Source organism: Streptomyces sp. NPDC006339 (genome assembly GCF_040612775.1).
In the GTDB taxonomy this organism is placed as follows: Bacteria; Actinomycetota; Actinomycetes; order Streptomycetales; family Streptomycetaceae; genus Streptomyces.
Map to the genome: position 1 here is coordinate 229,946 of NZ_JBEXQW010000003.1, position 43,046 is coordinate 272,991.

A 43,046-nucleotide genomic window follows, 5' to 3' on the forward strand; every position below is an offset into this window, starting at 1 on the left:
GAAGCTGCTCCAGCAGGCCCTGGCCCGCGATCTCCCGGATGTCTCGATAACGCTGACCGACAGCGAGGGCTCCCAGCAGAACCTGGCCAGGCTCGCCTCCGGGGAGGCCGATTTCACGGTGGCGACGGCGGACGCCGTGGCCCAGTACCAGCGCGACCGCAGGCCCGGCTTCGAGCGGCTGCGCGGCTGCGCCCGGCTCTACGACGACTACGTCCAGCTCGTCGTCCCCAAGGGCTCGACCGTGCAGTCGGTGGCCGATCTGCGCGGGCGGCGGGTCGGCGTCGGCCAGGCCGGCTCGGGCGTGCGGCTGATCGCCGACCGGGTGCTCGCGGCCGCCGGGCTGACCCCGGACGTCGACATCGTCCCCGTCTCGGCCGGCATCGACACGATGCCGGGCCTCCTGGAGCGGCACCGGTTGGACGCCTTCTTCTGGTCGGGCGGCCTGCCCACCCAGGCCGTCCAGGACCTGTCCGAGCGGCTGCCGGTCCGGCTGGTGGCGCTGGACGAGGCCCTGATCGAGAGCCTGCACGACGTGGGCGAGTCCACCCGCCACTACCGCTCGGCGACGATCCCGGCCGACGCCTACAGCCTGGCCCAGGACGGCAACTCGGTGGACACGCTGGCGGTGGCGAACATCCTGGTCACCACGGACGCCGCCGACCCGGACCTGGTGGAGGGCTTCACCCGTACGGTGATCGCCAGCCGTGACCGCATCGGCGGCCAGGTCCACCCGGCCCAGTTGGTGGACCTGCGGACCGCGATCTACACCGATCCGCTGCCCCTGCACGAGGGCGCCCGGCGCTACTACCGCTCCGTGAAGCCCTGACCGCCGCCTGAGCGCAAGCCACCTGGGCGGGCGCCTCGGGGGCCGCCGCCGGCGGCGCCGGGGCCGTCCCCGGCGGTCCGGGGGTCGTCCCGGGGGACGGTGACGGTCACCTTGAGGCCGTGCGGCTCGTTGCGGGCGAACGCGATGCCGCCGCTGCCCGCCGCGAGGAGGACCCGGGCGATGGACAGGCCCAGGCCCGAGCCCTTGACGTTCTGGTGCCGGTTGGAGCGCCAGAAGCGGTCGCCGACCCGCTCCAGCTCCTCGTCGGTGAGCCCGGGGCCGTGGTCGGCGACCTCCACGGCGACGGTGCGGCCGCCGGGGGCGAGGGAGACGGCGACGGTGACGTCCTCACCCGCCGGGGTGAACTTCAGGGCGTTGTCGATCACCGCGTCGAGCGCGCTGGACAGCGCCACCGGGTCCGCCCAGGCGGTGACGGCGGCGGTGTCGGCGACGATCGCCACGCCCTTGTCGTCGGCGACCGGCCGCCAGGAGGCCACCCGCTCGGCGGTGAGCGCGCCGATGTCGGTCAGCCTCAGGTCGGCGGCCGTGTGCTCGGCGAGCGCGAGGTCGAGCAGATCGTCGAGGACCTGGGCGAGCCGCTTGCCCTCGGTCCGGACGGAGGCGATCTCCTCGTTGCCCTCGGGCAGTTCGAGGGCGAGCAGCTCGATCCGCAGCAGCAGCGCGGCGAGCGGGTTGCGCAGTTGGTGGGAGGCGTCGGCGACGAAGGCCCGCTGCTGTTCGAGGACGTCCTCGACGTTGTCGGCCATCTCGTTGAACGAGCGGGCGAGCCGCCGCAGTTCGGGCGGCCCGCCGGCGGCGGCGACGCGGGACTTCATCCGTCCGGTGGCGATGTCGTGGGTGACGGCGTCGAGGACCCGCACGGGCCGCAGCACCCAGCCGGTGAGCCGGAAGGCGGCGCCCACCGCGAGCAGCATGGCGGCGGCCTCGCCGGCGAAGATCAGCAGCCAGTCGCGCAGGATCCGGGAGCGCAACTGCCCGGTGGGCGAGTCGGTGACGACGACGGCGACGACGTCGCCGTCCCGGACGACCGGGGAGGCGATGGTGAGCCGGGCGTGCCCCTGCCAGGGCCAGACCTGCGGCGGGTCGTGGCTGCGGCGGCCGAGCAGGGCCTCGTTGAAGGCGCGCCGGCCCTCCCCCTCGTACGGGACGACCCAGTCCTCCGGGGCGGCGGCCATGGCCTGGTTGTCGCGGTAGAAGATGCCGGCGCGGATGCCGTAGACCTCGTGGTAGCTGGCGAGCTCGCCGCTGAGGGTGGAGCGCCGCTCGTCGGGGCCGAAGCTGCGCTCCTCGACGAACTGGGCGAGCGCGGCGAAGCGGGCGGCGTCGTCGAGCCGGTCGACGATCACGCGCTGCTGCTCCGAGGCGGCGGTGCTGGCGGCCAGCGGGAAGCCGAGGGCGAGCAGCACGCCGGCCATCAGGACGATCAGGAGCGGGAGGAGTCGGGTGCGCACGGGCGGGCGGGCCTCGTTCTACGCGGTGGGCGCGACCAGGCGGTAGCCGACGCCCCGCACGGTCTCGATCAGGGCGGGCATCCGCAACTTCGAGCGCAGGGAGGCCACATGGACCTCCAGGGTGCGCCCGGTGCCCTCCCAGTTGGTGCGCCAGACCTCGCTGATGATCTGCTCGCGGCGGAAGACCACGCCGGGCCGCTGGGCGAGCAGGGCGAGGAGGTCGAACTCCTTGCGGGTGAGGGGGACGGCGTCGCCGTCGACGCTGACCCGGCGGGTGGGCAGCTCGATGGTGACGGAGCCGAGGCGCAGGGTGCTGTCCTCGCCGGAGCCGGACTGCTCGTCGCCGGCGGCGCTGCGCCGGCTGACGGCGTGGATCCGGGCGAGCAGCTCACCGGTGTCGTAGGGCTTGACGACGTAGTCGTCGGCGCCGAGATTGAGGCCGTGGATCCGGGAGCGGACGTCGGCGCGCGCGGTCACCATGATCACGGGGGTGGTGGTGAGCTTCCGGATGCGCCCGCAGACCTGGTAGCCGTCCTGGTCGGGCAGGCCGAGGTCGAGCAGGATCACCCCGTACGAGGGGCGCTCGCCGTGGGCGGCGGGCAGCACGGCCTGGAGCGCCTCCTCGCCGTTGCGGGCGTGGGTGACGGTGAAGCCGTGCCGGGCGAGGATCGCGGAGAGCGCGGCGGCGACGTGGTCGTCGTCCTCGACGAGCAGCAGTCTCATGGCCCTCCTCCGTGATCTCTCGGCAACTCTCGACGGTGCCTCCGCAGGGGGTCCGGTCTGCGGTCGCATGGGTGCGCGCGACGCTCGCGCGGCGCGGGTGACGACTATCTGTGTACCAGGGCATGAACGCCGATGGTCGCGGTCACAGTCAAGTGTCCCCCCGTGACACCCACGTTTCCGTTATCCACCCGGTACGGCGGTGGGCACCCCCTTCACGCAGTGTGTCCGGTTGCGACCGGATCGTTATGCTCAAACTTCGCTCAGATGTGATGACGCTTCTCGCACCCGGTCTCTAGTGTCCTCCCCAACCGAGCAGGACGGAGCGAGATGCCGATGAGCGGAGTGTCAGTGACCAAGGGTTCGGAGGGCGCCGTGCCGGCCACGGACGACCTGGTCGTGCTGTCCGACGTGAACAAGCACTTCGGCGCGCTGCACGTGCTCCAGGACATCGACCTGACGATCCACCGCGGCGAGGTCGTGGTGGTCATCGGGCCGTCCGGGTCCGGCAAGTCGACGTTGTGCCGCACGATCAACCGCCTGGAGACGATCGACTCCGGCAGCATCACCATCGACGGGAAGCCCCTGCCCCAGGAGGGCAAGGAGCTGGCGCGGCTGCGTTCCGACGTCGGCATGGTCTTCCAGTCCTTCAACCTCTTCGCGCACAAGACGGTGCTCGAGAACGTGATGCTGGGTCAGGTCAAGGTGCGCAAGACCGAGAAGAAGGCGGCGGAGGCCAAGGCCCGTGCCCTTCTGGACCGGGTCGGGGTCGGCACGCAGGCGGACAAGTACCCGGCGCAGCTCTCCGGCGGTCAGCAGCAGCGCGTGGCGATCGCCCGCGCGCTCGCGATGGACCCGAAGGTCATCCTGTTCGACGAGCCGACCTCGGCGCTCGACCCGGAGATGATCAACGAGGTCCTGGAGGTGATGCAGCAGTTGGCCCGGGACGGCATGACGATGGTGGTCGTCACCCACGAGATGGGCTTCGCCCGGTCCGCCGCCAACCGTGTGGTCTTCATGGCGGACGGGCGGATCGTGGAGCAGGCCACGCCCGACGAGTTCTTCAGCAACCCGCGCAGCGACCGCGCCAAGGACTTCCTGTCGAAGATCCTGCACCACTGACGCCGCGCCGGGACCTCGCGGCGCCCGCGGCTCCGTACTCCCACCGCCCGCACCGCGACAAGTGCTCGGCAACGCCTTGGCAACTCCTTAGTCGCCACAGCCGACGTGCTGCACACTGACGATCAACTACCCACGACCCTGAGGGATGTTCACGATGAAGCTCCGCAAGACCGCGGCCGTGGCCGTTGCCGTGCTCGCGCTGACCGCGACCGCCTGTGGCGGCAAGGAGGGCTCGGCCGGCGACAAGCCCGCCACGAAGCCCGGTGACGCCAGCGCCCCCAAGCTCCCCACGTACACCGTCGCGACCGGTGTCGACCTGAACTCGCCGACCTTCAAGAAGGCCAAGCAGCGCGGCAAGCTGATCATCGGCTCCAAGGCCGACCAGCCGTACCTCGGCTTCGAGGACCAGGCCACCAAGAAGCGCTCGGGCTTCGACATCGAGATCGCCAAAATGATCGCCGCCGACCTGGGCTTCTCGGAGGACCAGATCGAGTGGAAGACGGTCGACTCCAAGCTGCGCGAGACCGCGATCTCCACCGGCCAGGTCGACTACTACGTCGGCACCTACACGATCAACGACAAGCGCAAGGCGCAGGTCGGCTTCGCGGGCCCGTACTACCAGGCCGGTGCCGACCTCCTGGTCCGCAAGGACGAGACCGCGATCACCGGCCCCGAGTCCGTCAAGGGCAAGAAGGTCTGCTCGATCACCGGCTCGACCCCGCTCCAGGAGATCAAGAAGCCGCAGTACGGCGCGGAGACCGTCGAGCTCGGCAAGTACTCCGACTGCGTCCAGCAGCTCCTGACCAAGCAGGTCGACGCCGTCACCACCGACGACTCCATCCTGAAGGGCTACGCCGCCGCCAACGCCGGCAAGCTCAAGGTCGTCGGCAAGCCGTTCACCAAGGAGCCGTACGGCATCGGCCTGAACAAGGAGGACAAGGTCCTCCGCGACAAGGTCAACGACATCCTCGTCAAGTACGTGGGCGACGGCACCTACAAGAAGATCTACGAGGCCACCCTCGGTCTCTCCGGCTCCGACTACACCGAGCCGCCGGCGGTCGTCCGCTACTGATCCGCCTCCGCGTGAGCGCCCCGTACGCCCTGTGCGCTACGGGGCGCCCCGCCCCCTGCCCGTAAACCTGCCGCTGACTGCCGACGCGGAGTCCTCATGAACGTACTGCTCGACCATTTCGCGGAGTTCCGCAACGGATTCATAGGAACCGTGTCGATCACCGCCGTCAGCTCGGTCATCGCCCTGGTCCTCGGCATCGTCATCGCCGGCTTCCGCGTCTCGCCCGTCCCGCCGCTGCGCTTCTTCGGCACGGCGTGGGTGACGCTGCTGCGCAACACCCCGCTGACGCTGCTCTTCCTGGTCTTCTTCTTCGTCGTCCCGGAGATCCTCTTCCCGGGCATGAGCCCCTTCGTGCTCGCCTCGCTGGCGCTCGGCTTCTACACCTCCTCGTTCGTGTGCGAGGCGGTCCGCTCCGGCATCAGCACGGTGCCGCTGGGCCAGGCCGAGGCCGCCCGCTCGCTCGGTATGACCTTCTCGCAGACGCTGCGCCTGATCGTGCTGCCGCAGGCCACCCGTACGGTGCTGCCGCCGCTCAGCTCGATCTTCATCGCCCTGACCAAGAACTCGGCCATCGCCGGCGCCTTCAGCGTCACCGAACTCTTCGGCTGGCAGACGCTGATGAGCGAGCAGGGTTACGCGATCCTCCCGATCTTCTGCTGGGTCGCCGTGGCCTACCTCGTCATCACCTTCGCCATCAGCGGACTCTTCCGTCTCCTCGAGCGCAACATGGAGGTCGCCCGATGAGCGCCAGCGTTCTCTTCGACGCCCCCGGCCCCAAGGCGCGGATCCGCAACCGGATCTACGCCGTCGTCGGCAGCCTCGTCATCGTCGCCCTGCTCGTGGTCAGCGTGCTGCGGCTGCACGACAAGGGGCACCTCGCCCCCGAGATGTGGGACATCTTCAACTACGCGGGCATCCGGCAGAACATCGCCGACGCCCTGCTCGCCACGCTGAAGGCATTCGCCCTCGCCGCCGTCGGCTCCCTCGTGCTCGGCGTGCTGCTGGCCGTCGCCCGGCTCTCCGACCACAAGGCGATAAGCTGGCCCGCCACGGCCTTCATCGAGGTCTTCCGCTCCCTCCCGCTGCTGATCACCATCTACGCGGTGTGGGTCGCCTTCCTCACCGACTACTCGATGTGGGCGCTGGCGATCGGCCTGTCCATCTACAACGGCTGCGTCCAGGCCGAGGTGCTGCGCGCCGGCGTCAACTCCGTGCCGCGCGGACAGCGCGAGGCGGCCTACGCGCTCGGCATGAACAAGACCCAGGTGATGACCACCGTCCTGCTGCCGCAGGCGGTCCGGGCCATGCTGCCGACGATCATCAGCCAACTGGTGGTGACCCTCAAGGACACCTCGTTCGGCTTCGTCATCCTCTACCCCGAGCTGCTCTACTCGGCCCGGCTGATCGCCTCCAACACGCTGGTCAACGGCTCGTACCCGTACGTCTCCGTGATCGTGGTCTTCGGCGTCATCTACATCGCCCTGTGTCTGGCGCTGTCCGCGCTCGCCACCTGGATCGAGAAGCGCGGCCGCCGGGCGAAGACCGGCATCGCGGTCGCCCACGCCACCGCCCCGGGCAGCGAGGTCGAGACCGGCACGGAAGCGGGCACGGAGGGCACGCGCGGCCCCGCCGACGGCCCTGGTATCACGAAGAACTGACGGCATGTGACATCATCCGGGGGCAGTGGCGACGCCGCTGCCCCCGTCACTTGACGCACGCACCCCCAGTCGGTTGCATACGTTCTGTGATCAAGCTCCGGGCCCGCGCCACACCCCGCTGTGCTTCCCGCACGACCGTACGGCCTCGCACGCCCTCAGGAGCCGCGCCGTGGACCCGGTGATCATCGTGGGCGCGGGGCCGGTCGGCCTCGCGCTCTCCCTCGCCCTGGCCGCCCAGGACGTGCCCAGCGTCGTCCTCGACGAGAGCGCGGGCAAGGAGGAGCCGCGCCCCGCCCGCACGGTCGTGCTGCGCGCCGACATGGCCGCCCTGGTGGAACGGCTCGGCTGCGCCACGCTGCGTGACGAGGGGGTCCGCTGGGTCGGCTGGCGCTCGATGCGCCGCCGGCAGCAGATGCGGCACGTCCCGCTCGACCTCGGCCTGGCCGGGGACGCGGGCGCGGAGGACGGTGTCGCCGGCCCGGCCGCCCCGCTGCACATCCCCCAGCACGCCCTGGCCCGCGGGCTGCGCGACGCCATCGCGCGCCAGGACCTCGTCACCCTGGTCACCGACTCCCGGGTCGACACCATCGAGCAGGACGCCGGCGGGGTCAGCGCCCACACCCGCGGCCCGGACGGCACCTGGTGGCGCGGCAGCCATCTCGTCGGCTGCGACGGCGCCCGCTCGACCGTCCGCAAACTGCTCGGCGTCCGCTTCCCGGGGCGTACGGCGGTGGAACGGCACGCGGTCGCCGCGCTGCGCACCGAACTCCCCTGGGCGGGTGAGGCCCTGCTCCACCGCCGGCCGCCGTGGCGCAGCGGCGGAGAGGAGATCGCGGCCCGCCCGCTGCCGGACGGGGTGTGGCGGATCGACTGGCTGCTGCCGCCCCGCGGCGAACTCGTCACCCCCGACGCGCTCGTCACCCGCATCCGCGAGACCCTGGCCGGGTGGTGCGAGGGCACGACCCCGCCGTACGACCTCATCGACACCGGCGTCCACACCGTGCACCACCGGCTCGCCCGGCGCTGGCGGGTGGACCGGGTCTTCCTCGCCGGCGACGCGGCGCACCTGCTGGGCGCGCTCGGCACCCAGGGGCTCGACGAGGGCCTGCGGGACATCGACAACCTGGCCTGGAAGCTGGCCTTCGCCTGGCACCACCGCACCGCCCCGGCCGCCCTCCTCGACAGCTATCAGAGCGAGCGCCGGGCGGCGGTGGCCGGGCTGCTGCGCGCGGCCGACCAGGTGCTGCCCGTGCTGCGCGGCGGCGGGGGGCTGCGCACCTATCTGGCGGGCGGCGGGCGGGGCCACGACGCGCTGCTGACCGACGGACACCTGGGGCGCGGCCCGCTGGGCGCGCTGCCCGCGTTCCCGCACTCGCCGCTGGCGCCGGAGCCCTCCGAGGGCCGGATCCCGGTGGCCACGCCGGACGGCGCGCCGGTCGACGACGTCCGGGTGACGGCGCCCGACGGGACGACCGTGCGGCTGCGGGACCGGCTCGGCCGGGGCCGGCTCCTGGTGCTGCTCGTCGCCCCGGGCACCGGGGTGTGGGACCGGCGGCACTGGGTGAGCGCCGGGGTGATGCCCCGGCTCGCCGAGGCCGTGGACGGGCTGCCGGCACCGGCCGAGCTCCTGGTGACCGAGGCATACCCGGGCGCCCCGGCCCACGCGGTGCTCCTCGTCCGCCCGGACGGGCATCTGGCCGCGGCCTTCGCCGGAGTGCGGCCGGAGGAGCTGCACGCGGCGGCGGACGCGGTACGGGGCGGGGAGGCGTCGGCGGAGTCGGAGCCGGGGTCTGAACCGGGGCCTGAATCGGAGCGGGGGGCGGCTGAGGAGGCTGAGCAGGAGGCTGGTCAGGGGGCGGGAACGGTGCCGGAGGACGCGGCCGCGGATGTCACATGACCGCCGTATGACAGGCATGTGACGGTCGATGGGGTCGATTGACCCTCTCGGTCGACCGTGGTGTACTCCGGAGCGTGACCGACACCGATGTGCGCCTGTGGCGGAGGGTCCACATGGACCTCGTCCGCTACGCGGGCTGCGTGTGTCGCCCGTCCTGCTGAATTCGCCTCCCCTGCTTCCCAGCGCGCGCTTCGCCGTGCGCTCTTTCGCGAACCTTCAGGACGGTCCTCCGTGCCCCAGACGCAGCACGCCCTCGCACCCGTTTCCGGCTCCGCCTCTCCTCCCACCCCTTCTCCCGCCTCGCCCACGGAGGCCGATCTGCTGGACTTCGTCCGGCGTACGGCCGCCGACAGCGCACTGATCGCCTCCCTGCCGCTGGATCCAGAGGGCCGGACGTGGGTACGGCTCGACGGCCCGGGCGGCAGTGAGGCATGGCTCATCGGCTGGCCGCCCGGCACGGGGACCGGCTGGCACGACCACGCCGAGTCCCTGGGCGCCTTCGCCACCGCCCGCGGCACCCTGCGGGAGAACTCCCTCGCCGTACGGCTTCCCGCGAGGGGCTGGAAGACCCTGGAACTGGCCGAGGGCGTCGACCGCGGCCGCGAGCTCCCGGCCGGCCGGGGCCGTGCCTTCGGCCGGCACCATGTGCACGAGGTGCTCAACGCCTCGCGCACGGAGCACGCGATCTCGGTGCACGCCTACTATCCGCCGCTCCCGCTGATCCGGCGCTTCAGCCGCACGGGCGCGGTGCTCCGTCTCGAGCAGGTCGAGCGCCCGGAGGACTGGCAGTGAGCGGCGAGTGGGGTGGCGGGCGTGGTGGCGAGTGGGGTGGCGCGCACGGCCGTGGGTCGGTCGGCACCGATGCCGTCGCGGGTGCGGATGCCGTCGCGGGTGCCGGTGAACGCGTGGGCATCGACGAGTTGTTGGAGCGGGTGCGGGCCGGTCTGGACCGGATCGACGCCCGGACCGCGTACGAGGCATACGAGGCGGGGGACGCCCTGCTGGTCGACACCCGCTACGCCGCTCTGCGCGAGCGGGACGGCCTGATCCCGGGCGCGCTGGTCGTGGAGCGCAACGAGCTGGAGTGGCGGCTCGACCCCCTGGGCAGCCACCGCGCTCCCCAGGCGGACAGCCACGATCTGCGGGTCGTGGTCCTCTGCAACGAGGGCTACGCCTCGTCGCTCGCCGCGGCCTCCCTGCACCGGCTGGGCCTGCACCGCGCGACGGACGTGATCGGCGGCTTCCAGGCATGGAGGGCGGCGGGCCTTCCGGTCCTGCTACCGGCGGGGCCGGGGCCGGAACCGGGCGCGGGGCCGGGGTCCGGGGGCGGTGCGGGGGGCTAGAAGGGCTCCTCCAGTCCCTCGGTGTCCTCGCCCTCCTCCTCGAGGGCCTGGCGGACCACCCGCAGGGCCATGCCCTCCGGGTATCCCTTGCGGGCGAGCATGCCGGCGAGTCTGCGCAGCCGCCGGTCGCGGTCGAGGCCCCGGGTGGCGCGGAGCTTGCGGTCGACGAGCTCGCGGGCGCGGGCCTCCTCCTGGTCGGAGTCGAGCCGGTCGACCGCCTCCTGGATCACGGTGGGGTCGACGCCCTTGGTCCGCAGCTCGCGAGCGAGCGCCCGGCGGGCGAGGCCCCGGCCGTGGTGGCGGGACTCGACCCAGGCACCCGCGAAGGCGGCGTCGTCGATGAGCCCGACGTCCTCGAACCGGGAGAGCACCTCGTCGGCGACCTCGTCCGGGATGTCCCGCTTGCGCAGGGCGTCGGCGAGCTGCTTGCGCGTGCGGGGGGTCCCGGTGAGCAGGCGCAGGCAGATCGCCCGCGCCCGCTCACCCGGATCCTGGGACGACAGCTCCTTCTCGGCCCTCGACGAGTCGGGGCTGTCGTCCGGCCATTCGGTGCGACCGGTCACCGCTTCAGCTCTTGGCCGCGGTGGCCTTGGTCGCCTTGGCGGCCTTGGCCGGGGCCGGGACGGACTTGGCCGCCTCGTCGGCGCCCGCCGCGTCCGTGGCGCCCGTCGCGCTCGCCGCGTCCGCTCCCGGCTCGGCCGAGGGCTCCTCGGGCCGGACGCCGACGCCCAGCTTCTCCTTGATCTTCTTCTCGATCTCGTTGGCGAGGTCGGGGTTGTCCTTCAGGAAGTTACGGGCGTTCTCCTTGCCCTGGCCGAGCTGGTCGCCCTCGTACGTGTACCAGGCGCCGGCCTTGCGGACGAAGCCGTGCTCCACGCCCATGTCGATCAAGCCGCCCTCGCGGCTGATGCCCTGGCCGTAGAGGATGTCGAACTCGGCCTGCTTGAAGGGGGGCGCGACCTTGTTCTTGACGACCTTGCAGCGGGTGCGGTTGCCGACCGCCTCGGTGCCGTCCTTGAGGGTCTCGATGCGGCGGATGTCGATGCGCACCGAGGCGTAGAACTTCAGGGCGCGGCCACCGGTCGTGGTCTCCGGCGAGCCGAACATCACGCCGATCTTCTCGCGGAGCTGGTTGATGAAGATCGCGGTGGTCTTGGACTGGTTGAGCGCGCTGGTGATCTTCCGCAGGGCCTGGCTCATCAGACGGGCCTGGAGACCGACGTGGGAGTCGCCCATCTCGCCCTCGATCTCCGCGCGCGGGACGAGCGCGGCGACGGAGTCGATGACGATGAGGTCGAGGGCGCCGGAGCGGACCAGCATGTCGACGATCTCGAGGGCCTGCTCACCGTTGTCCGGCTGGGACAGGATGAGGTTGTCGATGTCGACGCCCAGCTTGCGGGCGTACTCGGGGTCGAGGGCGTGCTCGGCGTCCACGAAGGCGACCTGGCCGCCGGCCTTCTGCGCGTTGGCGACGGCGTGGAGGGTCAGGGTCGTCTTGCCGGAGGACTCCGGTCCGTAGATCTCCACGACACGGCCGCGGGGCAGGCCGCCGACGCCGAGGGCGACGTCGAGGGCGGTCGACCCGGTCGGGATGACCTCGATCGGCTCCCTCGAGCGCTCGCCCATGCGCATGACGGCACCCTTGCCGAACTGCCGTTCAATCTGTGCGAGCGCGGCGTCGAGCGCCTTCTCGCGGTCGGTTCCTGCCATGGGTTCCACCCGGTTTGCTTGAGTCGATCGCTTCATGTGAAAGACGCTAACCCCTGCCACTGACAATGGGCCCCGACGTCCCCTCCGGCCTGTGGATAACTCGGCGACAACCCCGCCCTTCCAAGGCCCGGCCCTCCCATAAGAATGGATGTTCGATTTACGTGTCAAGCGCACCACGCCGGGCGCGGGGTCACGTCGTGGCGGCCGGCGGCCCGGTGCGGACCACGGCCTGATCGCCCTGCGGGCCGAACAGGTGCAGGATCTCGACGGCCTCGTCACCGGCGGGGCCGAACCAGTGCGGCTCGGCGGTGTCGAACTCGGCGATCTCGCCGGGGCGGAGCGTGTACTCCCGCGGGCCGAGCACCAGCCGGAGCGTGCCGGCGAGCACGTACAGCCACTCGTATCCGGCGTGGGTCACCAACTTCGGCTCACGCTGCGACAGCACCTGTTTGAAGACCTGGACCCGGCCGGGGTACTGCGTCAGCGGCACGAGCACGCTGCCGCGCTTCCCGCGCCGGGGTCGCAGGTGGACGCGCGGGTCGCCGGTGGCGGGCGCCGCCACCAACTGGTCCAGGGCGACCCGGTGCGCCCGGGCGAGCGGGATGAGCAGGTCGAGCGTCGGGCGCCGCTTGCCGGACTCGAGGCGCGACAGCGTGCTCAGCGAGATCCCGGTGTCGGCGGCGAGGGCCTCCAGGGTGAGCCCCCGGTCGCGCCGCAGCGCCCGCAAGCGGGGCCCGATGCCGTCGAGGATCCGCGCGACGTCGGAAGCGGGGGCGGGGCTGGGGGCGCGAGAGGCGGCGGGGGCGGAGCTGGAGGCGGGAGAGGTGGCGGGGGCGGGAGCGGCGTCCATGGCTTCCATTTTGCGGTCTCCGCAAAAGTGCTGGGCCGTCGCGGTCGCCGGCTTCGAGCATGACGGACAGCAGATCCGGCACGCACGATGACAGAAGGCGCACCTCATGAGCACTCCAGCAGCCACACCGCCGACCACCACCGTGCCCCCGGCCGGCGAACCCCTCGGCGCCCGCCGGAGATGGACCGTCCTGGCCGTCTGCGCCCTGAGCATGTTCCTCGTCGGCCTGGACACGACCATCGTCAACGTGGGCCTTCCCGAGATCGGGCGCGGCCTGGGCGCCGACACGCGCGGCCTGGAATGGATCGTGGACGCGTACACCGTGGTCCTGGCCGGTTTCCTCGTCGTCTCCGGCGCCCTCGCCGACCGCTTTGGCCGTCGCCGGGTCTTCCGGTACGGCCTCGTCGTCTTCGGCGTCGCCTCACTGGCCTGCGCCCTGGCGCCGTCGCTCGGCCTCCTCGTCGCGGCGCGGGCCGTCCAGGGCGTCGGGGCCTCCATGCTGAGCCCCGTGGCCCTGGCGATCGTGGTGAACGCCATGCCCGACCCCCGGGAGCGGGCCCGTGCGATCGGCATATGGGCGTCCGTCTTCGGGCTCAGCATGGCGGCGGGCCCGGTCACCGGCGGCGCCCTCATCGAGGCGTTCGGGTGGCGGTCGGTGTTCTGGGTGAACGCGCCCGTCGTCGGCGCCGCCCTCCTCCTCGTCGCCGTCTTCGTGCCCGAGTCGCGGGGCCGCGCCCGTCGGCTCGACCTGGCCGGACAGGTCCTCCTCACCCTGGCCCTGGCCGCCACGGTCGCCGTCCTCATCGAAGCGCCCCGCCTCGGCTGGACCTCGCCCCTCGCCCTCGCCGGTTACGCGGTGGCCGCCGCGGCGACGGCCGCGTTCGTCCGGGTGGAGCTGCGCCGGCCCGAGCCGCTCATGGACCTCGGCCTCTTCCGGCGCCCCGCCTTCACGATGGCGGTGCTCGGTGCCGTCGCGGTGTTCGTCGCGCTGAACGTCAGCCTCCTGCTCACCACGCTCTACCTCCAGCACGCCCGCGGCTGGACCCCGCTCGCGGCGGGCGCGGCGACGCTCCCCATGGCGCTCGGGGCCACGCTCTGCGCCCCCTGGGCCGGCAGCCTGGTCGGCCGCCTCGGGCCGCACCGCCCGCTGCTCCTCGCCGGCGCCTTCACCGCCGCCGGCGGTCTGTGCCTCGTGCCCCTCGACCAGGACACCGGTCTCCCGCAGCTCCTGACGGCGTACCTCCTCATCGGCATCGGTTTCGGCTTCGCCAACGCCCCGCTCACCAACACCGCCGTCTCCGGGCTGCCGTCCTCCCGTGCCGGCGTCGCCGGAGCCATCACCTCCACCGCGCGCCAGCTCGGCGCCGCCGTCGGCATCGCCGCCGCCGGAGCCCTGGTCGCCCACACTCCCCCCGTCCTCCTCGCCCAGGCCGCGCGGCCCGGCTGGCTCCTGGTGACCTGCTGCGGCCTCTTCCTCCTCCTCGTGGCCCGCGCCTCCCGAACTGCCTCGCCCCGACCGGCGTGACGGACCGGCGTGACGGCCGCGGCGTGACGGCCACGGCGAGACGGCCACGAGAGACGGACTCCGCAACGCGGGGCCCTGGGCGAAGCGGGCCCTGCGCAGGGCCCCCGACGCGGGCGCGACGGTCCCGGGGGCCGGTGGGCCGTGCCTATCCTTCCCTTCATGCCCCTCCCCCGCCGTATGCGCGATCCCGGCCTGGCGCTCGTGGTCCTGGTCGTCGTGACGGTCTGGACCCTGGTCTCGGCCCGCCACGCCGAGGAGCCGGTCTCCCGGACCGTGCTCGGCTGGGCGCTGATCCTGGTCGGCTGCGCGGCGCTCTGCCTCCGCCGCCGGCTGCCGGTGGCGGTGGCCGTGGTGACGCTCCTGGCCTGCGCCCTGTACTACCCGCTGTCCGCGCAGGACGGGCCGCTCCTGATCGCCTTCGCGCTCGCGCTGTACACCGCCGCGGCCGAGGGCCGGTTCGCCGCCGCCGTCGCCCTGGCGGCCGTGACGCTGCTCGCCGTCGGCCTCGGCGAGGTCGGTCACCAGCCGGGGCGGCGACAGATCGACGGCACCTCGCTCGCCATGATGGCCGGCTGGCTGATCAGCCTGGTCGCCGTCGGCCGCGCCCAGCGCAACCGGGTCGCCTATCTGTACGAGGTGGAGCAGCGCGCCCTCGCCGCCGAGCGGGAGCAGGAGGCCAGGGCCCGGCAGAGCGCCACCGAGGAACGGCTGCGGATCGCCCGCGAGCTGCACGACATCCTCGGCCACAGCATCTCGCTGATCAACGTCCAGTCGGGCGCCGCGCTGCACCGGCTCGGCAAGAAGCCCGCCCCCGAGCTCGCCCTCGCCACGGCGCACGAGGCGCTGCGGGCCGTACGGGACACGAGCAAGGAGGCGCTGCGCGAGCTGCGGGCCACCCTCGGGGTGCTGCGCCGGGCCGACGAGGCCGCGCCCATGGCGCCGGTGTCCGGCCTCGCGTCGCTGCCGGAGCTGGTGGAGCGGGCGGCGAGCACCGGCCTCGACATCTGTACGCAGGTCGAGGGCACGCCCGTACCGCTGCCGCCGCCGCTCGACCTGGCCGCGTACCGGATCGTGCAGGAGTCGCTGACCAACGTGACCCGGCACGCGGGCGCGCGTTCGGCGCTCATCGCACTGGAGTGGCGGGCGGACGAGCTGCGGCTGCGGATCGAGGACGACGGCGGGGGCGCGCCGGAGGACGCGCCGCCGGGCAGCGGGATCTGCGGCATGGCGGAACGCGCCCGGGCGTTCGGCGGCGAACTGACGGCCCGTAACGTTCCCGGCGGCTTCCGGGTCGAGGCCCGGCTCCCGCTCACCACCCCAGCCGGTCCAGCCGGTCCAGTCGCGCCCGCCGACCCGGCCGATCCCACCGCCCCGACCGCCCCCACCACACGTCCCGCCGAGGGAGACTCCGCATGATCCGCGTCGTGCTCGCCGACGACCAGAACCTGGTCCGGGCCGGCTTCCGCTCGATCCTGACCGACGAGGACGACATCGAGGTGGTCGGCGAGGCGGCCGACGGGGAGCAGGCGGTCGCGCTCGCCCGCGAACTGCGCCCGGACGTCGTCCTGATGGACATCCGGATGCCGGTCCTCGACGGTCTGGAGGCGACCCGCCGCATCACCGAGGACACCCGCCTCGAAGGCGTACGGGTGGTCATCCTCACCACCTTCGACGTCGACGACTACGTGTACGGGGCGCTGCGCGCCGGTGCGAGCGGCTTCCTGGTGAAGGACACCGAGCCGATGGAGCTGCTCCACGGGGTGCGGGTGGTGGCGCGCGGCGACGCGCTGATCGCCCCGGCGGTGACCCGGCGGCTGATCGCCGAGTTCGCGGGCCGGGCCCGGCAGCCGGACCCGAGCCCCCGGCTCAACGCGCTCACGGAACGCGAGCGGGAGGTGATGGGCCTGGTGGGGGCGGGGCTGTCCAACGACGAGATCGCCCGCCGGCTCGTCCTGTCACCCGCGACGGCGAAGACCCATGTCAGCCGGATCATGACCAAGCTGGACGTGCGGGACCGGGCGCAGTTGGTGATCCTCGCGTACGAGTCGGGGATGATCACGCCGGGCTGGCTGGCCTGATCCCGGCCGGGCCGCGGTGACCACCGGCCTGACCGGCAGGGACTGAGCCCGGCCGGGGTGACCGCCTGGCCGACGTGGCCGCCCCCTAGGGGTCGGGGCCGGCCGGACGCAACTCCTGCGGTACGGGGGCCGGGCCCGGCGCAACCTCCGGGGTAGGCAGGGTGTCCACCAGGGGGCGACGCCCCGCCCCCGGCCGTACGCCGAGGCTGAGGGCGTGAACCCGGACGTCCTCGATCTCGCGCGGCTGCAGTTCGCCCTCACGGCGGGCGGCCACTTCCTCTTCGTCGCTCTCACCCTGGGGCTCGCGACCGTCGTCGCCGTGCTCCAGACCAGGGCGACCGTCTCCCGGAGACCGCTGGACGCCCGCCTGGTGCGCTTCTGGGGCCAGCTCTACGTGATCAATTACGCGGTCGGGATCGTCACCGGCCTGGTGATGGAGTTCCAGTTCGGCATGAGCTGGAGCGGGCTCACCCACTACGCGGGGAACGTCTTCGGCGCCTCGCTCGCGGTCGAGACGATCGTGGCCTTCTTCGTCGAGTCGACGTTCCTCGGGCTGTGGATCTTCGGCTGGAACCGGCTGAACCGCTGGGCGCACCTGGCGGCGATCTGGATCGTCACCCTCACCGCGTACCTCTCGGCCTACTGGATCCTGGTCTCCAACGGCTTCCTCAACCACCCCGTGGGGCACCGGTCGGAGGGCGGGAAGCTGGTGCTCGACGATCCGGTGGCCGTGCTCACCAACCCCTCCGCGCTGCTCGCCTTCGGGCACGTCATGGCCGGGGCGCTGCTCACAGCGGGGTTCTTCGTCGCGGGGGTGAGCGCCTACCACCTGTTCCGGCGTACGCCGGAGTGGGAGTTCTTCGGGCGCAGTCTGCGGATCGGGGTGTTCCTGTCCTTTCCCGCGCTGATGGTGACGGCCGTCTTCGGCGGGATCCAGTTCGCGAGCCTGCGCACCTTCCAGCCCATGAAATCCGCCGTATTCAGCCAGAAGACGGCGGAAATCGCGCAGATCCAGGCCGACATGGTCGCGCGGTTCGGTCCGGGGGATTACGTGCCCTCGCTCGGCTGGACCCGCGGGGCCGGTCTCGTCATGCTCATCTGCTTCGCCCTGATGATGTATTTCAGCTTCGCCGGCATGATCCTGGCCTGCTTCAGAAGGGCCGTTTTCCGCTTCCGGCTCTGGCACCTCGCCCTCATGGCGGCCGTCCCGCTGCCGTACCTCGCGATGATCAGCGGCTGGGTCTTCCGCGAGGCCGGGCGGCAGCCGTGGGTGGTGTACGGGCTGCTGAAGACCGAGGACGCGGTGTCCGCCCTCTCCCTCGGCACCATGCGCCTCTCGTTCACCGTCTTCACCGCCCTCTTCGTCCTCCTCGCCGTCCTCAACGCCTGGCTGCTCGCCCGGCACGCCCGTCGCGGTCCGGTCGACGCCGGTCTCGGCCACGACGACCGGGCCGCCGCCGCGGACGATCCCGACCCGGCCGCCGCCCTGCCCGCCCCCCGCTACTGACCGCCCGAAGAGGAGTCGACCCGACCGTGGACACCCTCGCCCTCGCCCTGCTGGCCTTCTTCACCACCGGCTGGTTCGTCCTCGCCGGCGCGGACATCGGGACCGGCATGCTCACCCCGTACCTCGGCCGCACCGACCGTGAACGGCGACTCGTCCTCGCCTCCTTCGCGCCCTTCTTCCTCGGCAACGAGGTCTGGCTGGTCGCCACCGCGGGCGTGCTCGCCGGCTGTTTCCCGGAGCTCGAAGGCACCCTGCTCACCGGCCAGCTCCCGGTCCTCGTCCCCCTCCTGACCGGCTGGATCGTGCGGGACATCGGCCTCTGGACGCGGGGACGCGGCCCCGGGCCGCGCTGGCGGGCGTTCTGCGACGGCGCGGTGACGGCCGGAAGCTGGTCGCTCGCCCTGGCGACGGGCTGGCTGCTCGCCGCGCTCCTCACCGGCCGCCCGTACGAGCCCGCGACCGGGCCCACCGCCGTCCTCACCGCCCTCGCGGTGGCCGCGCTCTTCGCCGCGCACGGGCTCGGCTTCGCCACCCTGCGCCTGACGGGGCTGCCGTACGAGCGGGCCCGCCGGCTCGTCGGCCGCGCCCGCCGCCCCTGGCACTCCTTCGCCCTCACCGCCGTGCTGCTCGGCGGCCTTCCGCTCGCGACGGGCGGCGCGCTGGCGCCCGGACACCACACCGCCGACGAGGCCACCCTCGCCCTGCTCGTGCCGGCCCTGCTCGTCGTCACGGTGCCGCTCGTCGGCGTCCAGGCATGGATCTGGCACGCCTTCCGGCACCGGGTGACCGGCCCGTCCTACCTGTGACCTGCCTGCCCCTGCGTCTGGCCGCTACGCCTGGTCGCGCTTCCTCGCCTGGGCCTCGTCCTTCTCCTTCTTGTGGTGCAGCGCCTTCTGGAGCCGGGCGACGACTGCCTCGCCGTACCGCCGGTGGCCGTGGACGCGCGGGTCGTCCGTCACGTCGTACCGCTTCACATAGGCGCCGAGAAACGCCTGGAGGGTGGCGACGGCGGGGATGGCGATCAGCGCGCCGACCGCGCCGAGCAGCGCGGTGCCGGCGACGACCGAGCCGAAGGCCACCGCCGGATGGATGTCGACCGTCTTGGAGGTCAGCTTGGGCTGCAGCACGTAGTTCTCGAACTGCTGGTAGATCACGACGAAGCCCAGCACCCACAGCGCGTACCAGGGGTCCACCGTGAAGGCGATCAGCATCGGCAGGGCGCCCGCCAGATAGGTGCCGATCGTCGGGATGAACTGCGAGACCAGACCGACCCACACGGCCAGCGCCGGCGCGTAGGGCACGCCGAGGATCTCGAAGAGCACGAAGTGCGCCACGCCGGAGATCAGCGCCATGAGGCCGCGCGAGTAGAGGTAGCCGCCCGTCTTGTCGACCGCGATCTCCCAGGCCCGCAGCACCTCGGTCTGCCGGGCCGGCGGCAACACCGAGCACAGCGCCCGGCGCAGCCGGGGCCCGTCGGCGGCGAAGTAGAACGCGAAGAGGAAGATCATCAGCAGCTTGAACAGGCCGCCGAGGAGGGTGGCGGAGACGTCCAGGACGCCGGCCGCGCTGTTCTGCACGTACTTCTGCAGCCAGTCGGAGCGCAGCACGCTGTCCTGGACCTCGACCCGGGACAGCTCGGTGTGGAAGTGCTGGTTGGTCCAGTTGATCAGCGAGTCGATGTACTTGGGGAAGTTCTCGAACATGTCGACGATCTGGCCGGCCAGCATCGAGCCGAGCAGCACGACGAAGCCGACGCCGATGGCCAGGACGCCGAAGAAGACGATGAAGGTCGCGAGCCCCCGGCGCATCCCGCGCGCCGCCATGCGACCGACGGCCGGCTCGATGGCGAGCGCCAGGAAGAAGGCGAGCAGGATGTTGACGAGGAGCCCGATGAGCTGGTGGAAGGCCCAGCTCCCCAACTGGAAGCAGGCGTAGAGGGCGAGGGCGAGCACCAGGGCGCGCGGCAGCCAGCGCGGCATGCGCGCCGCCGGGGGAACGGTCGCGGCGGAATCGGCGGGCGGGACGGAATCGGCGGGCGCGGCGGAGTGCTCCCGCGACGCGCTCCCGCGGTCGCCGTCGCCCGTGCCTCTGCCCTTGCCTTCGCCCTTGCCGTCGTCGCCGCGGTGGGTGTCGTTGCCATCGGTCTCGTCGTGCTCGTCGTTCGCGTCAGTCGGGGCCACCCCGCCAGTCTCGCGCACCGTACGGACATTCCGGCCCTGACCCGTCAGGTCATCGGTTCTCGGCCGGTACGCCGACGGCCACGCAGACCGCCCGCCACACGTCCTTGGCCTCCCAGCCCGCGTCCAGCGCCTCGTGCACCGTCCGGCCGCCGAGCTCCGTCATGACATGGTCGCGCGCGAAGGTCTCGGCATAGGACGCACCGAAGTGCTCCGTCATCCGTTCCCAGAAAATCGTCAACCGCATGACTCCAGTATCCCGCCCTCAGGAGTGCAGCCGGGGCCGTAGACCTTGTCAGACGCGCTTTCCCGCCTACGGTCGGAGCATGGCCGGAAAACCTGCAGAAACCCCCGATCCGTCCGCGTCACCCCTCGCGCGTGCCGAGCACTTCGTCTGGCTGACCGCCCGCGTGCTGGAACAGCGCCGGTTCGCCTACCACTTCCTGCGCGGCGGTGCCGACCCCGTCGAGGCCGCGCTCACCGCGTACCTCAACGAGGACGGCGGCTACGGCCACGCCCTCGAACCCGATCTGCGCGGACCGGTCAGCCAGCCGCTGCACACGGCGCACGCGCTGCGGGTCCTCGACTCCATCGGCCGCTGCGGCGGGCTGCGGGTGGAGCGGATCTGCCGCTATCTGACGGAGGTGTCGACGCACGACGGCGCGCTGCCCGCCGTCCACCCCTCGCAACGCGGCTATCCCGCCGCCCCGTTCGTGCCCGTGGTGGAGGATCCGCCCAGCGAGCTGCTGTCCACCGGGCCGGTGGTCGGCCTGCTGCACCGCAACCAGGTGTGGCACGCGTGGCTGTTCCGGGCCACGGAGTTCTGCTGGGCGGCCGTGGAGGCGCTGGAGAAGTCGCATCCGTACGAGGTCCAGGCCGCCGTCGCGTTCCTCGACGGGGTCCCCGACCGCGCCCGCGCCCAGGCGGCGAGCGACCGGCTGGGGCGCCTGGTGCGCGAGCAGCGGCTCGCCGTGCTCGACCCGGACCGGCCGGAGGACTACCCGGTCGCGGACGGCTACGCGCCGGGCGAGCACCACTATCCGCACGACTACGCGCGCGTGCCGGACTCGCTGGCGCGCCGCTGGTTCACGGACGAGGAGATGGCCCGGTCCCTGGACCACCTCGCGGCCTCCCAGGAGGAGGACGGCGGCTGGCCGGTCACCTGGCGCCAGTGGGCCCCCGGCTCCGCCTTGGAGAGCCGCCCGATCGTGACCGTGGAGGCCCTCCGCACGCTGCGCGCGCACGGCCGCGCGATCGCCTGACCGGGCGGGGCCGGCGGGCCAGGCGGGCCCGGCGGCCCGGCATGGCAGCCCCGGCCCCCCGGCCCGGCCCGGCCTGGCAGCCCGGCCCGGACGCGCCCGGCGCGCCGCCCCCGCGGGCGCTCGGTCAGCCGCCCAGGGCCCTCGCCCCCGCCGTGACGAGGACGGCCGCGCCGACGACCACCAGGAACGGGGCCCTCAGGAGGAGGGCGAGGGCCGCGGCGGCGAGGCCGGCGGCGCGGGCGTCGAGCGTGAGGGCGCTCTGGGCGCTGAAGGTCTGCTGGGCGGTGAGCGCGGCCAGCAGGGCGACCGGCACCAGGGCCGCGAGGCGCCGGACGAGGGGCCGCTCCAGGGTGCCGGCGGGGACCAGCAGGCCCAGCAGCTTCACCAGGTAGCAGCCGGCGGCCGTCAGCGCGATGGCGAGCCAGACGTTCATCGGGCGTCCTCCTCCGGGCGGGCGGCACGGCCGTCCCCGGCTCCCAGCCGCCGGCCGCGCACCCAGAGGACGGCGGGGGCGGCGAGCGCGGCGGCCAGGACGGGCACGCCGGCCGGCAGGACGGGCAGCAGGCCCAGGCCCAGCAGGACCGCGAGGGCGGCCGTGGCGCGCTCCGCGGCGCTCTTCAGCATGGGCGCGAGCAGGGCGAGGAAGACCGCGGGTCCCGCCGCGTCCAGGCCCCACGCGCCGGTGTCGCCGATGGCCTCGGCGCCGAGCGCGCCGAGCAGTGTGGTGACGTTCCACAGCACGTACAGGGTGATTCCGGTGACGGTGAAGCCGATGCGCGCGGCCCTGCGGTCCGGCTGGGCGAGGGCGACGGCGGTGGTCTCGTCGATCACCGCTTGCGCGGCGAGCGGCCGGACGAGCGGGCGCAGCGCGAGCAACTGCGAGAGCCGCAGGCCGTAGAAGGCGTTGCGGGTGCCGACGAAGAAGGCCCCGGCGGCGGCGGTGAACGGGTTCCCGCCCGCGGCGAGGGCTCCCACCAGCGCGAACTGCGAGGCGCCGGTGAACACCAGCAGGCTGAGCGCGCAGGTCTGGAGCAGGGTGAGGCCGGATCCGGCCGAGGTCACGCCGAAGGCGAAGCCGGAGAGTCCGACGGCGATGCCGACGCCGAGGGCGTCGCGCACGACGGCCCGGTCGCTCTTGGGCGCCGCCGTCGCTCCGCTGTCCACCGTTGAGGGTATTGCTGTCTCTTGTGCCACGTCAGGGACGTTACGAGGCCGGTCCGCGCCCGGTCTTGTACGTTCTTGCGGCCCTGGCCCGCTGATAGGCGCCCGGGGGCACCCCCACGCTCCTGGTGAAGTGGCGGTTCAGGTGGGGCTGGTCGGTGAAGCCGACCGCGACGGCGGCCTCCGCCGGGGGCGTGCCGGCGTCCAGGAGCAGGCGGGCCCGCCGTACCCGGGCGTCGGTGAGCCAGGTGTGCGGCGGCATCCCGTACGCCTTGCGGAAGGCCCGCAGCAGGGCGAAGGGGCTGGTGCCGAGCTCGGCGGCGAGGCGTTCCAGGGTCGGCGGGTCGGCCATCCGCTCCTCCAGGACGGCACGCGCGCGTGCCGCGTCCCGCGCCCCGCCCGCGAGGGGTGCCAGGGGTCTGACCCGGCCGCCGTGGCTGCGCAGCATCCGCGCGGTGACCAGCCGCAGCAGGCTGTCGGCGGCGAGCGCGTTGCCCTCCTCGGCGGCGCGGTGGACGCCGATGACGAGCTGGGCCGCGTGGGGGTCGTCGACGACGGGGGCGGTGAAGCCGACGTCGCCGCGCAGGGCGAGGGTGTCGGCGGCGATGGACCGGATCAGCTCGGCGTCGGGATAGATGGTGCGGTACGTCCATCCCTCGGGCACCCCGGCGTGCCCGGTGTGCGGGGTGTCGGGGTTGACCAGCGCGATCTGGCCCGGTCCCGCGTGGACGAGGTCGCTGCCGTAGTGGAATGCCTCGACGCCTTCGGTGATGGCGGCGAAGACGAAGCTCTCGTGAGTGTGCCGGGAGAAGGACTTGCGGATGTAGTGCGCGTGCAGCAGGTCGACGCCGGGCAGCTCGGGATACCGCCAGTAGCGCGCCCGCTCCCGCCGCACGGCCCCCTCCACCAGGCCGGAGCCCTGACTCCCCGTGCCCTCCCGGCCCAACCCCTCCCGACGCGACCCCTCGGCCGGCGCCCCGCTCGCGTCGCCCTCGGTGACCGCGTGCCCGCGCGGCGGTTCCGGGGGCCGCGCCGGCCGACGGCCCGGAGCCGCTCGGTCCGGAACCGCTCGGTCCGGAGCTGCTCGGTCCGGAGCTGCTCGGTCCGGAGCCCTTCGGTCCGGAAGCGTTCCGCCGACCCGCCCCTTCTCCGCCTCGCCGCTCGCCATGTCCTCATTGTGCGCCCGCCGCCGCGACCGCCACGAGCCGGTTTCCCCAGGTCCGAGCGGTTGTCAGTGGCGGGGTGCACGATGGGGGGCATGGTCAGGTCCGCGCTCGACTCGTTCTCCCCCGCGACCCGTAGCTGGTTCACCGGGGCCTTCACCGCGCCCACCGCCGCGCAGGAGGGCGCCTGGCGGGCCATCGGCGCGGGCTCGGACGTGCTCGTCGTCGCGCCGACCGGGTCCGGAAAGACGCTCGCCGCGTTCCTCGCCTCCCTCGACCGGCTGGCGGCCACTCCCCCGCCCGCCGACGCCAGGAAGCGCTGCCGGGTGCTGTACGTGTCGCCGCTGAAGGCACTCGCCGTGGACGTCGAGCGCAATCTGCGCTCCCCCCTGACCGGCATCCGCCAGGAGTCGGTCCGCCTCGGGCTGCCCGAGCCGGACGTGAAGGTGGGCATCCGCTCCGGCGACACCCCGCCCGCCGAGCGGCGGGCGCTCGCGACCCGGCCGCCGGACATCCTCATCACCACCCCCGAGTCGCTGTTCCTGATGCTCACCTCGGCCACGCGCGACGCGCTCGCGGGCATCGAGACCGTCATCCTCGACGAGGTGCACGCCGTCGCCGGTACGAAGCGGGGCGCCCATCTGGCCCTCTCCCTGGAGCGGCTCGACGAGCTGCTGCCGCGCCCGGCCCGCCGGATCGGCCTGTCGGCGACGGTGCGGCCGGTGGAGGAGGTCGCCCGCTATCTGTCGCCGCAGCGGAAGGTGGAGATCGTCCAGCCGCCGTCCGACAAGGAGTTCGACCTCTCCGTGGTCGTGCCGGTGGAGGACATGGGCGAGCTGGGGGGCTCCCCGGCCTCGGAGGGCACCGAGGGCGGTGACAAGCCGTCGATCTGGCCGCATGTGGAGGAGCGGATCGCCGACCTCGTGCAGGCGCACCGCTCCACGATCGTCTTCGCCAACTCCCGGCGCCTGGCCGAGCGGCTCTGCAACCGGCTCAACGAGATCGCGTACGAGCGGGCCACCGGCGAGGCCCTGCCCGAGGACGCCCCGCCCGCCGAGATCATGGCCCAGTCGGGGGCCGCGCAGGGCGCCCCGCCGCTGCTGGCCCGCGCGCACCACGGCTCGGTGTCCAAGGAGCAGCGCTCCCAGGTCGAGGAGGATCTGAAGGCGGGCCGGCTGCCCGCCGTCGTCGCCACCTCCAGCCTGGAGCTGGGCATCGACATGGGCGCGGTGGACCTGGTCGTGCAGGTGGAGTCGCCGCCGTCGGTCGCCTCCGGCCTCCAGCGCGTGGGCCGCGCGGGCCACCAAGTCGGCGCGGTGTCCACGGGTGTCGTGTTCCCGAAGTACCGGGGCGACCTCGTGCAGTCGGCCGTGGTGACCGAGCGGATGCGCAGCGGGTCCATCGAGTCGCTGCGGATTCCGGCGAATCCGCTGGACGTCCTCGCCCAGCAGTTGGTGGCGATGGTCGCCCTGGACAGTTGGCAGGTGGACGACCTGCTCGCGACGGTCCGCCGGGCGGCGCCGTTCGCCGCGCTGCCGGAGTCGGCCTTCACGGCGGTCCTGGACATGCTGGCCGGGCGCTATCCCTCCGACGCCTTCGCCGAGCTGCGCCCGCGTGTGGTGTGGGACCGGGTCGCCGGGACGGTCACGGGCCGGCCGGGCGCGCAGCGGCTCGCCGTCACCTCGGGCGGCACGATCCCCGACCGGGGCCTCTTCGGGGTGTTCCTGGCGGGCTCCGACCCGAAGAAGGGCGGCGGCCGGGTCGGCGAGCTGGACGAGGAGATGGTGTACGAGTCGCGGGTCGGCGACGTCTTCACGCTGGGCACCACGTCCTGGCGGATCGAGGACATCACCCGTGACCGGGTCCTGGTCTCGCCCGCGCCGGGCGTGCCGGGGCGGCTGCCGTTCTGGAAGGGCGACCAGCTCGGCCGCCCGCTCGAGCTGGGCCGCGCGCTCGGCGCGTTCCTGCGCGAGGTGGGCGCCCTGTCCCCCGAGGACGCCCGCCTCCGGCTGCTGGCCGCCGGTCTCGACGCCTGGGCGGCGGAGAACGTCATCGCGTATCTGGCCGAGCAGCGCGAGGCGTGCGGCCATGTGCCGGACGACCGGACGGTCCTGGTGGAGCGGTTCCGCGACGAGCTCGGCGACTGGCGGGTCGTCATCCACTCCCCGTTCGGCGCGCAGGTGCACGCCCCGTGGGCGCTGGCCCTGGGCGCCCGGCTCGCCGAGCGGTACGGCATGGACGCGCAGGTGATGCACGCCGACGACGGGATCGTGCTGCGGCTGCCGGACGCGGACCTGATGGGGCTCGACCTGCTCGACGACGTCCCCGGTGACACGGTGGACCCGGGCCGGTTCGCCGACACCACGTACGACAGCGATCAGGCGCCGGTCGGCGCGGCCGACGTCGCCTTCGACCAGGGCGAGATCGAGCGGATCGTCACCGACCAGGTCGGCGGCTCCGCCCTCTTCGCCTCCCGGTTCCGGGAGTGCGCGGCGCGCGCCCTGCTGCTGCCCAAGCGCAACCCCGGCAAGCGCACCCCGCTGTGGCAGCAGCGGCAGCGGGCCGCGCAGTTGCTCCAGGTGGCGAGCGAGTTCGGTTCCTTCCCGATCGTCCTGGAGGCCGTCCGCGAGTGCCTCCAGGACGTCTTCGACGTGCCGGGCCTGCGGGAGCTGATGGGGGACATCGAGTCCCGCCGGGTGCGGCTCGTGGAGGTCACGACGCCCGAGCCGTCCCCGTTCGCCCGCTCGCTGCTCTTCGGCTATGTGGCCCAGTTCCTGTACGAGGGCGATTCGCCGCTCGCCGAGCGGCGGGCGGCGGCGCTGTCCCTGGACTCCCGGCTGCTGGCGGAGCTGCTCGGGCAGGCGGAGCTGCGGGAGCTGCTCGACCCGGACGTGCTCGCCGAGCTGGAGCGGGAGCTGGGGTGGCTGACCGAGGACCGGCGGATCAAGGACGTGGAGGGCGTCGCCGACCTGCTGCGGGTCCTCGGACCACTGACCGACGAGGAGCTGGCCGCGCGGGGCGCCGAGGCCGGCTGGGCCGAGGAGCTGTCCCGGTCCCGGCGGGCGATCCGGGTGCGGATCGCGGGCCGCGACCACTGGGCGGCGATCGAGGACGCGGGCCGGTTGCGGGACGCGCTGGGCACGGCGCTGCCGGTGGGCGTCCCGGAGGCGTTCACGGAGCCGGTGAAGGACCCGCTGGGCGACCTGCTCGCCCGCTATGCCCGCACCCACGGCCCGTTCACCACCTCCGAGGCCGCGGCCCGCTTCGGCCTGGGCACCGCGGTCACCGACGGCGCCCTGCACCGGCTGGCCGGCGCCGGGCGGGTCGTGCAGGGCGAGTTCCACCCCTCCGGGATCGGCCAGGAGTGGTGCGACGCCGCCGTTCTGCGCCGGCTGCGCCGCCGGTCCCTCGCGGCTCTGCGGCACGAGCTGGAGCCGGTGCCGCCGGCCGCGCTCGCCACCTTCCTGCCCCAGTGGCAGCACCTGGGGAGCAACAGCCTGCGCGGGATCGACGGCCTGGCCCGGGCGATCGAGCAGCTCCAGGGCGCGCCGGTGCCGGCCTCGGCCCTGGAGAGGCTGATCCTGCCGTCGCGGGTGCGGGACTACTCCCCGGCGCTGCTCGACGAGCTGACGACGACGGGCGAGGTGGTCTGGGCGGGCGCCGGGGCACTGCCCGGCAAGGACGGCTGGATCTCGCTCTACCTGGCCGACGCGGCGCCGCTGCTCCTGCCGCCGGCGCATCCGCTGGAGCTCACCGGTCTCCACGAGTCCGTCCTGGCGATCCTCTCCGGAGGGTACGGGCTGTTCTTCCGTCAGATCGCCGACCAGGTGCGGGCCACGACCCACCCGGACGCGACGGATCCGCAGCTCGCGGACGCGCTGTGGGACCTGGCGTGGTCGGGGCGGCTCACCAACGACACCCTGGCCCCGCTGCGCTCCCTGCTCGGCTCGGGCCGCACGGCCGGCTCCACGGCGCACCGCGCCCGGCGCACAGTCCCGCGCGGCCGTTACGGGACGCTGAGCGCCGCCGCCCGCCCGGCGACCCGCTCGGGGCCGCCCACGGTCAGCGGTCGCTGGTCGCTGCTGCCGCCGCTGGAGCCGGAGCCCACCCACCGGGCGCACGCGCTGGCCCGCACGCTCCTGGACCGGCACGGGGTCGTCACCCGGGGCGCGGTGGCCGCCGAGGGCGTCGAGGGCGGTTTCTCGGCGACGTACCGGATCCTGTCCGCCTTCGAGGACAGCGGGCAGGCCCGCCGCGGCTATGTCGTGGAGGGCCTCGGCGCCGCGCAGTTCGCCATGGACGGAGCGGTGGACCGGCTGCGCGCGGCGGCGAACGCCCGGGACCGGGGCGCCGAGGAGGGTGCGGGCCCCCGGGCGGTGGTGCTGGCGGCGGCCGACCCGGCGAACGCGTACGGGGCGGCCCTGTCCTGGCCCGAGCCGCCGACGGGCGCCGGTCACAAGCCCGGCCGCAAGGCGGGTGCGCTGGTCGTCCTGGTGGACGGCGAGCTCACGCTCTACATGGAGCGGGGCGGCAAGACGCTGCTCTGCTGGTCCGCCGACCCGGACTCCCCGGCGCTGCGGGCGGCCGCGGAGGCCCTGGCGGCAGCGGCGTCGGCGGGCTCCCTGGGCACGGTCACGGTGGAGCGGATCAACGGGGCGACCGCCCTCACCTCCCCGCTCTCCCGCTCCCTGGAGGCCGCCGGCTTCCACGCCACCCCCCGCGGCCTCCGCCTCCGCGCCTGACGGCTGCCCGGCACGGGCCTCAAACCCCTGCCCGGCGCGCTCCGGGACGGCGCGCCCCCGCACGGGACGGCACCGCACGGCATCATGGCCCCATGCCCGAAGGAGACACCGTCTGGTACGAGGCCCACCGGCTCGACTCGGCGCTGGCCGGCCGGGTGCTGACGCGGTCCGATCTGCGGGTGCCCCGGTTCGCGACCGCCGATCTGACCGGGCGGCGGGTGCTCGACGTCACCCCGCGCGGGAAGCATCTGCTCGCCCGGATCGAGGGCGGGCTCACGCTGCACTCCCATCTGCGGATGGACGGGGCATGGCGGGTGTACGCCACCGGGGAGCGGCCGCGCGGAGGGCCCGCGCACCAGATCCGGGCGATTCTCGGGAACGAGGAGTTCACCGCGTACGGCTACCGCCTGCCGGTCCTGGAGCTGATCCGTACGGACGAGGAAGCAAAGGTGGTCGGCCATCTGGGGCCGGATCTCCTCGGTCCGGACTGGGATCCGGCGGAGGCCGTGCGTCGCCTCGGCGCGGACCCGTCCCGCACGCTCGGGGAGGCCCTGCTCGACCAGCGGAACCTGGCCGGCATCGGCAATGTCTACAAGTCGGAGCTGGCCTTCCTCGCCGCCGTCACGCCCTGGCTGCCGGTGGGCGAGCTCGCGCCGGGCGTCCCGGAGCGGCTGGTGGCCACGGCGCACCGGCTCCTGGAGGAGAACAAGCACCGTCCCGGGATGCGGACGACCGCGAGCCGCCGCCCCGGCGAGCGCCTGCACGTCTACGGCCGCGCGGGCCGCCCCTGTCCACGCTGCGGCACCGCGATCCGCAAGGCGGAGCTCGGCGACCGGGTGACGTACTGGTGCCCCGGCTGCCAGAAGGGCCCGCAGGGAGAACCCGCGCACTGACCCGCCCCTCGACGATCCCGTGGCACCCGCCTCGCACCCGCCCCACCGCCCGTGACGGCCGATGACGGACGGGCCGTCAGATCGGGTCGTACGGTCCGGGCTTGGCCCTCACCACGTACGACCTCACGCGGTCCTCCATCCGGCCGGTGACGCCTCGTCGTTCACGACGCGGCAGATCCTCCGCCCCAACGGCGGTGTGACGATGTCCTGGTGACGGCACGGCGGAGACCCGGGAACCGGAAATCCGGGAACCGGAGACCCGGGAGCCGTCCCGGCCCGTCACCGCGTCCCCGTCCCCGCCGCCGTGCCGAAGAGGCGGCCACGTGCACCGGCAAAAGGCTCAGCCCCCAACCGCCCGCGGCCACCGCCCCCTCGACCGGCCCGGCCTCCCCCGGCACCAGCAGCAGGCGCACCACCGCCCACCACCAGAGCCCACCGGCCGCCAGTCCGGCCGCGACCAGTATGAGCGTCACCAGCGGAACCCGTCGCCGTACCATGGCCGCCTCCTCCGGTCGACGCTAGACCGGCAGGATCACCCGGCGGCAGGGCGCACAAGAGGCAACCCCGGCGCACGGGACGCATATCGCCACGTCTTCCGCCACGGTCAGGCGCTCTCCGCCTGGAACATCCAGGCGTGCTTCTCGAGGTCGGCCGTGAGGCCGATCAGGATGTCCTGGGTGACCGGGTCCGGCTCCTCCGTCACGTCGATGCGCTCGCGCATCCGGGTCACCACCGCGGCCAGCGCGTCGACGAGGATCCGCACCGCGTCCGTGTCCTTGATCCAGCCCTCCGGCACGGTGCCGATCGCACTGCCGGACGCCACCGTGGCGGCGCGCCCGTCCGGATTGACGCCGATCGCGGAGGCACGTTCGGCCACCGTGTCGGAGTGGGTCCGGGCCGTGGCGACGACATCGTCGAGCTGGAGGTGGACGGAGCGGAAACGGGGACCGACCACGTTCCAGTGGACCTGCTTGGCCACCAGGGCGAGGTCGACCAGGTCGACCAGCGCCCCCTGCAGGGCGTTGCCGACCGTCTTCAGGTCGGCATCGGACAGGGAGCTCTTCACGACAGTCATGCGCACTCTCCACCTTCGGTCGTACGGTTCCCCCAACGATGTCACGCATCACCCGAATCCGGCATCTCAAACGCAATCAGGTGATGAGCGGACCAAAGGCCCACAGGGGGAAGGACCAACGCCCCGGCCGGAAAAGAGGAAAGCCCCGGTCGATGCCCTGACCAGGGCACCGACCGGGGCTTCACCCCGCTTCGTTCTCAGGCGGCGACGACGTCCACGGCCTCCGCGGGCGCCTTGATGGTCACCCGCTCGGTGGGCACACCGGCCACCGACGTCACCGACACCGAATTGAGCATCGGCCGGACCGGTGCTCGCACCGGTTCGCTCGCCGCCGCCGACTCGGCGAGTTCGGCGAGCGACAGTTCGTCACTCACTTCGCGCATGAGCTCGGACATCCGTACGTCCAGCGCGTCGCAGATCGCGGAGAGCAGTTCGGAGGAAGCCTCCTTCTGCCCCCGCTCCACCTCGGAGAGATAGCCGAGTGAGACTCGGGCGGACGAGGAGACTTCGCGCAGAGTACGGCCCTGGCGCTGGCGCTGCCGACGCAGCACGTCACCCAACAGGCGACGGAGCAGAATCATCGGTGGCTCCCTCCTCGGACCGCGTAGCCGCATCCTTCACGCCCCACCGTACCGCCTCGCGCCGCGGCCGTGCGGGGAGCGATGTCGTGTTCACTCATGGCTGCAAACATCAATCTCCCCCGTTCTGTTCCGTATCCTGTGCCCGCGCATTTTCCGAGTGTTCGTCGGCGAGCAGTTCCCTCAGCAATTCGAGCACGCTCCGTACACTCTCTCTACGGATTTCCGCTCGATCGCCGTTCAACCGCAGAGCGGCGACCTTCCCCGTGCCGGCGGCCCCGTCGGCCCCCGCCGGCGGCCCGGCGACGGCCACGTACACGGTCCCCACCGGCTGCCCGTCCTGCGGATCGGGACCCGCGACACCGGTCGTCGCGAGGCCCCAGTCGGCGCCCAGTCTGCCCCGCACACCGGCCGCCATCTGCAGGGCGACCTGCGGGTCCACGGCCCCGCGCTCAGCCAGCAGGGTCCCGTCGACGCCGAGCAGCCGCTCCTTGAGGGGCGTGGCGTAGGCCGTGACGGACCCGAGGAAGGACTTCGAGGCACCGGGTACCCCGGTGAGCTCCGCGGCCACCAGACCGCCCGTGAGGGACTCCGCGACGGCCAGCGTGTGACCACGCTCCGCGAGCAGCGCCAGCACCCGGGCGGCCTCGTTCATCGCGCGCCGGCCCCCGAACCCGTCTCGGCCGCCGCGGCCGCCCGCTCCTCCGCGAGCCCCCGGCGGCGCAGCACGACCGCCTGTCGCACATAGTCGAGTCCGGTGACGACCGTCAGCACGACGGCCACCGCCATCACCCAGAAGCGCAGGGTGGCGAGTGGACCGGTGAGCATCAGCACGTACATGCCCACCGCCGTGCCCTGCGCGAGGGTCTTCATCTTGCCGCCCCGGCTGGCCGGGATCACTCCGTGCCGGATCACCCAGAACCGCATCAGCGTGATCCCGAGCTCCCGGGCGAGGATCACCGCCGTGACCCACCACGGCAGGTCGCCGAGGGCGGACAGACAGATCAGGCCCGCCGCCATGATCGCCTTGTCGGCGATCGGGTCGGCGATCTTGCCGAAGTCGGTGACCAGGTTGTACGCCCTGGCCAGGTGCCCGTCGAAGATGTCCGTGATCATGGCCACGGCGAACGCGGCCCAGGCCCAGGCGCGCCAGGCGGGGTCGTGTCCGCCGTCCTGGAGCAGCAGCACCACGAAGCCGGGCACGAGCACGAGCCGGATCATGGTGAGGATGTTGGCGATGTTCCAGAGGCTGGCCTGATTGACGGCCGCCGCGCCCAGCTTGCCGCGCGGCGCCGGCCTTCCGGACCCGCCCGTCGCGGATGCCGGGACTCCGGTCATCTGCTCGCCTCCTCGGCCTCGGGGGCCTGGGGGTCGCTCCCCAGGGATGGGCGGCACTCGGCCACCAGGTCGACGCCTTCGGTGGCGACGGCCTCGGCCCTGACCATACGGCCCGGGGCGAGGTCGAGGCCCTCGGCCGAGTCGGCGGGGAGGAACACCTGGCCGTCGGTCTCGGGCGCCTGGTGGGCGGCCCGGCCGATCCAGCCGTCCTCCTCCTCGTCGAAGGACTCGACCAGTACCTCCAGGGTCTCGCCGATCCGCTCCTCCGCACGCTGGGCGGTGAGCTCCTCGGCGAGCCGGGACAGGTGGGCGAGGCGCTCGTCGACCACGTCCTGGGGCAGCTTGTGCTCGTACGTGGCGGCCTCGGTGCCGTCCTCGTCGGAGTAGCCGAAGACGCCGATGGCGTCGAGGCGGGCGTGGGTGACGAAGCGTTCCAGCTCGGCGAAGTCGGCCTCGGTCTCGCCGGGGAAGCCGACGATGAAGTTGGAGCGGGCGCCGGCGGTCGGGGCCTTGGAGCGGATGGTCTCCAGGAGCTCCAGGAAGCGGTCGGTGTCGCCGAAGCGGCGCATCGCCCGCAGCACGTCCGGCGCGCTGTGCTGGAAGGACAGGTCGAAGTAGGGGGCGACCTTCTCGACGGAGGTGAGCACGTCGATCAGGCCGGGGCGCATCTCGGCGGGCTGGAGGTAGCTGACCCGGACCCGCTCGATGCCGTCGACCGCCGCCAGCTCGGGCAGCAGGCTCTCCAGGAGGCGGATGTCGCCGAGGTCCTTGCCGTAGGAGGTGTTGTTCTCGGAGACCAGCATGATCTCCTTGACGCCCTGCTCGGCGAGCCAGCGCGTCTCGTTCAGCACGTCCGAGGGGCGGCGCGAGACGAAGGAGCCGCGGAAGGACGGGATGGCGCAGAAGGAGCAGCGCCGGTCGCAGCCGGAGGCCAGCTTCACGGAGGCGACGGGGCTGGTGTCCAGGCGGCGGCGCAGCGGCGCGCGCGGCCCGGAAGCGGGCGCGAGGCCCTCCGGCAGGTCGCTGGGCACGTCGGTGGGCGCCACGGGCGCCTGGACGGCCTCGGCGGCGTCGGCGGCCTCAGAGGCCCCGTCGCCGTGCCCGGGCAGCGCCACCGTGGCCGCGGCCTTCTGCCGCTCCACCGGGGACAGCGGCAGCAGCTTGCGGCGGTCGCGCGGGGTGTGCGCCTCGACGCTGCCACCGCTGAGGATGGTCTGGAGGCGGTTGGAGATGTCGGCGTAGTCGTCGAAGCCGAGCACGCCGTCGGCCTCGGGCAGGGCCTCGGCGAGCTCCTTGCCGTAGCGCTCGGCCATGCAGCCGACGGCGACGACGGCCTGGGTGCGGCCGTGGTCCTTCAGATCATTGGCTTCGAGGAGGGCGTCGACGGAGTCCTTCTTGGCGGCTTCGACGAAGCCGCAGGTGTTGACGACGGCGACGTCCGCTTCCTCGGCGTTCTCGACGAGCTCCCAGCCGTCCGCTGCCAAGCGGCCTGCGAGCTCCTCCGAGTCCACCTCGTTACGGGCGCAGCCGAGAGTGACAAGGGCGACGGTACGGCGTTCGGGCATGGACTCAAGACTACTTTGTCCCGGACGCACCTCCGTCGCGCAGGGTTCACCTGCGCGACGGTCGTCACATCCGGTGGCCGGGCCCCGGGGCGGGGCGTCGGCGGTCAGCCCGCCTGGGGGTCACCCTTGGTGTACGACAGGCGCTCGACCTGGCCGGCCTCGAAGGAGTCCTCGATCTTCTTCCCGTTGACGTAGAGCTCGATCGGCCCGGCGTTGCCGAGGATGAGATCGATGCGCTCGTCGTCCTGGAAGGTCTTGGACTCGCCCGCGAGGAGCAGCCCGTCGAAGAGCAGCTTGCCGTCGTGGGCCTTGGCCGAGATCCAGCTCTTGTCGTCGGTGGCGGTCAGCTTGACCGTGACCTTGTCCGCCGGGACCGCCGCGATGGCGCTCTCGGAGGGCACGGGCTTGGGGTCGGGCTTGACGGGCTTGGGCTTGGGGGCGGTGGTCTTGGTGACCGGTGCGGGCCCCTCCGCGACCGACTGGGGGCCCGCCTGCCCCGAGGTCCCGTTGAACATGGTGAAACCGACGAAGCCGACGACGGCCACGATCGCGGCGACCATGGCGGCGGTCCAGTTGGGGCGGCGGGGCTCGGGGCGGATGCGTTCCGCCTCGAAGAGGGGGGCGGCCGGGGTGGGCGCGGGCCGACCGCCGTGCGCGGCGTCGTACTGCTCGACCAGCGGTGCCGGATCGAGCCCCACGGCACGCGCGAGCGTGCGGACGTGGCCGCGGGCGTAGACGTCGCCGCCGCAGCGCGAGAAGTCGTCCTCCTCGATGGCGTGCACGATCGGGACGCGCACCCGGGTGGAGGCACTGACCTCTTCGACGGTGAGACCGGCGGCGACACGGGCCTGCTGGAGGGCGCGACCGATCGAATCCCGGTCATCTGCCGGGAAGTTCCGGTCGTCCTCGGGGGATTCGGGGGAGTTGCCGATGGACACGAGAGCGCCTTTCGAGCGTGTAGCCACCTGCTGGACGTTCAGTCTATGGGTGGTACGAAAGGGTGGGGCAACCGGGCGGGCGTCGTTTGTACGCCATGAGGCTGGGACATGGTGCTTTCCCTCCCTCCAACTTGACGTACGCCCAAGGGAAACGGTTGCCCACGTTCCCTTACGAGTGAGTCTCGGCCAGGTCTCGTTACGGCAGCCCTTGCTCCCGCCGCCCCTCAGGCCCCGTCCTCCCCCCGGATGACGGCGAGCACCGCGTCCAGTTCGTCCGGCTTGACCAGCACGTCCCGCGCCTTCGAACCCTCGCTCGGGCCGACGATGTTGCGGGACTCCATCAGGTCCATCAGCCGGCCGGCCTTCGCGAAGCCGACGCGCAGCTTGCGCTGGAGCATCGAGGTGGAGCCGAACTGGGTGGAGACGACCAGCTCGGCGGCCTGGCACAGCAGGTCGAGGTCGTCGCCGATCTCCTCGTCGATCTCCTTCTTCTGCTTGGTGCCGACGGTGACGTCGTCCCGGAAGACGGGCGCCATCTGATCCTTGCAGTGCTGGACGACGCCGGCGACCTCGTGCTCGGTGACGAAGGCGCCCTGCATGCGGATCGGCTTGTTCGCGCCCATCGGCAGGAACAGTCCGTCGCCCTTGCCGATCAGCTTCTCGGCGCCGGGCTGGTCGAGGATGACGCGGCTGTCGGCGAGCGAGGAGGTGGCGAAGGCGAGCCGGGAGGGCACGTTCGCCTTGATCAGGCCCGTGACGACGTCCACGGAGGGCCGCTGGGTGGCCAGCACCAGGTGGATGCCGGCCGCGCGGGCCAACTGGGTGATGCGCACGATCGCGTCCTCGACGTCCCTCGGCGCGACCATCATCAGGTCGGCGAGCTCGTCGACGATCACCAGCAGGTACGGGTACGGCTGGAGCTCGCGCTCGCTGCCCGGCGGCGGCTGCACCTTGCCGTCCCGGATCGCCTGGTTGAAGTCGTCGATGTGCCGGAAGCCGAACGCGGCCAGGTCGTCGTAGCGCAGGTCCATCTCGCGCACGACCCACTGCAGCGCCTCGGCGGCCCGCTTCGGGTTGGTGATGATCGGCGTGATCAGGTGCGGGATGCCCTCGTACGCGGTGAGCTCGACCCGCTTGGGGTCGACGAGGACCATCCGGACGTCCTCCGGGGTCGCTCTTATCATCACGGAGGTGATCAGGCAGTTGATGCACGAGGACTTGCCGGAGCCGGTGGCTCCGGCGACCAGGATGTGCGGCATCTTCGCCAGGTTGGCCATCACATAGCCGCCCTCGACGTCCTTGCCGAGCGCGACCAGCATCGGATGGTCGTCCTCCGCCGCCTCGGCCAGCCGCAGCACGTCGCCGAGCTTGACCATCTCGCGGTCGGTGTTCGGGATCTCGATGCCGACCGCGGACTTGCCCGGAATCGGCGAGATGATCCGCACGTCGGGGCTCGCCACCGCGTACGCGATGTTCTTGGTGAGCGCGGTGATCTTCTCGACCTTGACGGCCGGGCCGAGCTCCACCTCGTAGCGGGTGACCGTCGGACCGCGGGTGAAGCCGGTGACGGCCGCGTCGACCTTGAACTCCGCGAAGACGTTGGTGAGCGACTCGACGATGGCGTCGTTGGCGGCGCTGCGGGTCTTGCCCGGCCCGCCGCGCTCCAGCATGTCCATGGAGGGCAGGGCGTACGTGATGTCGCCGGAGAGCTGGAGCTGCTCGGCCCGCGCCGGCAGCTCGGTGGGCTCGGGCGCCGGCTTCGTCAGGTCGGGCACTCCCCCGGCGGGCCCGCCGCCCGGCCGCTCCTTGGCGGCGCCCCGCGCACCGGGCACCGGCGCGGGGGACGGGGACGGCGGGGCGGGCGCGGTGTCGGGGGCCGTGTCCGTGCCGGCCACGGCGGCGGCCCGCTCGGCGGTGATGTCCCGGGTCAGGTCGGCGACGACCGGGGACGGCGGCATGCCGTTGAGGACGGCTCCGTCGAGGGCGGCGGCCGCCGCGGCGGCCACGTCGACCGGGTCGAGGCCGCCGGTGTCGAAGGCGGACGCGGGCGGGGTACGGCGCCGGCGGCCGCGCCGCTCCAGGGCGGCGGCCTCCGCGGTGTCCGGGTCGTAGTCCTGGCCGGCGGCGGAGCCGCGGCGGCGGGCCGGGCGCACCGGCCGGGTCTCGCCGTCGCGCCAGTCGTCGCCGTACGCGTCGTGGCCGTACGGGTCGTGGCCGACGGCCTCGTCCGGCTCGTAGGCGGCCTCCACGAGGCCGAGGCGGGCGCCGAGGGCGCGCAGCCGCTGCGGGATGGCGTTGACGGGGGTGGCGGTGACGACGAGCAGACCGAAGATCGTGAGCAGCACCAGCATCGGCACCGCGAGGACCTCGCCCATCATGAAGACGAGGGGCTGGGACGCGGCCCAGCCGATGAGCCCGCCCGCGTCCTGCATGGCCTCGGTGCCGTCGCCGCGGCCGGGCGAGCCGCACGCGATGTGGACCTGCCCGAGGACGCCGATGACCAGCGCGGACAGGCCGATGACGATCCGGCCGTTGGCCTCCGGCTTCTCCGGATAGAGGATCAGCCGCACGCCGATCGCGCCGACCAGCAGCGGGACGAGCACGTCGAGCCGCCCGAAGGCGCCGGTGACCAGCATCTCGACCAGGTCGCCGACGGGCCCGCGCAGATTCGACCAGGTCCCGGCGGCGACGATCAGGGCGACACCGAGCAGCAGCAGGGCGAGTCCGTCCTTGCGGTGGGCCGGGTCGAGGCCCTTCGCGCCGCGCCCTATCCCCCGGAACACCGCGCCCACCCCGTGGGCCAGGCCGAGCCAGACGCCGCGCACCAGCCGGTAGACGCCCCCGGTCGGGGACGGCGCCGGGCGGGGCGCGGCCTTCTTCGCCGCGGTCTTGCGCGCGGGGGCGCGCTTGGCGGGCGCGGCCTTCTTGGCCGGCGCCTTCTTCGCGGGAGGCTTGGCGGGGGACTTCGCGGCCGCCGCCTTCTTCGCGGTGCCGGTCGTACGGCCGGCGCGCGGCTTCGCGGTGCCCGCCGTGCCCTGGGAACCCTTGCCGGACGTACGTGAGGCCATGATGCTGAGGTTACCGGTGTACACCGCCGTGGAGACAGCTCACCCGTTCGTGTCGCTCGTACGACAGCACGGAACTGACACCCGCTCACGGCCGGCGCCGACCGGGTGACCGCGCGTCAGCTCCCGCCGGCTCCGGCTCGGTCAGCTCCGGCTCCGGTCAGCTCCGGCTCCGGCCGGCCCCGGCTCCCGTCGGCTCCGGCTCGTCAGCTCTGCGAGGGCAGGGACGGCGTGGCGCCCGTGCCGGGCTCCAGCGCGTCGAGGGCACGGCGCAGTCCGGTGAGCTTGCGCTCCAGATGCGCGGCGGTGGCGACGGCGGCCGCGTCGGCGGAGTCGTCGTCGAGCTGCTTCGACAGCGCCTCCGCCTGCTCCTCGACCGCGGCGAGGCGGGCGGACAGCTCGGCGAGCAGGCCCGCCGACTGGCTGCCCTGGCCGCCGTTCGCCCCGCCCTCGAGCTGAAGGCGCAGCAGCGCGGCCTGCTCGCGGAGCTGGCAGTTCTTCATGTACAGATCGACGAAGACCGACACCTTGGCGCGCAGCACCCACGGGTCGAAGGGCTTGGAGATGTAGTCGACCGCGCCCGCCGCGTACCCCCGGAAGGTGTGGTGGGGGCCGTGGTTGATGGCGGTCAGGAAGATGATCGGGATGTCCCGGGTCCGCTCCCGCCGCTTGATGTGCGCGGCCGTCTCGAATCCGTCCATGCCGGGCATCTGGACGTCCAGCAGGATGACCGCGAAGTCGTCGGTCAGCAGCGCCTTGAGCGCTTCCTCCCCGGACGATGCCCGCACCAGCGTCTGATCGAGCGCGGAGAGAATGGCCTCCAGCGCCAGCAGATTCTCCGGCCGGTCATCGACCAGGAGGATCTTGGCCTTCTGCACCATGCCCCGTCCTCCTCGCCCCGGCACTGGCTCCCTCAGGCTCTGCGAGCCGGGGGAAGCACCGGGCGCCGCCCCAGAAGACGACTCCCATGCGCCGTCCGTCCTTGTGCCGGTCATCGTAGCCGCACCCCGCCCGTCACCACACCCTGTCACCGCATTGTCACAGAGCACGCACTCACGTGCCCGTACGTCGAACGCGGCGGGAGACCAGAAGGTTCCCCGTCCGGCGGACTCTCACACCCGGATGGCGACGGTCCGCCGGACGGCGTTCCCCTTACGGGGCGGGAGGGCGGCCCCGTCAGCGGCCCTCGCCCCGCATCCACTGCTCCATCACCGTCAGCAGGTGATCGGGGTCGACCGGCTTGGTGACGTAGTCGGAGGCCCCGCACTCGATGGCCTTCTCCCGGTCGCCCTTCATCGCCTTGGCCGTCAGCGCGACGATCGGCAGCCCCGCGAACTGCGGCATCCGCCGGATCGCGCTGGTCGTCGCGTACCCGTCCATCTCCGGCATCATGATGTCCATCAGCACCACCGACACGTCGTCGTGCTGCTCCAGGACCTCGATGCCCTCCCGGCCGTTCTCCGCGTACAGGACCGCCAGGCCGTGCTGTTCGAGCACGCTGGTGAGCGCGAACACATTGCGGATGTCGTCGTCGACGATGAGCACCTTCTCGCCCGCGAACGAGAACGTCGGGCGCGGATCGGGCTCCGGCCGCTCCTCGGCCGCGCCCTGCCCGTCCTTGGCGGGCTGCCCGGGCACCTGGGCGCGCTGCTCCACCGCCTTGCGGCGGTGCCGGAACAGCGCACCGGCACCGGACCGGGCCTCGGAGCGCACCGGTGCGGGTGCGAAGTGCACCAGCCCCTCGGCGATCTCGTGCTCCTGGCCGTGGCGGTCCTCCGGGTCCTGCTGCTCGCCGCCCTGCCCCGAGGGCGCGGGCTCGATGGGGCTCAGCGGCAGGTACAGGGTGAAGGTCGAGCCGCGGCCCGGCTCGCTCGCCGCGTAGATCTCGCCGCCGAGCAGACGCGCGATCTCCCGGCTGATCGACAGGCCCAGGCCCGTACCGCCGTACTTGCGGCTGGTGGTGCCGTCGGCCTGCTTGAACGCCTCGAAGATCACCCGCATCTTGCCGGCCGCGATGCCGATGCCGGTGTCGGTCACCGAGAACGCGATCATCTCGGCCGCCGGGTCGCGCAGCGTCCCGGCCTCCAGGAGCTGCTCCCGGATCGACTGCGGCACGTCGGCGCCCGCCGGCCGGATCACCAGCTCCACCGCGCCGGTGTCGGTGAACTTCACCGCGTTCGACAGCAGGTTCCGCAGCACCTGGAGCAGCCGCTGCTCGTCGGTGTGCAGCGTGGCCGGCAGCTCGGGCGAGACCCGCACCGAGAAGTCGAGCCCCTTCTCCGCGGTCAGCGGCCGGAAGGTGGCCTCCACGTAGTCGACCAACTGCACCAGCGCGATCCGGGTCGGCGAGACGTCCATCTTGCCCGCCTCGACCTTCGACAGGTCCAGGATGTCGTTGATGAGCTGGAGCAGGTCGGACCCGGCGCCGTGGATGGTCTCCGCGAACTCGACCTGCTTGGGCGTCAGGTTCGCGTCGGCGTTGTCGGCGAGCAACTTGGCCAGGATCAGCAGCGAGTTGAGCGGGGTGCGCAGCTCGTGCGACATGTTGGCCAGGAACTCGGACTTGTAGCGCATGGAGACCGCGAGCTGTTCGGCGCGCTCCTCCAGAACCTGCCGGGCCTCCTCGATCTCGGTGTTCTTCACCTCGATGTCCCGGTTCTGACGGGCGAGCAGCTCCGCCTTCTCCTCCAGTTCGGCGTTGGAGTTCTGCAGCTCCTTCTGCCGGTGCTCCAGCTCCGCCGAACGCTCCCGCAACTGCTCGGTGAGCTCCTGCGACTGCTGGAGCAGCACCTCGGTACGGGTGTTGACGCTGATGGTGTTGACCGTGGTCGCGATCAGCTCGGCGATCTGGTTGAGGAAGTCCCGCTGGATCTGCGTGAACGGCTGGAAGGAGGCCAGCTCGATCACCCCGAGGACACGGCCCTCGAACAGCACCGGCAGCACGATCACATGGGCCGGCGCGGCCTCCCCGAGGCCGGAGGAGATCTTCAGGTAGCCCGGCGGCACGTTGACCTGGATGGTCCGCTTCTCCTCCGCGGCCGTCCCGATGAGCGTCTCGCCCGGCCGGAACGAGGTCGGCATGGAACCGGCGGAGTAGCCGTAACTGCCGCGCATCCGCAGCTCGTACGAGCCCTCGCCCTCGCCCAGCGGTTCGCCGTCGCCGCCTCCGGCACCGGTCGGCATCGCCACGAAGAAGGCGCCGTGCTGCGCGGAGACCACCGGCGTCAGCTCGCTCATGATCAGCGAGGCCACGTCGTCGAGGTCCCGCCTGCCCTGCATCAGACCGGAGATGCGGGCCAGGTTGCCCTTCAGCCAGTCCTGCTCCTCGTTGGCGAGGGTGGTGTCCCGCAGGTTGGCGATCATCGTGTTGATGTTCTCCTGGAGGGCCTGGATCTCGCCCGCCGCGTCGACACCGTCGATCTTCAGGTTGAGATCGCCGCGCGTCACCGCCGTGGCGACGGCCGCGATCGCGCGCACCTGACGGGTCAGGTTCCCGGCCATCTCGTTCACCGACTCGGTCAGGTCCCGCCAGGTGCCGTCCACGTCCCGCACCCGCGCCTGACCGCCGAGCTGTCCGTCCGTGCCCACCTCGCGGGCCACGCGCGTGACCTCCTCCGCGAAGTTCGAGAGCTGGTCGACCATCGTGTTGATGGTGCTCTTGAGCTCCTGGATCTCGCCCCGGGCGTCGATGTCGATCTTCTTCGTGAGGTCGCCCTTGGCGATGGCCGTCGTGACGGCCGCGATCTGCCGCACCTGACCGGTCAGGTTGTCGGCCATGCCGTTCACCGAGTCGGTCAGGTCCTTCCAGGTGCCCGAGACGCCCGGTACCCGCGCCTGGCCGCCCAGGATGCCGTCGGTGCCCACCTCGCGCGCCACGCGCGTGACCTCGTCGGCGAACGACGACAGCGTCGTCACCATCGTGTTGACGGTGTCGGCGAGCTCGGCGACCTCGCCGCGCGCCTCGACGGTGACCTTCTTCGTCAGATCGCCGTTGGCGACCGCCGCCGACACCCGGGAGATGTTCCGCACCTGACTCGTCAGGTTGTTGGCCATCAGGTTGACGTTGTCGCTCAGGTCCTTCCAGATGCCGGTCACCCCGCGCACCCGGGCCTGACCGCCGAGGATGCCCTCGGTGCCCACCTCGCGGGCCACCCGCGTCACCTCGTCGGCGAAGTTCGAGAGCTGGTCGACCATCGTGTTGACGGTCGTCACCAGCTCCAGGATCTCGCCCTTGGCGTCGACGGTGATCTTCTTCGACAGATCGCCGCGCGCCACCGCCGTGGTGACCTCGGCGATGTTGCGGACCTGGAAGGTCAGGTTGTTCGCCATCGAGTTCACGGACTGGGTCAGGTCCTTCCAGGTGCCGGAGACCCCCTGCACCTCGGCCTGACCGCCCAGGATGCCCTCCGTGCCCACCTCGCGGGCCACCCGCGTCACCTGGTCCGCGAAGCTGGACAACTGGTCCACCATCGTGTTGAGGGTGTTCTTCAGCTCCAGGATCTCGCCGCGCGCGTCCACGTCGATCTTCTGCGACAGGTCACCCCGCGCCACCGCGGTCGCGACCTGCGCGATGTTGCGCACCTGCGCCGTCAGGTTCCCGGCCATGCCGTTCACCGAGTCGGTCAGGTCCCGCCACACACCGGCCACGCCCGGCACCTGCGCCTGACCGCCGAGCCGCCCGTCCGTGCCCACCTCACGGGCCACCCGCGTCACCTGGTCGGCGAACGCGGACAACTGGTCCACCATCGTGTTGATGGTGTTCTTCAGCTCCAGGATCTCGCCGCGCGCGTCCACGTCGATCTTCTGCGACAGGTCACCGCGCGCCACGGCCGTCGTCACCTGAGCGATCTGCCGCACCTGCGAGGTGAGGTTGCCGGCCATGAAGTTCACCGAGTCGGTGAGCTCACGCCACCGCCCGGACACGCCGTCCACCCGGGCCTGACCGCCGAGCCGGCCCTCCGTGCCCACGTCCCGGGCCATCCGCGTCACCTGGTCGGCGAACGACGAGAGCTGCGACACCATCGTGTTGACGGTGTTCTTCAGCTCCAGCATCTCGCCGGCCACGTCCACCGTGACCTTCTGCGACAGATCACCATTGGCGACCGCCGTCGTCACCTGCGCGATGTCCCGCACCTGGCCGGTGAGGTTGCGGAACGCCGTGTTCACCGAGTCGGTGAGGTCCTTCCACGTACCCGCCGCACCCGGCACCTCGGCCTGACCACCGAGCAGACCCTCGACGCCGACCTCCCGCGCCACCCGGGTCACCTCGGAGCCGAACGCCGAGAGCTGGTCGACCATCGTGTTGACGG

Annotated in this window: 35 protein-coding genes and 2 pseudogenes (1 of these 37 cut by a window edge); 17 read left to right on the forward strand and 20 right to left on the reverse strand. The window is 72.7% G+C overall.

Features of this window, described 5'->3' with window-relative positions:
* A protein-coding gene (locus ABZ135_RS03795; RefSeq protein WP_356691401.1) for a TAXI family TRAP transporter solute-binding subunit crosses the window boundary here: on the forward strand, positions 1-826 show its 3' portion. It extends 173 nt beyond the left edge of the window; only the last 826 of its 999 coding nucleotides appear in the window; its start codon lies off the left edge, out of view; its stop codon occupies positions 824-826.
* Here ABZ135_RS03795 and ABZ135_RS03800 read toward each other — a convergent pair.
* Positions 805-2,298, reverse strand: a complete 1,494-nt coding sequence (locus tag ABZ135_RS03800; RefSeq protein ID WP_356691403.1) for a HAMP domain-containing sensor histidine kinase — start codon at positions 2,296-2,298, stop codon at positions 805-807. The genes ABZ135_RS03795 and ABZ135_RS03800 overlap by 22 nt on opposite strands.
* An 18-nt stretch (positions 2,299-2,316) precedes the next feature.
* Positions 2,317-3,021, reverse strand: a complete 705-nt coding sequence (locus tag ABZ135_RS03805) for a response regulator transcription factor (RefSeq protein ID WP_356691405.1) — start codon at positions 3,019-3,021, stop codon at positions 2,317-2,319.
* 333 nt (positions 3,022-3,354) lie between these two features.
* Between ABZ135_RS03805 and ABZ135_RS03810 the strand changes: the two genes are divergently transcribed.
* The 8 genes from ABZ135_RS03810 to ABZ135_RS03845 all read left to right on the forward strand — a co-directional run bounded on the left by ABZ135_RS03810 (position 3,355) and on the right by ABZ135_RS03845 (position 10,110).
* Positions 3,355-4,140: an amino acid ABC transporter ATP-binding protein gene (locus ABZ135_RS03810; RefSeq protein WP_356691407.1), complete on the forward strand. Its 786-nt coding sequence runs from the start codon at positions 3,355-3,357 to the stop codon at positions 4,138-4,140.
* Between the two features lie 154 nt (positions 4,141-4,294).
* Positions 4,295-5,212 (forward strand): glutamate ABC transporter substrate-binding protein, encoded by a 918-nt coding sequence (locus tag ABZ135_RS03815; protein WP_356691409.1) that lies wholly within the window; start codon positions 4,295-4,297, stop codon positions 5,210-5,212.
* A gap of 96 nt (positions 5,213-5,308) precedes the next feature.
* Positions 5,309-5,956 carry an amino acid ABC transporter permease gene (locus ABZ135_RS03820; RefSeq protein ID WP_356691411.1) on the forward strand — a complete coding sequence of 216 codons (648 nt, stop codon included), beginning with the start codon at positions 5,309-5,311 and terminating at the stop codon, positions 5,954-5,956.
* Entirely contained in the window at positions 5,953-6,870 is a 918-nt protein-coding gene (locus ABZ135_RS03825) for an amino acid ABC transporter permease (RefSeq protein WP_356691413.1), read from the forward strand. Before ABZ135_RS03820 ends, ABZ135_RS03825 begins: the two co-directional genes overlap by 4 nt.
* Before the next feature lie 169 nt (positions 6,871-7,039).
* Positions 7,040-8,767, forward strand: a complete 1,728-nt coding sequence (locus ABZ135_RS03830; RefSeq protein ID WP_356691415.1) for an FAD-dependent monooxygenase — start codon at positions 7,040-7,042, stop codon at positions 8,765-8,767.
* An 89-nt stretch (positions 8,768-8,856) separates the two neighbouring features.
* The gene (locus ABZ135_RS03835) at positions 8,857-8,928 is read left to right on the forward strand and encodes a putative leader peptide (protein WP_309544753.1); all 72 of its coding nucleotides are present in this window, start codon (positions 8,857-8,859) and stop codon (positions 8,926-8,928) included.
* A gap of 70 nt (positions 8,929-8,998) precedes the next feature.
* On the forward strand, positions 8,999-9,559 hold the full coding sequence (locus tag ABZ135_RS03840) for a cysteine dioxygenase (RefSeq protein WP_356691416.1): 561 nt from the start codon (positions 8,999-9,001) through the stop codon (positions 9,557-9,559).
* Positions 9,560-9,672: 113 nt separating this feature from the next.
* Positions 9,673-10,110 carry a rhodanese-like domain-containing protein gene (locus tag ABZ135_RS03845; RefSeq protein ID WP_356691487.1) on the forward strand — a complete coding sequence of 146 codons (438 nt, stop codon included), beginning with the start codon at positions 9,673-9,675 and terminating at the stop codon, positions 10,108-10,110.
* Here the strand turns inward: ABZ135_RS03845 and recX are convergent.
* The 3 genes and pseudogenes from recX to ABZ135_RS03860 all read right to left on the reverse strand — a co-directional run.
* A pseudogene (recX, locus tag ABZ135_RS03850) lies at positions 10,107-10,799 on the reverse strand (recombination regulator RecX); the annotation flags it as partial. The gene ABZ135_RS03845 and the pseudogene recX sit on opposite strands and share 4 nt — an antisense overlap.
* A 97-nt stretch (positions 10,800-10,896) precedes the next feature.
* A pseudogene (gene recA / locus ABZ135_RS03855) lies at positions 10,897-11,856 on the reverse strand (recombinase RecA); the annotation flags it as partial.
* A 154-nt stretch (positions 11,857-12,010) separates the two neighbouring features.
* Positions 12,011-12,670, reverse strand: coding sequence for a helix-turn-helix domain-containing protein (locus ABZ135_RS03860; protein WP_356691418.1), 660 nt, complete (start codon positions 12,668-12,670; stop codon positions 12,011-12,013).
* 106 nt (positions 12,671-12,776) lie between these two features.
* On the opposite strand from ABZ135_RS03860, the gene ABZ135_RS03865 reads away from it, so the two are divergent.
* From ABZ135_RS03865 to ABZ135_RS03885, 5 genes are all read left to right on the forward strand, one after another.
* Positions 12,777-14,195: an MFS transporter gene (locus tag ABZ135_RS03865; RefSeq protein ID WP_356691420.1), complete on the forward strand. Its 1,419-nt coding sequence runs from the start codon at positions 12,777-12,779 to the stop codon at positions 14,193-14,195.
* A 159-nt stretch (positions 14,196-14,354) separates the two neighbouring features.
* Positions 14,355-15,611, forward strand: coding sequence for a sensor histidine kinase (locus tag ABZ135_RS03870; RefSeq protein WP_356691422.1), 1,257 nt, complete (start codon positions 14,355-14,357; stop codon positions 15,609-15,611).
* Positions 15,608-16,273, forward strand: a complete 666-nt coding sequence (locus ABZ135_RS03875) for a response regulator transcription factor (protein ID WP_356691424.1) — start codon at positions 15,608-15,610, stop codon at positions 16,271-16,273. Before ABZ135_RS03870 ends, ABZ135_RS03875 begins: the two co-directional genes overlap by 4 nt.
* 214 nt (positions 16,274-16,487) lie before the next feature.
* Positions 16,488-17,780, forward strand: a complete 1,293-nt coding sequence (locus ABZ135_RS03880; protein ID WP_356691426.1) for a cytochrome ubiquinol oxidase subunit I — start codon at positions 16,488-16,490, stop codon at positions 17,778-17,780.
* Between the two features lie 26 nt (positions 17,781-17,806).
* Positions 17,807-18,586 carry a cytochrome d ubiquinol oxidase subunit II gene (locus ABZ135_RS03885; RefSeq protein WP_356691428.1) on the forward strand — a complete coding sequence of 260 codons (780 nt, stop codon included), beginning with the start codon at positions 17,807-17,809 and terminating at the stop codon, positions 18,584-18,586.
* Between the two features lie 24 nt (positions 18,587-18,610).
* Here the strand turns inward: ABZ135_RS03885 and ABZ135_RS03890 are convergent, their stop codons facing one another.
* On the reverse strand, positions 18,611-19,759 hold the full coding sequence (locus tag ABZ135_RS03890; RefSeq protein WP_356691489.1) for an AI-2E family transporter: 1,149 nt from the start codon (positions 19,757-19,759) through the stop codon (positions 18,611-18,613).
* Between the two features lie 250 nt (positions 19,760-20,009).
* Positions 20,010-20,204: a DUF3046 domain-containing protein gene (locus tag ABZ135_RS03895; RefSeq protein ID WP_356691430.1), complete on the reverse strand. Its 195-nt coding sequence runs from the start codon at positions 20,202-20,204 to the stop codon at positions 20,010-20,012.
* A gap of 79 nt (positions 20,205-20,283) precedes the next feature.
* Between ABZ135_RS03895 and ABZ135_RS03900 the strand changes: the two genes are divergently transcribed.
* Positions 20,284-21,219 (forward strand): hypothetical protein, encoded by a 936-nt coding sequence (locus tag ABZ135_RS03900; RefSeq protein WP_356691432.1) that lies wholly within the window; start codon positions 20,284-20,286, stop codon positions 21,217-21,219.
* A gap of 124 nt (positions 21,220-21,343) precedes the next feature.
* Here ABZ135_RS03900 and ABZ135_RS03905 read toward each other — a convergent pair whose 3' ends face one another.
* The 3 genes from ABZ135_RS03905 to ABZ135_RS03915 are packed head-to-tail and all read right to left on the reverse strand — an operon-like array spanning position 21,344 to position 23,275.
* Positions 21,344-21,652, reverse strand: a complete 309-nt coding sequence (locus ABZ135_RS03905) for an AzlD domain-containing protein (RefSeq protein WP_356691434.1) — start codon at positions 21,650-21,652, stop codon at positions 21,344-21,346.
* The gene (locus tag ABZ135_RS03910) at positions 21,649-22,383 is read right to left on the reverse strand and encodes an AzlC family ABC transporter permease (RefSeq protein WP_356691436.1); all 735 of its coding nucleotides are present in this window, start codon (positions 22,381-22,383) and stop codon (positions 21,649-21,651) included. Before ABZ135_RS03910 ends, ABZ135_RS03905 begins: the two co-directional genes overlap by 4 nt.
* Before the next feature lie 40 nt (positions 22,384-22,423).
* Entirely contained in the window at positions 22,424-23,275 is an 852-nt protein-coding gene (locus tag ABZ135_RS03915; protein ID WP_356691438.1) for an AraC family transcriptional regulator, read from the reverse strand.
* Positions 23,276-23,638: 363 nt separating this feature from the next.
* Here ABZ135_RS03915 and ABZ135_RS03920 point away from each other — a divergent pair, with 363 nt between their 5' ends.
* Together ABZ135_RS03920 and ABZ135_RS03925 are read left to right on the forward strand one after the other, a co-directional pair.
* The gene (locus tag ABZ135_RS03920) at positions 23,639-28,285 is read left to right on the forward strand and encodes a DEAD/DEAH box helicase (protein WP_356691440.1); all 4,647 of its coding nucleotides are present in this window, start codon (positions 23,639-23,641) and stop codon (positions 28,283-28,285) included.
* Between the two features lie 92 nt (positions 28,286-28,377).
* A complete protein-coding gene (locus tag ABZ135_RS03925) occupies positions 28,378-29,178 on the forward strand; it encodes a DNA-formamidopyrimidine glycosylase family protein (protein ID WP_356691442.1) in 801 nt (266 codons plus the stop codon).
* A 161-nt stretch (positions 29,179-29,339) separates the two neighbouring features.
* On the opposite strand, the gene ABZ135_RS03930 is transcribed toward ABZ135_RS03925, so the two are convergent.
* The 10 genes from ABZ135_RS03930 to ABZ135_RS03975 form a co-directional block, all read right to left on the reverse strand.
* The gene (locus tag ABZ135_RS03930) at positions 29,340-29,675 is read right to left on the reverse strand and encodes a hypothetical protein (RefSeq protein WP_356691444.1); all 336 of its coding nucleotides are present in this window, start codon (positions 29,673-29,675) and stop codon (positions 29,340-29,342) included.
* A gap of 107 nt (positions 29,676-29,782) precedes the next feature.
* Complete coding sequence (locus tag ABZ135_RS03935) at positions 29,783-30,253, reverse strand: DNA starvation/stationary phase protection protein (RefSeq protein WP_356691446.1); 471 nt, start codon at positions 30,251-30,253, stop codon at positions 29,783-29,785.
* Positions 30,254-30,450: 197 nt separating this feature from the next.
* Positions 30,451-30,834, reverse strand: a complete 384-nt coding sequence (locus tag ABZ135_RS03940) for a helix-turn-helix transcriptional regulator (RefSeq protein ID WP_356691448.1) — start codon at positions 30,832-30,834, stop codon at positions 30,451-30,453.
* A 109-nt stretch (positions 30,835-30,943) separates the two neighbouring features.
* A complete protein-coding gene (locus ABZ135_RS03945) occupies positions 30,944-31,486 on the reverse strand; it encodes a CinA family protein (protein ID WP_356691449.1) in 543 nt (180 codons plus the stop codon).
* Complete coding sequence (gene pgsA / locus ABZ135_RS03950) at positions 31,483-32,169, reverse strand: CDP-diacylglycerol--glycerol-3-phosphate 3-phosphatidyltransferase (RefSeq protein WP_356691451.1); 687 nt, start codon at positions 32,167-32,169, stop codon at positions 31,483-31,485. Before pgsA ends, ABZ135_RS03945 begins: the two co-directional genes overlap by 4 nt.
* Positions 32,166-33,734 (reverse strand): 30S ribosomal protein S12 methylthiotransferase RimO, encoded by a 1,569-nt coding sequence (rimO, locus tag ABZ135_RS03955; protein WP_356691452.1) that lies wholly within the window; start codon positions 33,732-33,734, stop codon positions 32,166-32,168. The genes pgsA and rimO overlap by 4 nt, the downstream gene beginning before the upstream one ends.
* Positions 33,735-33,838: 104 nt before the next feature.
* Complete coding sequence (locus ABZ135_RS03960) at positions 33,839-34,672, reverse strand: helix-turn-helix domain-containing protein (RefSeq protein WP_356691453.1); 834 nt, start codon at positions 34,670-34,672, stop codon at positions 33,839-33,841.
* Positions 34,673-34,896: 224 nt separating this feature from the next.
* Positions 34,897-37,740 carry a DNA translocase FtsK gene (locus ABZ135_RS03965; RefSeq protein WP_356691455.1) on the reverse strand — a complete coding sequence of 948 codons (2,844 nt, stop codon included), beginning with the start codon at positions 37,738-37,740 and terminating at the stop codon, positions 34,897-34,899.
* Between the two features lie 203 nt (positions 37,741-37,943).
* Positions 37,944-38,618, reverse strand: coding sequence for a response regulator (locus ABZ135_RS03970; RefSeq protein WP_356691457.1), 675 nt, complete (start codon positions 38,616-38,618; stop codon positions 37,944-37,946).
* A 295-nt stretch (positions 38,619-38,913) separates the two neighbouring features.
* Positions 38,914-43,046, reverse strand: a 4,133-nt coding sequence (locus tag ABZ135_RS03975) for a HAMP domain-containing protein (protein WP_356691459.1), incomplete at its 5' end; no start/stop codon positions are given.

Bases quoted from the DNA above. Each gene is read 5' to 3' on its own strand.
- ABZ135_RS03805 (WP_356691405.1), bottom strand. From the start codon at position 3,021: ATGAGACTGCTGCTCGTCGAGGACGACGACCACGTCGCCGCCGCGCTC.
- ABZ135_RS03895 (WP_356691430.1), bottom strand. From the start codon at position 20,204: ATGCGGTTGACGATTTTCTGGGAACGGATGACGGAGCACTTCGGTGCG.
- ABZ135_RS03820 (WP_356691411.1), top strand. From the start codon at position 5,309: ATGAACGTACTGCTCGACCATTTCGCGGAGTTCCGCAACGGATTCATA.
- ABZ135_RS03935 (WP_356691446.1), bottom strand. From the start codon at position 30,253: ATGACTGTCGTGAAGAGCTCCCTGTCCGATGCCGACCTGAAGACGGTC.
- ABZ135_RS03875 (WP_356691424.1), top strand. From the start codon at position 15,608: ATGATCCGCGTCGTGCTCGCCGACGACCAGAACCTGGTCCGGGCCGGC.
- ABZ135_RS03925 (WP_356691442.1), top strand. From the start codon at position 28,378: ATGCCCGAAGGAGACACCGTCTGGTACGAGGCCCACCGGCTCGACTCG.
- ABZ135_RS03965 (WP_356691455.1), bottom strand. From the start codon at position 37,740: ATGGCCTCACGTACGTCCGGCAAGGGTTCCCAGGGCACGGCGGGCACC.
- ABZ135_RS03860 (WP_356691418.1), bottom strand. From the start codon at position 12,670: ATGGACGCCGCTCCCGCCCCCGCCACCTCTCCCGCCTCCAGCTCCGCC.
- ABZ135_RS03815 (WP_356691409.1), top strand. From the start codon at position 4,295: ATGAAGCTCCGCAAGACCGCGGCCGTGGCCGTTGCCGTGCTCGCGCTG.
- ABZ135_RS03930 (WP_356691444.1), bottom strand. From the start codon at position 29,675: ATGGTACGGCGACGGGTTCCGCTGGTGACGCTCATACTGGTCGCGGCC.
- ABZ135_RS03810 (WP_356691407.1), top strand. From the start codon at position 3,355: ATGAGCGGAGTGTCAGTGACCAAGGGTTCGGAGGGCGCCGTGCCGGCC.
- ABZ135_RS03920 (WP_356691440.1), top strand. From the start codon at position 23,639: ATGGTCAGGTCCGCGCTCGACTCGTTCTCCCCCGCGACCCGTAGCTGG.
- ABZ135_RS03940 (WP_356691448.1), bottom strand. From the start codon at position 30,834: ATGATTCTGCTCCGTCGCCTGTTGGGTGACGTGCTGCGTCGGCAGCGC.
- rimO (WP_356691452.1), bottom strand. From the start codon at position 33,734: ATGCCCGAACGCCGTACCGTCGCCCTTGTCACTCTCGGCTGCGCCCGT.
- ABZ135_RS03900 (WP_356691432.1), top strand. From the start codon at position 20,284: ATGGCCGGAAAACCTGCAGAAACCCCCGATCCGTCCGCGTCACCCCTC.
- ABZ135_RS03865 (WP_356691420.1), top strand. From the start codon at position 12,777: ATGAGCACTCCAGCAGCCACACCGCCGACCACCACCGTGCCCCCGGCC.
- ABZ135_RS03825 (WP_356691413.1), top strand. From the start codon at position 5,953: ATGAGCGCCAGCGTTCTCTTCGACGCCCCCGGCCCCAAGGCGCGGATC.
- ABZ135_RS03970 (WP_356691457.1), bottom strand. From the start codon at position 38,618: ATGGTGCAGAAGGCCAAGATCCTCCTGGTCGATGACCGGCCGGAGAAT.
- ABZ135_RS03905 (WP_356691434.1), bottom strand. From the start codon at position 21,652: ATGAACGTCTGGCTCGCCATCGCGCTGACGGCCGCCGGCTGCTACCTG.
- pgsA (WP_356691451.1), bottom strand. From the start codon at position 32,169: ATGACCGGAGTCCCGGCATCCGCGACGGGCGGGTCCGGAAGGCCGGCG.
- ABZ135_RS03870 (WP_356691422.1), top strand. From the start codon at position 14,355: ATGCCCCTCCCCCGCCGTATGCGCGATCCCGGCCTGGCGCTCGTGGTC.
- ABZ135_RS03945 (WP_356691449.1), bottom strand. From the start codon at position 31,486: ATGAACGAGGCCGCCCGGGTGCTGGCGCTGCTCGCGGAGCGTGGTCAC.
- ABZ135_RS03890 (WP_356691489.1), bottom strand. From the start codon at position 19,759: ATGCCGCGCTGGCTGCCGCGCGCCCTGGTGCTCGCCCTCGCCCTCTAC.